At 43.4% G+C, this 57,671-nt stretch carries 46 protein-coding genes and 1 pseudogene (2 of these 47 cut by a window edge); 8 read left to right on the plus strand and 39 right to left on the minus strand.

The genetic code is table 11. From position 1 onward, the window contains the following. From AC4G47_RS15250 to AC4G47_RS15265, 4 genes are all read right to left on the minus strand, one after another. On the minus strand, nt 1-421 hold the 5' portion of the coding sequence (locus AC4G47_RS15250) for a LysE family transporter (RefSeq protein ID WP_458127046.1). 215 nt of this gene lie to the left of the window's left edge; 421 of the gene's 636 nt are visible here — the first part of the coding sequence; the start codon lies at nt 419-421; its stop codon lies beyond the left edge, outside the window. A 520-nt stretch (nt 422-941) separates the two neighbouring features. Continuing rightward, nucleotides 942-1,265, minus strand: a complete 324-nt coding sequence (locus tag AC4G47_RS15255) for a winged helix-turn-helix transcriptional regulator (RefSeq protein ID WP_491101648.1) — start codon at nt 1,263-1,265, stop codon at nt 942-944. A 113-nt stretch (nt 1,266-1,378) separates the two neighbouring features. Continuing rightward, the gene (locus AC4G47_RS15260; protein WP_491101649.1) at nt 1,379-2,578 is read right to left on the minus strand and encodes an MFS transporter; all 1,200 of its coding nucleotides are present in this window, start codon (nt 2,576-2,578) and stop codon (nt 1,379-1,381) included. Nucleotides 2,579-3,086: 508 nt separating this feature from the next. Further along, on the minus strand, nt 3,087-4,280 hold the full coding sequence (locus AC4G47_RS15265) for an MFS transporter (protein WP_491101650.1): 1,194 nt from the start codon (nt 4,278-4,280) through the stop codon (nt 3,087-3,089). A 141-nt stretch (nt 4,281-4,421) separates the two neighbouring features. Between AC4G47_RS15265 and AC4G47_RS15270 the strand changes: the two genes are divergently transcribed. Continuing rightward, nucleotides 4,422-4,841, plus strand: coding sequence for an Lrp/AsnC family transcriptional regulator (locus AC4G47_RS15270; protein WP_145325443.1), 420 nt, complete (start codon nt 4,422-4,424; stop codon nt 4,839-4,841). A 108-nt stretch (nt 4,842-4,949) separates the two neighbouring features. Here AC4G47_RS15270 and AC4G47_RS15275 read toward each other — a convergent pair whose 3' ends face one another. Then, nucleotides 4,950-5,972, minus strand: a complete 1,023-nt coding sequence (locus AC4G47_RS15275; RefSeq protein ID WP_491101651.1) for an LLM class flavin-dependent oxidoreductase — start codon at nt 5,970-5,972, stop codon at nt 4,950-4,952. Between the two features lie 337 nt (nt 5,973-6,309). Here AC4G47_RS15275 and AC4G47_RS15280 point away from each other — a divergent pair, with 337 nt between their 5' ends. Continuing rightward, nucleotides 6,310-7,068, plus strand: coding sequence for an MBL fold metallo-hydrolase (locus AC4G47_RS15280; protein ID WP_458127040.1), 759 nt, complete (start codon nt 6,310-6,312; stop codon nt 7,066-7,068). Nucleotides 7,069-7,351: 283 nt separating this feature from the next. On the opposite strand, the gene AC4G47_RS15285 is transcribed toward AC4G47_RS15280, so the two are convergent. Beyond that, entirely contained in the window at nt 7,352-8,053 is a 702-nt protein-coding gene (locus AC4G47_RS15285; protein WP_491101654.1) for a CPBP family intramembrane glutamic endopeptidase, read from the minus strand. A 92-nt stretch (nt 8,054-8,145) separates the two neighbouring features. Between AC4G47_RS15285 and AC4G47_RS15290 the strand changes: the two genes are divergently transcribed. Continuing rightward, nucleotides 8,146-8,889 (plus strand): MerR family transcriptional regulator, encoded by a 744-nt coding sequence (locus tag AC4G47_RS15290; protein WP_491101656.1) that lies wholly within the window; start codon nt 8,146-8,148, stop codon nt 8,887-8,889. 197 nt (nt 8,890-9,086) lie between these two features. Here AC4G47_RS15290 and AC4G47_RS15295 read toward each other — a convergent pair whose 3' ends face one another. The 3 genes from AC4G47_RS15295 to AC4G47_RS15305 form a co-directional block, all read right to left on the minus strand. Continuing rightward, entirely contained in the window at nt 9,087-10,826 is a 1,740-nt protein-coding gene (locus AC4G47_RS15295) for an ABC-F family ATP-binding cassette domain-containing protein (protein WP_491101657.1), read from the minus strand. A gap of 218 nt (nt 10,827-11,044) precedes the next feature. After that, complete coding sequence (locus AC4G47_RS15300; RefSeq protein WP_491101659.1) at nt 11,045-12,076, minus strand: alpha/beta fold hydrolase; 1,032 nt, start codon at nt 12,074-12,076, stop codon at nt 11,045-11,047. Nucleotides 12,077-12,256: 180 nt separating this feature from the next. After that, complete coding sequence (locus AC4G47_RS15305) at nt 12,257-12,901, minus strand: response regulator transcription factor (protein ID WP_145325454.1); 645 nt, start codon at nt 12,899-12,901, stop codon at nt 12,257-12,259. A gap of 724 nt (nt 12,902-13,625) precedes the next feature. Between AC4G47_RS15305 and AC4G47_RS15310 the strand changes: the two genes are divergently transcribed. Beyond that, nucleotides 13,626-15,389, plus strand: coding sequence for a methyl-accepting chemotaxis protein (locus AC4G47_RS15310; protein ID WP_491101661.1), 1,764 nt, complete (start codon nt 13,626-13,628; stop codon nt 15,387-15,389). Nucleotides 15,390-15,505: 116 nt separating this feature from the next. Here the strand turns inward: AC4G47_RS15310 and AC4G47_RS15315 are convergent, their stop codons facing one another. Next, complete coding sequence (locus AC4G47_RS15315) at nt 15,506-15,706, minus strand: helix-turn-helix domain-containing protein (RefSeq protein WP_491101663.1); 201 nt, start codon at nt 15,704-15,706, stop codon at nt 15,506-15,508. A 118-nt stretch (nt 15,707-15,824) separates the two neighbouring features. Next, a complete protein-coding gene (locus tag AC4G47_RS15320) occupies nt 15,825-16,226 on the minus strand; it encodes a hypothetical protein (RefSeq protein WP_491101665.1) in 402 nt (133 codons plus the stop codon). 338 nt (nt 16,227-16,564) lie between these two features. Here AC4G47_RS15320 and AC4G47_RS15325 point away from each other — a divergent pair, with 338 nt between their 5' ends. Next, nucleotides 16,565-18,325: a methyl-accepting chemotaxis protein gene (locus tag AC4G47_RS15325; protein ID WP_491101666.1), complete on the plus strand. Its 1,761-nt coding sequence runs from the start codon at nt 16,565-16,567 to the stop codon at nt 18,323-18,325. A gap of 114 nt (nt 18,326-18,439) precedes the next feature. Here AC4G47_RS15325 and AC4G47_RS15330 read toward each other — a convergent pair whose 3' ends face one another. The 9 genes from AC4G47_RS15330 to AC4G47_RS15370 form a co-directional block, all read right to left on the minus strand. Next, complete coding sequence (locus tag AC4G47_RS15330) at nt 18,440-19,327, minus strand: aldo/keto reductase (RefSeq protein ID WP_491101667.1); 888 nt, start codon at nt 19,325-19,327, stop codon at nt 18,440-18,442. A 377-nt stretch (nt 19,328-19,704) separates the two neighbouring features. Further along, a complete protein-coding gene (locus tag AC4G47_RS15335) occupies nt 19,705-21,372 on the minus strand; it encodes a glycoside hydrolase family 13 protein (protein WP_491101668.1) in 1,668 nt (555 codons plus the stop codon). Nucleotides 21,373-21,649: 277 nt separating this feature from the next. Next, entirely contained in the window at nt 21,650-23,278 is a 1,629-nt protein-coding gene (locus AC4G47_RS15340) for a glycoside hydrolase family 13 protein (protein ID WP_491101669.1), read from the minus strand. Between the two features lie 63 nt (nt 23,279-23,341). Next, the gene (locus tag AC4G47_RS15345) at nt 23,342-24,235 is read right to left on the minus strand and encodes a carbohydrate ABC transporter permease (RefSeq protein WP_413033073.1); all 894 of its coding nucleotides are present in this window, start codon (nt 24,233-24,235) and stop codon (nt 23,342-23,344) included. A 12-nt stretch (nt 24,236-24,247) separates the two neighbouring features. Beyond that, nucleotides 24,248-25,162 carry an ABC transporter permease gene (locus tag AC4G47_RS15350; protein ID WP_458127028.1) on the minus strand — a complete coding sequence of 305 codons (915 nt, stop codon included), beginning with the start codon at nt 25,160-25,162 and terminating at the stop codon, nt 24,248-24,250. Between the two features lie 60 nt (nt 25,163-25,222). Further along, on the minus strand, nt 25,223-26,959 hold the full coding sequence (locus AC4G47_RS15355) for a type 2 periplasmic-binding domain-containing protein (protein ID WP_491101670.1): 1,737 nt from the start codon (nt 26,957-26,959) through the stop codon (nt 25,223-25,225). 260 nt (nt 26,960-27,219) lie between these two features. After that, nucleotides 27,220-28,626: a response regulator transcription factor gene (locus tag AC4G47_RS15360; RefSeq protein WP_491101671.1), complete on the minus strand. Its 1,407-nt coding sequence runs from the start codon at nt 28,624-28,626 to the stop codon at nt 27,220-27,222. Then, nucleotides 28,623-30,335: a sensor histidine kinase gene (locus AC4G47_RS15365; protein ID WP_491101672.1), complete on the minus strand. Its 1,713-nt coding sequence runs from the start codon at nt 30,333-30,335 to the stop codon at nt 28,623-28,625. Before AC4G47_RS15365 ends, AC4G47_RS15360 begins: the two co-directional genes overlap by 4 nt. 276 nt (nt 30,336-30,611) lie before the next feature. Continuing rightward, nucleotides 30,612-36,995 carry a rhamnogalacturonan lyase family protein gene (locus AC4G47_RS15370; protein ID WP_491101674.1) on the minus strand — a complete coding sequence of 2,128 codons (6,384 nt, stop codon included), beginning with the start codon at nt 36,993-36,995 and terminating at the stop codon, nt 30,612-30,614. A 205-nt stretch (nt 36,996-37,200) separates the two neighbouring features. On the opposite strand from AC4G47_RS15370, the gene AC4G47_RS15375 reads away from it, so the two are divergent. Continuing rightward, nucleotides 37,201-38,073, plus strand: coding sequence for a helix-turn-helix transcriptional regulator (locus AC4G47_RS15375; protein ID WP_458127023.1), 873 nt, complete (start codon nt 37,201-37,203; stop codon nt 38,071-38,073). Nucleotides 38,074-38,330: 257 nt separating this feature from the next. On the opposite strand, the gene AC4G47_RS15380 is transcribed toward AC4G47_RS15375, so the two are convergent. The 12 genes from AC4G47_RS15380 to AC4G47_RS15435 form a co-directional block, all read right to left on the minus strand. Then, nucleotides 38,331-39,737 carry an extracellular solute-binding protein gene (locus AC4G47_RS15380; RefSeq protein WP_491101676.1) on the minus strand — a complete coding sequence of 469 codons (1,407 nt, stop codon included), beginning with the start codon at nt 39,735-39,737 and terminating at the stop codon, nt 38,331-38,333. Between the two features lie 107 nt (nt 39,738-39,844). Next, nucleotides 39,845-40,690: a carbohydrate ABC transporter permease gene (locus tag AC4G47_RS15385; protein WP_491101677.1), complete on the minus strand. Its 846-nt coding sequence runs from the start codon at nt 40,688-40,690 to the stop codon at nt 39,845-39,847. A 16-nt stretch (nt 40,691-40,706) separates the two neighbouring features. Then, the gene (locus AC4G47_RS15390; protein ID WP_491101678.1) at nt 40,707-41,636 is read right to left on the minus strand and encodes a carbohydrate ABC transporter permease; all 930 of its coding nucleotides are present in this window, start codon (nt 41,634-41,636) and stop codon (nt 40,707-40,709) included. Continuing rightward, nucleotides 41,575-41,820: a hypothetical protein gene (locus AC4G47_RS15395; RefSeq protein WP_491101679.1), complete on the minus strand. Its 246-nt coding sequence runs from the start codon at nt 41,818-41,820 to the stop codon at nt 41,575-41,577. Before AC4G47_RS15395 ends, AC4G47_RS15390 begins: the two co-directional genes overlap by 62 nt. Continuing rightward, nucleotides 41,817-41,972: a hypothetical protein gene (locus AC4G47_RS15400; protein WP_491101680.1), complete on the minus strand. Its 156-nt coding sequence runs from the start codon at nt 41,970-41,972 to the stop codon at nt 41,817-41,819. Before AC4G47_RS15400 ends, AC4G47_RS15395 begins: the two co-directional genes overlap by 4 nt. Beyond that, nucleotides 41,947-42,702: a glycerophosphodiester phosphodiesterase gene (locus tag AC4G47_RS15405; protein ID WP_491101681.1), complete on the minus strand. Its 756-nt coding sequence runs from the start codon at nt 42,700-42,702 to the stop codon at nt 41,947-41,949. Before AC4G47_RS15405 ends, AC4G47_RS15400 begins: the two co-directional genes overlap by 26 nt. Nucleotides 42,703-42,722: 20 nt before the next feature. After that, the gene (locus tag AC4G47_RS15410) at nt 42,723-43,736 is read right to left on the minus strand and encodes a CehA/McbA family metallohydrolase (protein ID WP_458127016.1); all 1,014 of its coding nucleotides are present in this window, start codon (nt 43,734-43,736) and stop codon (nt 42,723-42,725) included. Next, a complete protein-coding gene (locus AC4G47_RS15415) occupies nt 43,733-44,203 on the minus strand; it encodes a hypothetical protein (protein ID WP_491101683.1) in 471 nt (156 codons plus the stop codon). Before AC4G47_RS15415 ends, AC4G47_RS15410 begins: the two co-directional genes overlap by 4 nt. A 211-nt stretch (nt 44,204-44,414) precedes the next feature. Next, complete coding sequence (locus AC4G47_RS15420) at nt 44,415-45,422, minus strand: LacI family DNA-binding transcriptional regulator (RefSeq protein WP_491101684.1); 1,008 nt, start codon at nt 45,420-45,422, stop codon at nt 44,415-44,417. A 303-nt stretch (nt 45,423-45,725) separates the two neighbouring features. After that, nucleotides 45,726-46,346 (minus strand): TetR/AcrR family transcriptional regulator, encoded by a 621-nt coding sequence (locus AC4G47_RS15425; protein ID WP_491101686.1) that lies wholly within the window; start codon nt 46,344-46,346, stop codon nt 45,726-45,728. 102 nt (nt 46,347-46,448) lie between these two features. After that, nucleotides 46,449-47,027 carry a permease gene (locus tag AC4G47_RS15430; protein ID WP_491101687.1) on the minus strand — a complete coding sequence of 193 codons (579 nt, stop codon included), beginning with the start codon at nt 47,025-47,027 and terminating at the stop codon, nt 46,449-46,451. Nucleotides 47,028-47,494: 467 nt separating this feature from the next. Then, on the minus strand, nt 47,495-48,586 hold the full coding sequence (locus AC4G47_RS15435) for a stalk domain-containing protein (protein WP_491101688.1): 1,092 nt from the start codon (nt 48,584-48,586) through the stop codon (nt 47,495-47,497). Between the two features lie 198 nt (nt 48,587-48,784). Between AC4G47_RS15435 and AC4G47_RS15440 the strand changes: the two genes are divergently transcribed. Then, the gene (locus AC4G47_RS15440) at nt 48,785-49,261 is read left to right on the plus strand and encodes a hypothetical protein (protein ID WP_491101689.1); all 477 of its coding nucleotides are present in this window, start codon (nt 48,785-48,787) and stop codon (nt 49,259-49,261) included. A gap of 29 nt (nt 49,262-49,290) precedes the next feature. Here the strand turns inward: AC4G47_RS15440 and AC4G47_RS15445 are convergent, their stop codons facing one another. Together AC4G47_RS15445 and AC4G47_RS15450 are read right to left on the minus strand one after the other, a co-directional pair. Further along, the gene (locus AC4G47_RS15445; RefSeq protein ID WP_491101690.1) at nt 49,291-50,151 is read right to left on the minus strand and encodes an aldo/keto reductase; all 861 of its coding nucleotides are present in this window, start codon (nt 50,149-50,151) and stop codon (nt 49,291-49,293) included. A gap of 31 nt (nt 50,152-50,182) precedes the next feature. Next, a complete protein-coding gene (locus tag AC4G47_RS15450; protein WP_491106714.1) occupies nt 50,183-50,536 on the minus strand; it encodes an ArsR/SmtB family transcription factor in 354 nt (117 codons plus the stop codon). A 310-nt stretch (nt 50,537-50,846) separates the two neighbouring features. Between AC4G47_RS15450 and AC4G47_RS15455 the strand changes: the two genes are divergently transcribed. Continuing rightward, a complete protein-coding gene (locus AC4G47_RS15455; protein ID WP_491101692.1) occupies nt 50,847-51,731 on the plus strand; it encodes an SDR family oxidoreductase in 885 nt (294 codons plus the stop codon). 127 nt (nt 51,732-51,858) lie between these two features. Here AC4G47_RS15455 and AC4G47_RS15460 read toward each other — a convergent pair. From AC4G47_RS15460 to AC4G47_RS15480, 5 genes and pseudogenes are all read right to left on the minus strand, one after another. Further along, nucleotides 51,859-52,484: pseudogene (locus AC4G47_RS15460) on the minus strand (MFS transporter). 24 nt (nt 52,485-52,508) lie between these two features. Then, nucleotides 52,509-52,967, minus strand: a complete 459-nt coding sequence (locus tag AC4G47_RS15465; RefSeq protein ID WP_491101693.1) for a MerR family transcriptional regulator — start codon at nt 52,965-52,967, stop codon at nt 52,509-52,511. A 218-nt stretch (nt 52,968-53,185) separates the two neighbouring features. After that, nucleotides 53,186-55,000: a glycoside hydrolase family 43 protein gene (locus AC4G47_RS15470; RefSeq protein WP_491101695.1), complete on the minus strand. Its 1,815-nt coding sequence runs from the start codon at nt 54,998-55,000 to the stop codon at nt 53,186-53,188. 228 nt (nt 55,001-55,228) lie between these two features. Further along, nucleotides 55,229-56,065, minus strand: coding sequence for an alpha/beta fold hydrolase (locus AC4G47_RS15475; RefSeq protein ID WP_491101697.1), 837 nt, complete (start codon nt 56,063-56,065; stop codon nt 55,229-55,231). A gap of 160 nt (nt 56,066-56,225) precedes the next feature. Next, a protein-coding gene (locus tag AC4G47_RS15480; protein ID WP_491101699.1) for a stalk domain-containing protein crosses the window boundary here: on the minus strand, nt 56,226-57,671 show its 3' portion. The gene runs 795 nt beyond the window's last position; 1,446 of the gene's 2,241 nt are visible here — the last part of the coding sequence; the start codon falls outside the window, past its right edge; it ends in the stop codon at nt 56,226-56,228.

The raw sequence follows: 57,671 nt of genomic DNA on the forward strand, positions 1-57,671 counted from the left end.
CCGTTTTGGCCAGAATTGATCCATAGATCCCTAACCAGAAAATGATGGACATTGGGCTGGTGAGGGACATGAAAAATCCAAGCATGAAGCAGTGAAAGAGGGAATCTTTTTGATTTTTGTTCAAATGCAGCTTCAATTTGTTGATTTGCAGGATGCTTGCAATCCCGGTATAGGTTAATATGAAGCCGCCAACGAGCCAGAGGAGAATTTGTACCATGGGGATGTTGAGGAACTGAACCAAACCCAGATAAATCAAAATCATAAAGGCGGCATCGGCAATCATGGAACCTGCCCCGACCATCCAGGCATGCCAAAAGCCATTTTTGAGGCCTTTATCCAATCGGGCTGAATTGACCGGCCCAATGGGAGCAGCAAGCGTCAAACCAAGGAAAATATAACTGATTAGAAGTTGAACACTCAAGACTTCCTCACTCCTACTCGCTTGTCCAGTTTATTTCACATTTTATGATCCCTTTCTAGTTAAAATAACAAAATAAAATATTTATAAAGGAATTTTTTAAAGGGCTTCAACTTAAATTTCCTGATGGTCTAAATCCAACAGCGGGCGCTTCTTATTTATGATTAATAATTTTTCTGGAAGTTCCTCCAAGAATAATTAATAGGTGTACAGGACAAACTTATAGTTGATCCAATTAAATTAAGGGTCAGATACAACACACACAACACGGGGCTATCCGTAGCTCCGGTACCGACTCTCCTGTCCTGAAATAACGTAAAGAGTATACGATCATTTCCATCGATAATTGGCTATCTTATTGTCACTAGACATCACATGTAAGCCGTAGAGGGAGGAATTGATCTCCCTCTATTTTGCTTTAGCTATTAGATATCTTTTTTTCCGCAACGGTTGATCTATAACTTGATAAAAGGAGGAGTGATGAACTTGACCATAGGCTTTAATGGGGTTGTATTTAAGGAACTTACATATGTTGGAGACCCCAGTTTTTCAATTGCAATAAAATTGGGGTGAGACTATGTCCTTTATCTGTAAGAGAGTATTCAACACGAGGTGGCATTTCAGCATAAGCTACTCGGTGTACTAGTCCATCTTCCTCAAGTTCACGTAATTGACGTGTCAGTGTACGATGCGTCACGGTGGAGAGCAATTTTTGCAGTTCGTTAAATCGTATAATATCCTTACTCAATAAATGGTATAAAACCAAAATCCTCCATTTCCCGCCGATCATATTAACGGTAAATTCAACCGGGCAAAGACTACAATTTTCCAGTGGTTCGACCTCCATATGTGTACCTCCGATTCTTAAAATAGATTCAGTAACCGCATTCTAGAATATGTTGCAATAATCCTTTAATCTCACAGGGATTGCGCTATAATACGTTTCCTGTGAGATTATTCTTATTGGAGTGAGGTTTGATTGGATGTTCCTTTCCAGAATACCGTAAGTCCTAAACCGATGATCAGAACTATTCCTGCAAAAAGGTAAGGGTAATGAATATTTACATCAAATAGAATTCCACCCAATGCTGGGCCAAAAAAATTCCCCAAGCTAGTGTAAGTGGAGTTCATTCCTGCTACGAAACCTTGCTGATTACCAGCAGTTTTAGATAAGAAGGTAGTTAGCGCAGGTCGTAACAAATCAAACGCTAAAAAAATAAAACAAGTTACAATTAAAACGGCTATGAAGCTCGTGACAATAGTAGATATGAATGCTAAAACCGAACCCATGATTAGGCAGACCTGAATCACCATTTTTTCGCCTAATATATTTACTAATTTGCCGAACAATAAAATTTGAATAATTACCGCTACAATGGAACTTATGGTGATGATACTTGCGATATGCTTGGGAGTAAAGCCGAATTTCTCATCCGAAAACAAGCTGAAAACCGTTTCGTAGGCAGATAATCCGAAAGCAAGAACAAAGACCATAATAAACGCTATTAAGTAGATGGGTTGAATTGATTTCCTTAAATCCTTAACGAAGCTAGAACCCTTTGTGTTTAACGATAGTTGTTGCATCTCTTCATGTGACAGAGGCTCTTTTAATATAAGTGAAGAAGAGATCGCGGCTAAGAGTGCCATAGCAGCGGCAAAGAAAAATGGCATTCTAATTCCATAATCGGCTATAAACCCACCCACACTTGGCCCAATAATAAATCCGGTGCTGATCGCAGCGGAGACGTATCCCATCGCCTTTGGTCTGTCCTCTGTAGTAGTAATATCAGCCACGTATGCTGTTACAGCAGGCATGATAAAGGCAGCACTTATTCCTCCCAGTACTCTGGACAAATAAAGTATTGAAACATGTGTTCCCAATCCAAAAATCAGTTCTGATAAACTAAATACCAGTAACCCGATAACAATCATTCTTTTTCTTCCAAAACGATCAACCCATCTACCCGCAAAAGGCGAAATAATTAACTGGGACAAGGCATAAACTGCAACTAGATAGCCCATTGTACTACCGGATAAATCCAACATGTCTTTGAAAGAAGGCATAACAGGAACAATTAATCCAATCCCGAGAAATGCTGTGAAAATATTACTTAGTAAAATTACCATTACCGTTTTTTGATCTTTTATTGGCTTTTTCATCTGAAGACTCCTCTTACGAATAATTCATATCTCGTTTCATCATAAGATATAGTCTATAAGCTTTTAGTCGATTTTTACATAGATGTGGTAAAGTGTTTTGAGCATTTTAATTGATTGATGAAAGCAGAACAGATCCATTATGCTTTTGTCGGCGCACTTAATGGCATGTATTGCGATGTAAAATCGACTGAAGATTTCCTGCAATAAGACACGATTTGTTGCCAAACACGAATAATTCAGATTGAAGTTAAAAAACTTCGCAACCAAAAGTAGAAAACAAAGGTCACTGCCCACTTTATCAAGCAAAGTGGGCAGTGACCTTTTGTTCATGAGAACTATATGTTTGTGCTCAAGATTCTTTCAGTGTATATGCTGGATGATCACCTCACCTGAATAACAATGAAGAAGTAGCTTTGGTACCCAACCTGCTTCGCTTTCCATATATCCTGTGGGTGGCATGTTCTAGGATAAGGTGCATTTACAGCAAGCCTTATAGCATAATTACCTGTTATCGTTCTGTTATAGAGAGTTGTTTACGAAGTGCACTTTCTTTTCTACCATATAAGAAATAATAAAAAACTAGTGTTGACAAAACAACCAGACCAAGAAATACGTACAAACCATCATATCCTGTATATGGAATGATCAAACCGATAACTGATGGTCCAAATCCGTTCCCTAAATCTATAAATATAAAGAAAGTGGCAGTTGCTAAACCAACTCGGTGAGGTTCGGCTAAACGAATAGATACCGTTTGAGATATAGAAGAAATGTTACCAAAACCTAGAGCGACCAGTGCTGCTGCCAGCAACAAAGTAACACCACTGGTAACTGATCCCAAAAGGAGTAAACCTCCCCCAAAAAGGACAAAAGCGGGATACATGATTACGTTTGCTCTTTTTTTGTCCACGACCCGTCCAGTAAATGGTCTCGATATTAGGACAAAAACGGTATACACCATAAAGAAAAAACTTGCCGATTCTACTAAGTTCAATTCCAAAGCATAGACATTTAAGTACGAGATTATACCAGAAAAACAAAAACTCATCAGAAATGCAATGATTGCTATGGGTAACACTTTCAGTTCTATAAAGTCAGCAAGTTTTATTCCCGTTCCTTTTTTCGCTTCAGTGTTATTAGGCAAAGGAATCTTCATGAAAATTGCAATCACAAAATTAATAAGTCCCAGCACGAAACATAAATAATAAATCATATTGAAACTTACATTCTGACTCATATACATACCGATAAATGGACCTAAACCAGTCGCTAATGCCGTACTAATTGCAAAATAACTAATTCCTTCACCTTTTCGAGATGCTGGAAGAGTCAAGACGACAACTGTGCCTACAACAGTCTGTGCCACCCCTACCGTGAATCCATTTATCAATCGACTTAAAATGAGAAAAGAAATATTATAATGAATGAGGTAAAGTAATGTTGTTAAAATAAACATAAGCAGTCCTGTTATCAAGATTTTTTTTGATTTTACAAGTCGTCCTGTTAATAACCGGCCTATTAATGATCCGATAATGAAAACACCTGCAATAATCCCTGCTTGGCTGGACGTTGCATTAAACTCATTAATGGCATACAGCGTAATTGTCGCGTTTAATAAAAAGAAAATTAAAGTTATAAAGAAATTTATAGCTGAAAGAGAAATGAACTCTCTTGTCCACAGTCTTGTATTTAACTGGCTCATGATGATTCTCCTTGGTTATTTATGAGTATCTTACATATTTGCGCGTGGTGTATTGTACTGAATCAGACTATACTTGTTGCATAGGGGATAGAATGAAATTAAAGATATCTGATCCTCAATTCATTAAAGAAAGGAATTCAAATGTTAGACAATACTGATCGTCGAATATTAGATGAATTATCCAATAACAGTCGAGTTACGATGAAAGAACTTGGCACAAAAATTCATATGACTGGACAAGCTACTGCGTCCAGAGTAGCAAAATTAGAAGACAATGGAGTTATTGAGGGATATACCATTAAAGTTAATCAAGCTAAATTAAGCTGCTATATACACGCATTTATTACAATATTCACAAAGGAAACAAACCATCAATTTTATCTCTCTTTTATAAAGACACAAATGAACTATATAATAAATAACTATAGGATTAGTGGAGAGGGATGTTATATTTTGGAGTGCAGGTTTCCGTCAAATGAATATTTAAATGATTTTCTAGTTGATTTAAATAAACATGCCAATTACAAACTCTCCACTGTTATTAATAAAATGGATATTTGAAGCTTTGATGATTAAATATTAAGTTTATGTGATAATTCCAGGAAAAAAGCGAGACTCATTAAGACCCGCTTCTTTCCTGGAATTATTGTTATTTCACAGATAACGGAATTAACTTTCTTCAAGTCTCTTTTGATCAAATAATTCATCAACAACGCTTTTTAAAATCTCATAAGAATGAATTTCCTTTTCAGATTCGTATATATTTGATATCACAAGGAGTTCATCTACTTGATACGTCTGCTGAAAGTTAATTAAATCACGCCGAAGTGTGTCCGCATCGCCCAGAATGGTATACCCTAGTCGATGATATATAATGTCCAATTCAGCTTGGGATAAAGATTGAAGGAATTGTTCAGTCGGTGGAACAAGCTGACTTAAATTATTTGTATAAATATCAATATATACTTGCAGATGGCTCGCAGAAATTAGTGTAGCCTCCTCCACTGAATCAGCTGCGATCACACAGATACAAGCCATCACATATGGTTCCTGTAGATCGGCTGATGGTTTGAAGTTCTCGCGATAAATATCCAGAGCTTCCCTCATATCGTGAGGTGAGAATTGTGCACCAAATACATAAGGTAAACCAAGATTTGCTGCGATTTTAGCTGAACCTATTGAGGAACCTAATACGAAAATTGGCACATTCGTTCCAATACCTGGATAAGCACGAATCTCCCCTTGAACGCTCTCGTCTCCTACATATTGCAAGATTTCTTTTACTTCTCGTTCGAAGAAAAATACACCATTATGATTGGACCGTCGAATCACTTCAGCAGTTTTTTGATCCGTGCCAGGTGCACGCCCTAATGCTAAATCGACTCGACCCGGGTACAACGTTTCAAGTGTTCCGAACTGCTCAGCTACAACTAGAGGTGAGTGATTAGGTAACATAACACCACCTGAACCCACACGAATTTCCTCTGTGTTTGATAGTATATGCTGTACAATTGAGACGACAGCTGCACTTGCATATGCATCGTGATTATGGTGTTCTGCAAACCAAATACGTTTATAACCCATTCGATCTGCAGCCTTAGCTAAAGATACTGCGGAATCTATTCCTTCTTTCATTGTTTCGCCTTGTCTTAATGGAGCAACTGACAAGACAGATATATCAAATTTTTTCATGATTTCACCTCAAAAATACTATTTTTATGCAAAATTGAGAGAGAACATAATCTTTTATGTTGAATGTAGATCGCTCTCGATCGCATATCAAATAAATGTATACTTTCTCAATCCATTGATACATAGAGAGAATAAAGTAATTTCATGCTTTTGCTTTACAGTTGAAAGTTTTATATAAAATAGAATTTGCATAGTCACCGAAATAGAATATCTAACGATCAAACATACTTTCAAAAATAAACTAAAACATCAAAAACACTTGAATTAATTTATGTATTCGTCTGAATTAAGTGTGTAGACTATAAAAGAAATATCTAGAAAAGGGAGCTACAAAAAAATGAAGATACAACAAATTCGAAACGCAACAATTGTGGTTGAATATGCAGGATATAAATTTTTAGTTGATCCATTCTTAGCTGAAAAAGGAGCATATCCTCCATTTCCTAATTCTATAAGAGAAGACCGCAATCCATTGGTCGATCTTCCGGTACCTACTGAAAGCCTGTTAAATAATCTAGACGCGGTTATTCTTACTCACCTTCATTTGGACCACTATGATGATGTAGCCAAGAAAGTCATACCTAAAGAAATTAAAATGTTCGTTCAAAATCAAGAAGATGCTGATCTTGTGCAAAAAGATGGTTTCACTAATGTTGAGGTACTTCAGGAAGACACTGAATTCAATGGTATCCAGCTGATTAAGACTCCAGGCGAACACGGAAGAGGAGAAATCTTGAAAATGGCTGGATTAGTTTGCGGAGTTGTTTTTAAGCATTCCGGTGAGAAAACCTTGTACGTAGCCGGCGATACAGTATGGTATGAAGCTATTCATGAAGTACTAACTACGTACAAACCGGATGTCATTGTTGTTAATGGCGGGGACAATCAATTCATTCAAATGGGCTCACTTGTTATGGGGAAAGATGATATTTATGAAGTCTGCAAAGCGGCCCCTGACGCTAAAATTATTTCTGTGCACATGGAAGCTGTAAATCACTGGGGACTGTCCAGAGGCGAATTGAAAAATTTTGTGAATGAAAAAGGTATTTCAGATAACGTGTTTGTACCTGAAGACGGAGACTCGTACACGATTTAAAAGGTTACGTAAGCTATGAAAGCGTTGCGGAACATTTAAACTCATGAAATCCCCAATAAACCCCAGCTATCGAAGCTCGGAGTTTATTGGGGATTTACTACTTCTTTTTTCTGAAGAAATCGAACTTGATTGCATAATCAAAAAGAGACGTAATTACAACAGCTCCAAGTGGAATCAATAAATAAACCCATCGCGGATTATGGCCACTACAATACCTGTTATGTTTCTATTTTTCATAGCTGTTGCTCACCTCTTATCGTGTATGCAGATTATAATAATCATTCTAACTCATCACTGTTAACAACACAGCAATTGTATTAAAGACACCGTGAACGATCATAGCTGGCACGACCGATCCCGTACGTTCATAGGTCCATGCAAGCACTATTCCACTAATAAAATTCACGGGCATGGCATTTATAGTGGGAAAATGCGCAAAAGTAAAGATTAGCGAACTAATCACAATCGCCCATCTCATACGAACACGAGACCGTAGCCAACGATATATAAATCCACGGTAAAATATCTCCTCATAAAAGGGTGACACGATCCCTGCCGATACAACACCAATAATCATAGTAAATAGAGTGACATTTTGCTTCAGACTCTCTGTTTTGCTGTTGTCCACCGTATTTCCAAGAAAACTCGTGAGATAGACAGTCGCCACACTGAATCCGATGAGAATGAGTGTCCACAGCCCAATCCTCCACCAATCTTTCGCAGGAAATCTCCTTACTCCTACCTCTGTCCAGGACATTTTCTTCGGTCGTAAAGCAATAAAGTATAATCCTAACAAAAGTACAATGGCGATGGTAAGCCCTGTAAGAGTCCCTGAGTATAGAGTATTCCCCAACCATTGCTCATACATGGACTGTACTGCATATTTGATAAAGAATATTACGAATACAAACTCAAGCGCAAGTAAAGCAATAAACTCACGCCATGTCCACTGATTCATCTTCTTCCACATTTTCGTACCAGTCATCCTTAATCCCTCAATCCTCTGTGATATAATTTAATGATATTAGGTGACGTTACGTCACCTGCAAGCATTATTTTCGAGAGGAAAGAAGAAACATGAATAGATGGACGACAGGACAGGTATCCAAACAGCGGAACATTTCTGTTCGAACCCTACGTTATTATGATCAGATCGGTCTTCTTAAACCGAGTTATAAGGAAGAAAATGGCCGACGTTATTATTCAGAGGAAAATTTATTCAATCTAGAAAAGATAACATTGCTTAAATCACTATCATTACCGCTTGATGACATCCAAAATGTAATGGACAGACTATCTTTTCGTCATATTCTAATCGCACACCATAATCATCTTCAGGAGCAGCTCACTTCTCTTCAGGGTAGTATTGGAAATACTACGTCTTTGATCAACATGATTGATCTTGAAGGTACCCTTTCTTGGGAACGGGCGTCTCATCTGGTTCATAACGTGCAACCTATTTCTAAACAGTGGATCGATTACTTTAACGATGACGAAAGTGCATTTCTACAAAATGCACTACCCAATCTCAACAGTAATGACCAGGCCACTCAGCAGTATGTCTCTTTGCTGCGAAGAATTGAATGGTGCATCGAGGAATCGATTCCAGCTAAATCTGATGAAGGTTATAACATTGCCTGCGAGCTAATGAAGCTATCAGATGAAACTTTTAATGGAGACGAGAAATTGATGGAGAAGTTTTGGGAAGTGAGGAAACTCCCTACATTAGAGTCAGGATTGTACCCCATATCGGACGAAGTGCTGAAATTTGTAGAGATTAGCATAGCTCACGCTCTAGAAAAAGGAGAGGAACAGAAATAAGAAATGAGGAATTATTATTGAAATCATGCGTATAACCGGGAAGCATCTCCATTGAAACGGCCACAACGAAAACTAAAAAAAACTGACGCCGGTAGAATACCGACGCCAGTTTGCTGCCTAGGGCCTCTTTATTGATACTTTTCCTCCGACATCATGTTTCGTCGTTGAACTCCGACTAATTCACTTTGCCCTTAATTTTAAAGCAACTTAATTAGCTCTTCTAGCTCATCAACCAATGATTTTGCAAGTTCAAAATTAGTATCTTTCAGAGCCAATTCTATTTTCATTTCAACTGCTTTTTTCTTTTGTTCAGTTTCCAAATAGTCTTTATCAAAATGAATCGCATAAATCATCTCACTAAATTCTTGCATACTCATTTTTCTAATCGTCTTATCGTCAATGATTAAGACATAATCCATACCATTTACAACAGAATAAAAATCATGAGAAATCATGAGAATTGCACCTTTATAGTCCTCAATGGCTTTCTCCAGTGCAATTTGTGTATAGGTATCTAAATGGCTTGTCGGTTCATCCAGAAGCAATACGTTTGCTTTACTGGCAGAAACTTTAGCCAATTGAAGCATGTTCTTTTCTCCACCAGATAAAGATTCGATCTTTTGATCAAGGATCTCTCCTTCAAAGCCATAATTTGAAAGATACGATCTAATCTCATCATAAGTTTGAAACCCGGCATCGATGAAATCATTTAGTATTGTATTGGAATCCTTTAGCATTTCGCCTTGAACCTGAGATAAATAAGCCACGTTGACATCCTCATTTATTTCAATTGAAGCATGGTTATTTTTAAAGATCTCTCGGAGCAAAGTTGTTTTCCCGGTACCGTTTGGACCGATCAGGGCTACTTTATCTGTAGATTTGATCTCAAAGTTCACATTTTCCAAAAGCAACTCGTCAAAGGAAACGCTATAATTATTGACATTAACCACAACGGTGTCTTCCAATTCCTTATCGATACCAAAACTGATATTCGGCTGCTTGATATCGACAAATGGCTCTTTTATTCGACGTGCTTCTAATCTCTCTTGAAACTTGACTCTTGCTTTTAACGCTCTGCCTCTGGAGGCTTCCGAATTATACGTGGCGATCTCTCTAAGATTGTCGATGATGTGATCGTATCTCTCAATTTCTTCAGCTTCAGCAACCGCGATTTCTTGTAACTCAATTTTGGTCTGAAGTAGTGAGAAGTTATAATCAATATATCGTCCATCAAACTCTTGGATCTCCGTATTTTCAAGGTGTATAATTTTGTTGAAACAATGATTCAATAAATATCGGTTGTGCGTAACCACCAGCAGCATGCCCTTGTGGGTATTTATAAGTTTTTTGAGCGCATTTAAGTTTTCAAAGTCTAAAAATACATCTGGTTCGTCCATGATCATGAAGTCTGGGCGATTGAGCATTTCCTTCATCACTTGAATAAGTTTGAATTCCCCACCACTCACTTCGGATATACTGAGATCTTTGAGCTTCATGAGGTTGGCTAGATTTAGCTGCTTATTAATGGTCTTTTCGTAATTATCCCCATCCATCGAATCGAATGCGTCTAAAGCAAATTGAACCTTTTCCAGCAACGAATCCATATCGGATGTCGTTTCCATTTCAGCATAAATCGCTGTGATTTCATCTTGTATCTTGATAAATTCTTCTCCGATATATTCAAAGACGGTCATTTCTTTCGTTTTGTCGACTTGCGAGAATTGACTGACATATCCGATTCTGCAATCCGGGTCCATCTCTAACTTGCCCTCAAACAAATATCTTTCCGGATCCATCAGTATATCGATTAACGTACTTTTCCCACTGCCACTCGTTCCGATAAAAGCGCAATGTTGGCCTTCTTCAAATGTAAACGAAATGTTGTTATATAGTTCCTTTTGTGGAAATGAGAAGGATAAGTTATCAACTTTTATCATAGTGTTACCTTTCTTTACAACTAAAATGGTGACTATTATTAAATGTCTTGTTGGACACAGACTTTTAGAGTAACACTGTTTACCCCCAAGTACAATCCATTTTTAGCCCTTACCCTTACTTTGAAATTTGAATACGTTGCTTTCCTAGTGATTAGAGGGATGGATTTTATGAATAAGTAATATTCCATCCCGCTTCACTTTTTAATTTCTAACAAATGTTACTGAGTAAAGGTATCTATCATCCAATTGGAGAATCTTTCCTTTTCTTCATAGTGTGGGTAGTGAGCCGATTCTTTATAAGAAATAAATTCTTTCTTGTTAGCTTTAATTCCGTCAAAAAACTGTTTGGCAGCATGGGACGAAGTCATAAAGTCATAATCTCCCATAACAAAATAAAATGGCAGATCCAGCTTCTTAATTAAGGAAGGCAATGGACGACTCATCACTTCACCAATTAGAATTCCTTGTGAATAAGTCATTCCTTTATAATAACGTATGACATCGAGCATGTTGTATTCACTACTGAACGTCATTCCAAGGAAACTGTCATCAGGGTTATCCATCAATCTCGCAGCACCATTGTATCGTGTAACAATGTCTCTCGGTGTGAATGTCTGCCCTTGATTAATGGCTTCAGAAACCTGATTCAAACTTGCTATGTCATCATTATTACCTGCAAGCTGAGCTTGTTTCATTACATAATTCCAACCGTCCATCTCACTCTGCTTAGTATCTCCTACCTGACCAATTCCGATGTAGGCTTCATATTTCTCCGGTGCTTTATGAGCAGCCAAAGAACCAATGTAAGTACCGAAGGAATGGCCGATCAGGATCACCTTTTCCTTGCCAAGGCGTTCAGAGATATAATCCGTGATGGCCAGTATATCATCAACCAGCAAGTCCGATGATAAATTGGAGTAATCCTCAAAAAAATCATAAGACTTTCCGCTTGCTCTTTGATCATAGTTCACGATGGTAAATCTGGATTCCAATGCATCCTGATATTGCTTGGCGTGCGGAATTTCAGATGCGCTCGGCCCACCGTGTACATACAGAATGACCGGATTCTCTACATTTTGACCGCGGATCATGATTTCATGACCTGTTCCATTAATCTCTACTTGTTCCAGTACACTAATACTATTTTCTCCTTTTATTTTCGGAGTCCATGTTGGAAAGTAAAGAACCACCATTGAAAGTATTAAAACAGCAATGCCGATCCCCAAAAATAATTTCTTCATTTTTTTCATCCGAATTACCCCTCTCTGCGCTTCAATCTTTCGAAGTGATTGTTCCGCTTGTTATAAATTTAGACTTTAAAAGTCATATAGACATAGTGCGATTTAGTCATGAAATGAACCTATGACATAAAAAATCGGCAACTCCAATGAGTTGCCGATTTTTTATGAACATCAGAACGTTCTACCTGTTTATTCTTCCATCATTCCTGAATCTCTGGCTTTGCGAGTTGCCTCCCTTCTTCCTTTCACATCCAATTTGGAATAGATGGAAGAAATATAGTTTTTAACGGTCCCTTCACTAAGAAACAAAGCTTCAGCAATATCTTGATTGCGCAAGCCAGATGCCAACTTGTGAAGCACTTCAATTTCACGTGCGCTCAATCCGTACTCATTGCTCTTTGGAGCAGCAGATGGGGGTATATTTTTTATCATTTTGGCCGCCATTTCCTGAGAAATCAATGTCCCTCCTGTATGAACCACACGTATTCCTGCAGCCAACTCCTTGGGACGGATCGCTTTGAGTAGATACCCCTCTGCTCCATGGCTTAATGCCGTCAAAACATAATCCACTTCCTTATATGAGGTCAGCATGATGATCTTAATCGCCGGAAGCTGTTGCTTAATTCGTGACGTTGCAGCAACGCCATCCATGACGGGCATATTAATATCCATTAGCACGATATCCGGCTGAAATTGTTTACTGCCTTCAATGGCTTCTTCCCCATTTTTGGCTAATCCGACAATTTCAAAATCTTCTTCAAGAGACAGGACAATATGCAGACTCTCCAGAATAAGCTCTTGATCGTCGACAATTAATATTCTAATCTTCTGCATGTAACTTCACTCCATTTAACGGAATTTCGCATCTCACCTCGGTGAACGACGTGGCTCCAGATGAGGATTCAATGTAACATCCGTTCCAGTGTGCTCGTCAAAGCTATCAGCAAGTACCCTAATCTGCTCAAAGAGGCTATCTAGCTCCTAGATAACGAAATCATTGAAAGATGACTGCTCTGACTCCACAAAAATATTCACTCCCTAATCACCAAGTGTTATCACTACCTAAAAATAAATCTTAGATTATTTCGCAAGAAAAATACAGTTCTTTTATGAGTGGTCAAAGAAATGAGCGGTGCCGAACCTTCAGTGTTTCGCTTAGGCTTTTCCATGATCCATTATCATTATTTAAATTCCTCCAATCATAGAGCAATATGTTTTGAACGAATGCATTCCACCGCTGTATTTTCCCTCATTTTAATTTTTGTTTTTGATGGCATACTATAGGGCGACGATTTTAATCCACAACTCTTGCCACAATTGACCTATTCCGCATTCGTTAGCTCCATCTTGCTGAGAACAATCTGTGTAAGCCCTGAGAACTTTGATGGACTTGTTGTTTCAGACTAATTTCACTTTTACACGTTAGTTTACAATCTGCGTATATGTAAATATAAATATAAATCTAGAATCAGTCTTCATTTCCCTCTTCAATTTTACGATAAATAGTATGGGTTATTAGAATAACCATATTGTTTAAACTTCTAAGGGGGAACAGGATTTGAGACAGAATTACAAAAAAAAGATGGATTTAAGGTTCAAACTGTATTTGATTATTCTGGTTCCCCTACTGGCCATGGGCGGTCTAATCATGTGGACCACCATCGACTCCAGTGAAAACGCATCATTAATGACCATGCAGCATAACAATCAGCAGCTGGCTGTGAATACCGCCTCTCAACTAGGTCAGGAATCGGAATTAATTAAGACATTATCTTCTACTGCTTCAGAGGAGAGCAACGAATATAAAAGTCTTAGGGACGAACTCGTTAAAGTTAGGCTTCAATCGGGAGCCTTGTATGTTTATATGTATAACAAAACCTCGGACGGGTGGATCTACACCGTGGATGGAGCGGATTGGGATGATACAGAGTATAGCCCTTACGGCACTGCAATGGAATTCAACCCTCAGATTCAGGAAACCTTGTTAAGAGGTGAAGTTCTCACAACAGGCATTGTAGACGATCCAACCTGGGGACAGCTTTTGTCCTCCTTTACACCAATCAAGGATTCGCAAGGCGTTGTTATTGGCTATCTGGGCATTGATATTTCTGCTGGAGCAGTGAATCAAGTCTCCGCGACATCCGTGAATAATGCTTATCAGACCATTATCCCGATTTTTGTGGTTGTACTGATTCTTTCTTTGGTCATGATGCTATTCGTAGTACGAGGTATTCTTAGACAAGTACGCGATATTAAGTCAAGCCTCGAGCAGGTTGCTGATGGGAATCTTAAAGTCGTATCCACACATATGACCAATGATCAACTCGGTGATATCAGTGATTTGATTAACATCATGGTTGCCCAGTTGACGAACATTCTAATGGGAATACAGCAAGGATCAAATACGTTGCAGCGGTCATCAAAAGATATTTCGGAAACCGCTCAGACGAACCAGCGTCAGAGCGAAGAACTTTCCAGAGCGATTGAGGAAATTGCCATAGGTTCAATGAAACAGGCTGAAGAGACAGAACACTCCGTCCAGCATTCAGAGAATCTCGGCAAAATAATGGATGAAGTAGGTTCATATGTGAAACAGTTTACACATACTTCAGAGCAGCTATCTTCTGTTCAAGTACAAGTTACACGTGAACAAGAGGTTCTGCTTGAGAAGGGTCGAGAGAATGCCAAACGTGTTGAGCATCAACAGGATATTTCCAGGTCTCTGACGACTCAATCCGAACTCGCTTCCTCTATTAGCGGTCAAATTCACAATATTTTAAAACAAACTCAAATTCTATCCCTGAATGCTTCAATTGAAGCAGCCCGAGCTGGAGAAGCGGGTAAAGGCTTTGCGGTCGTTGCTGGTGAAATGGGACAGCTCGCTCAACAATCCGAACGTTCGATCCAGGAGATTGATGAGATCCTGAGTTCATTTGTTCAAGAGATACATCGTATGGGCAGTCATTTTGATGCGAATATGGTAGCAGTTAAGGAACAGGAGAAACAGATCGCTGATTGCCTCCAGGCATTTAGACAGGTTAGCCGCTTATCGACCGAAGTGCATGAGTTGGCTCAGAGTTTAGACAGCCGGACGATGGATATGCACTCTATTCGTCAGGAGTTGGAACAGAACCTCAGTTATATTGCTTCCGCAACCGAGGAAACTTCAGCCATGGCCGAAGAAGTCACGGCTAGTGCTGTGGAACAGCAACGGTCGGCGAGCGAACTGTCGAACATCTCCGGGGAACTCGCTGGTCTTGCAGGGAACCTCAAATCATATTCCGATCAATTTCAAGTCGAAGTCCGTAAATCAGGTCCATAATAATAAAGCGTCATCGATGATATCGATATGTCCCTGCGATTCGGTCAGGATGGTCATAACGACGATCATAAAATAGAAAGCCTGCCTCTGAGAGCAGGCTTTTGTTCGTTTTGGGATTAAAATGTCCGATACCAATTTCGGTAGTCCAGAGCTAGGAGACAATTGTCGGACACCTTGGCCTCCTCTGCTTCTAACAATCTGTGGAACAGGAAAACCAAATTTAGCAGCATCAGGTTTTCGGGTTCTTTTAGTGAAATGCCTAAGAGCCGTTCCAGCTTCTCCAGTCGGTAAGCCGCTGTATTACGATGAATATACAACTTGGAGGATTACAATTCATTTCTAGATATCTTTAATTCTGTTCTCCAATGCAAAAAAGGAGTGATTACCGTAAGATAACACCCCTTTTCAATCTATAAAAGTGCAATATGCCTATAATCATTTTTGAGTGCTGCTTACACCTTTTAATTCCATGCCTCTTGTAAAGAACACAATTCCAATAGCAGCAAACGTTACGTAATTACTTATCTTGGCTATTACTTCTTCATCATCCTCATAATTGATCCAGAACAGTAGAACGAATGGTGATATTATCATTAATACTTTCATAGCTAACATAAATACATAATGAACTCTTTGCTTACGCAAATTCCCTTGTTTTGAGTTAATTCTAAAGCTAACTTTAGAAGAGTCATAGATCGTTATTAATAGTGCGATGATGCTTGAGTATGCCGTTATTTTCAAACCAATCTCAATCCATGGAACAAATGCTGCAACGGCGATACCCAGATAAATCCCAGCAGCTAAGTAAAAAAGGTTAATCTTAATCTTACTGTGCAAAATCCCTCGCTCCTATCTTATCACCTGTATATTTTACCATCATTATACAACAATAAGTGTTTGTTTACCTTTGTTTTATGAAACATCGCAGACAGTACATATTCATCTTCTCTACTTTGTGAAGAATGCATTTTTATGCAATTGCCACTTTTAGTTTTACAAATTCTATTTGCCCTGTGTTGAGCACAACGGACGAGTTCGTTTACAGAGATTTTCATTGCTCAAAGACTTCATTTTACCTCCTCTTTTTTCGATATATTAGGTACAGATTTAATTAAAATTTTAACTATCAGGTTCTGAGTTAGATCTCTACATTGACATACTTAGGGGGAACTGAAGTGAAAACAAAGATTGGATCCATTCTAAAAATGAGAACGTTAAGGGCTAAGTTAGTCTCTTTGTGCTTGGTTATACTTATTGTGCCCACAATCGTAATAGGGTTCAGTTCTTATACCGTTTCAAAAAATGAAATGAATGAATCCGGCAAGGCTGCACTTGAAAATAGTGTGCGAATGGTCATAGGTATGATTAATCTCCTCAACGAACAGGTAGAGAACGGAAGTTTAACATTGGAGCAAGCGCAGGAGAAGCTCCGCGTAGAACTGCTCGGTGAAAAGAATGCAGATAATAAGCGGCCTGTAAAAAGTGAATATACTGTAGGGGAAACAGGATATCCATGGGCTGTTGGCAAAGATGCGCATTCCGTAATGAATCCTTCAAATGAAGGACAGGATTTGACAGATGTCGTTACCGAAGATGGCGTATATTTGGGAAAAGAGCTCGTTAATGTTGGAAGAGCCGGAGGCGGATTTGTCACCTACAAGTGGGCTCTACCTGATACAGGTGAGGTTGAAACGAAAGTTTCTTATGTTGAAATGGACCCACATTGGGGATGGATCATCGGTTCGGGTGCCTACTTAAGCGAGTTTAACAGTGGTGCCACACAAGTTCTCTATCTTGTTCTTATAGTTATGGCAGTGGCGGTTGTTCTAGGATTCATTATCGTTAGCATCATCTCAGGACGTCTAACGAAGCCGATCCTTATGGTTGCTAAACGATTGAAATCCGTTGCGGACGGGGACCTAACCGTTGAAGAAGTTAAGATGAAGTCCAAGGATGAGATTGGTGAGCTTTCACAGGACTTTAACCATATGATTAAAAACATGAGAACACTTATTAGTCAAGTCGATCTCTCTACCAAACAGGTAGCCTCATCTTCCAAAGAGTTGACTCTTGGTGCGGAGCACACCAGTCAGGCAACGGAGAATATCACCATTTCGATCCAAGAATCAGCAGCAGGTGCACAAGAGCAGCAAATGATGCTTCAACGGACAACCAACTCACTCGAGGAAATATCGATCGGGATTCAGCGAATAGCGGAAAGCTCATCAACCACTGCCGATTCTTCTGTTGATGCGATGGAACTCGCGAACATAGGTGGTACAGCCGTAGAACATACGGCGAAGCAAATGAATCTGATCAACAAGTCGGTTAATGAAACGGATGTAGTCATGAGAATGCTGGATGAACGTAGCCAGCAGATCGGTACCATGCTGCATGCCATTACGGATATTGCGAAGCAGACGAATCTTCTTGCTCTGAACGCCTCGATTGAGGCAGCCCGCGCAGGCGAAGAAGGCAGAGGTTTCTCGGTAGTTGCTGCTGAGGTGAGAAAACTTGCTGAACAATCGAACCAATCATCTGGCCAGATTTCGACGTTGATTCAAGATATGCGTACAGATATCGAACAATCGCTCAAAACGTTGAATCGAGTTAAACAGGACGTCGACTCCGGCATACAGATTGCTAATGAGACGGAACAACAGTTTAACAAAATCGTAGGGTCTACCAACTTTATCGCCCAACAAACGGAGGAACTTGCCAGCGTTACGCAGCAGATCACGGCAAGCGTCCAGGAAATCACAGCGGGCCAAGAGCAAGTCTCCAATCTTGCACTTCAAGCTGCAGACAACTCCCAAAATATAGCTGCTTCTTCAGAAGAACAACTGGCTTCAATGGAACAAATCACGAGCTTAGCCACAACCTTGTCCGATATGTCTCAAAAGTTAGAGCGTTTGACGATTCAATTTAAATATTAATTTTGATTCATCTAGGTGAAAAAAAGCAGCCGACCCCTTCTACTTTGGTCGGCTGCTTTCTCCGTTTTAATCCACAACGATATTGTCCTCAGCAAGGTACAACGATCAGCTCGCTTACAACTCCAGATCTGCTGCCCGGGCATTCGCTTCAACCTGCTCCGGGCTTTTGCATCCTGGAATGACGCAGCTAACGGCTGGATGTTTCAGACACCAGGCAAGGGCCCACGAGGCCATGTCGACACCTTCAGGGACTTCGTTCTTCTGGATTTCACTTACCAGCTGCAGTTTCTCGTCGATCTCTTGACGCTCGCGTCCCTTTCTGACATTGTCATTGAACACTGCGCCAGGCTTGTACTTGCCGCTCAGATAGCCGCTGGCCAGTGGGACTCTTGCAAGCACACCAAGGTCCTGCTCCTGACATGACGGGAATACCCTCTCCTCAGGCTTCTGGTCCAGACGGTTATATACGACCTGTATAGCCTTCGCGTTTAACTCACTAGCCTTGCTCGTCTGATGCAGATTATCGTTGCTGCCAATGGAGATACCAAGATTTCGAATTTTACCGGCTTGTACCTGCTTTTCCAGCATGGTCCACAGCTCGTCGTTATCGAAAGCCTCATCTGATCCGGAATGGAACTGATACAAATCGATATAATCTGTTCTTAGGGCTTTCAGGGATTCATCCAGCTGAACACGGATCTGATCTACGCTCCAGGCATTGGTCCAGTGATCATGCCACTGATGACCAAACTTCGATGCGATCACCCAATCCTCACGCCGGTCACGGGACATAAAATCGCCGATAAAGTTTTCCGACATATGGTGAGGTCCGTAACATTCCGCTGTATCAATCAAATTAATACCAAGCTCTTTGGCACGGTAAAGAATATCATCGACTTCCTTCTGGGTATAGTCTTTACCCCAGTCCCCGCCAAACTGCCAGGTGCCCACACCTACGACGGATACATCCAGCTCGGTCTTGCCCAATCTTCTGTACTTCACGCTACTCACCTCGAGGTTTAATATGTTGGTCAAATGACCGAATGGTACATTTAGTTTTCAATTAACGATAACGCTTTCATAATAAAGGATAATCAACAAATTATCAATCTCAAGTATGCTCGTCTGTATACGCAGGAAGAACCCTCTTAAATTTAAAGATTGATTTAATATATCCCCTTTTAAAATAAATGACTTTGCTTCACTCGTTTCACGCCCTCTACTGGCTGAAGGCATAATAAATAAAGCCCCTTAGAGATTCATTGGATAAACGGGGCTTATTCCAATAACTTATCTAAGGGGTTCCTTGCTTGATGTCTAGAAATTAGAGAAGTGAATTCTCTGTTTGCTTCGATCCATACCCTGTAGGCAAATCCGACTTATTCTTTATCGCGTAAACCAACAATGGTTTCATACGGTCGCAGCATCCTTGGCAGCTTGCTATCTTCGTAGTTGGTAAGCCAGATCTCGGAGAAGTTAAGGCTATGCTCTTCTTCCTTAAGCTCTACGGCTTGATCAGAGAGATTGACTACTACAAGCACCTGTTGGTCTGCCAGAGTACGTGTATATGCAAATACACTCGGATGATTCGGCATAAGAAGCTCATAAATACCATAAGTCAACGTATCGTGTTCTTTTCGCAGCTGAATCATCTGTTTGTAAAAGTGCAGGATGGAACGCGGTTCCTGAAGTTGTTTCTCTACATTAAGATTAACGTAATTGTTATTCACCTGTAGCCATGGCGTACCGGTGGTAAAGCCCGCCTGGTTGGCCGCAGACCACTGCATCGGCGTTCTGGAATTATCGCGACTTGAAGCCCATATGATGTTCATGATTTCCTCATGCGACATCCCCTCTTCACGTTTGATCTGATATAAATTCCGATCGGCTATATCGTTATAATCTTCTATGGAAGGATAAGCTACGTTCGTCATGCCTATCTCTTGCCCCTGATAAATGAACGGAGTGCCTTGCATGAAAAAGTACATGGCTCCAAGTGCTGTGGCACTTTCATACCAATACTCCGTATCATTTCCCCAAGATGAAACTTTGCGAGGCTGATCGTGATTTTCAATAAACAAAGCATTCCAGCCGACGCCTTCCAGTGATTTTTGCCACTTGGTCAAGACGTTTTTCAATTTGGGAACATCAAGTTGCCTGTCTGTGCTGTTTTTCCAAAGGTCAAGATGTTCGAATTGAAAGACCATATTAAATTTCCCTCTGACTTCACAGATCCAATCCAGTAGATCTTCTTGGTCCTCTACCTTAACTCCATTCGCTTCCCCAACAGTCACAACGTCATATTTGGATAATGTATTCTCTTTCATTTCTTGCAGATAATTCTGGATCCCTTTGACATTCATATGCTTTTCAAAAGAAGAGATGTATTTGACGCCTTCTCGGATTGGCATGTCCAAGAGGCCCTCTTCTTTGTGAATATGGCTGATGGCATCGACACGAAAACCATCAATACCTTTATCCAGCCACCAATTCATCATTTCATAAATGGATTTCCGAACTTCCTGATTTGCCCAATTCAAATCCGGTTGTTTTTTGGAGAACAGATGGAGATAGTACTGTCCGGAGATTTCATCATATGCCCAAGCAGAACCGCCAAAGATGCTCTCCCAGTTATTGGGTTCTTCTTCGTTCTTCCCATCTCTCCAGATGTACCAATCTCGTTTGGGGTTATCCAGCGAAGCTCTGGATTCAATAAACCACGGGTGTTCGTCACTTGTATGATTGATCACCAAATCCATGATGAGTTTCATGCCCCGGTGATGCACTTCATGCAGTAATTGATCGAAGTCCGCCATCGTACCGAATTCATCCATAATGGAACAGTAATCGCTGATGTCATAACCATTATCGTCGTTGGGTGACTTATACATCGGGCAGATCCATATCAGATCAATGCCGAGATCTTGAATATAATCCAGTTTTGAAATGATCCCCTTAATGTCGCCAATGCCATCCCCGTTGGAATCCATAAAACTTCTCGGATAGATTTGATAAGCTACTGCTTCTTTCCACCATACTCTTTTCATTGAAAACAATCCTTCTTTCTCCACCACTTTATAAACCGCACGAATCAATCACACAGGCCACTACGAGAGCAGTACCATCTTCCGATCGCTGTTATCCCCAGATTTTTTGATTCCCCTTTTCAAGGGGAAAATCCGGTGATAAGCGTATGCTTCCGATGCAGCTTTCCTTCAGAAAGCTTTTAGGCGAGCGCTTCGCTTCTCCAGATTGGTTCTGCCTCTCCGTTAACGTGTGTCTGTTTTTCGCGGATTATATAGACTTTATTTATAGTATTATGTTTTAAGCCTGAATAAGGTACATTCTGGCTTCATATGGACGCAATTCGCTCTCCGACATTTCACCTGTATAATTGGATATCAACAGCTGGTTCGACTCTGTCAATTGCTCCTGAAGCGGAAGTTCAGTCGTATATCCCTGGAAATTGCATACGACAAGGATTGCCGTACCATTCAACGTTCGGGTATAAGCAAACACGTCTTGATTCTCGGGAAATATCAGCTCATAATCGCCATATACGATGACTTCATGTTCTTTTCGTAATTGAATTAACTTCCGGTAATAATGGAATATGGATTCAGGGTCATTCAAACATTGCTCGGCATGGATAAACGTATAATTGGGATTCACCTTAAGCCAAGGTTCCCCTCGTGTAAAACCCGCGTTATCGGAAGCGTTCCATTGCATCGGTGTTCTCGCGTTATCGCGTCCCTTGGCGTAGATCGACTCCATAATGCTGCTCTCTGGGTATCCTTCCCCCATTCTTTCCTTATAGAAATTGAGCAATTCAATATCACGATAATCTTCAATCGCATATTGAACATTCGTCATGCCCAATTCTTCACCCTGATATATGTAAGGCGTACCTTGCATGCCATGAAGAAGGGTCGCCAACATTTTAGCCGATTCAACTCTGAATTCTCCGTCATTTCCCCAACGTGATACGATTCGAGGCAAGTCATGGTTGTTCCAGAACAGACTGTTCCAAGCATCGCCCTTGAGCTCTGTCTGCCACTTGGACAGCACCTTTTTTAATGCCATCACATCTAAAGGCTTAAGATCCCACTTACCTTTACCTTCTTGTTCGTCCAAGCCGATATGTTCAAATTGAAATACCATTGAAAACTCGCTTCCGTCCGGGTTGCTGTAAAGCTTGGCGATTTCCGGAGTGGCACCCCATGTTTCTCCAACCGTTAGCAGGTCTTCCGCTTTTTGAAACGTCTCCTTGCTCAGTTCCCTGATATATTGATGCAAATTCGGCCCGTTTCCCGTAATCTTCAAATCCGGTTCTTTGCCTATTAAGTCGATCACGTCAAGTCGAAAACCACCAACACCCTTATCAATCCACCAATTGATCATGTTGTATATATCCTGCCGGACTTTTGGGTTTTCCCAGTTGAGATCTGGCTGTTTTACGGAAAATAGATGCAAATAATATTGCCCGATCTCAGGCACCCATTCCCAGGCTGAACCACCGAAGGTGGACCCCAAGTCGTTCGGAGGCGTTCCTTCCACGCCATCTCTCCAGACATAATAGTCATGGTACGGATTATCTTTGCCTTTCTTGGCTTCCTGAAACCAGCGGTGTTCATCCGACGTATGGTTCAACACCAAATCCATAATGATTCGAATGCCTCGTTTCCCGGCTTCCTGAATTAACGTTTCCATATCTTCCAAAGATCCAAACATGGGATCGATGTCCTGATAATCTGAAATATCATATCCAAAATCATCTTGAGGAGACTTGCAAACGGGTGATAACCAGATCGCACCAATGCCGAGTTCCTGCAAATAATCCAATCGGGACACAATGCCCTTCAAGTCGCCGATTCCATCTCCGTTACGATCTTGAAAGCTGCGTGGATATATTTGATATACAACAGTTTCTTTCCACCATTTTTTATTTTCCATGCTCCATTCAACCTCTCTATCACACGTAAAGTGGTTTTATTTTCATCATCTCATAGCATCTCGCTATTCTTTGACCGATCCTACGACAATGCCAGTCACAAAGTATTTTTGCAGCAAGGGATAAATCAGCAATAGCGGGATAACAGCGACTACGATTTTGGCTGCGTTCAGGTTTTTGTTCGAAATTTCAGTCAGGTTGCTGAGTTCGCTGGAATTCGTGCCAGCTTGAAGCAAATCGGCAATATTCACGTTAAGGGACTGGATATAGGTCATTAGTGGATAATTGCTGACTTTGGTCATGTAGATCAAACCGCTGAAGAAGTCATTCCATGTACCCACGATACTGAACAAGGCGACTGTCGCCAGCGCAGGAATGGACACGGGAACATACACTTTGAACAAGACCTGAAGCGGATTCGCTCCATCGATGAATGCTGCCTCTTCAAGCGCTTTAGGTACAGCGGAGAAGAAATTCATCACGAGGATGACACTGAATATCGGGACAGCGCCTGGCAGAACCAGTGCCCAAATCGTATTCAGCATGTCCAGGTTTTTGATCAGCAGGTAACTCGGAATCATGCCTCCACTAAACAACATGGCAAAAATCATGATATTCATATAAATGTTTCTGCCTTTGAATTCCCTTTTCGATTTGGATAGCGGATAAGCCATCAAAATAATTAGAATCATGTTAAGCACAAGGGTAAGCGCGACACGTAGAACAGATATGCCAAAGGAACGCCAGAACTGTGCATCATCAATAATTTTGGTATACGCTGCTGTTGTGAAATTGACCGGAACGAGGCCTACTGCATTCGCGGATACCGCCTCGCTGCTGCTGAATGAAATGGCAACGATATTCCATAACGGAAGAAGGCAGACCAGTGCCAGCATGATGACGATGGCATAGATGACAAACCGGCCAATTCGATCTTTAAAGTTTGCAGAATAGGACACAGTTTGGCCTCCTTAGAATATTTTTCGGTCCGTATATTTTTTAGCCAACTGGTTGGCAGACAAGAGCAAGACAATGCCGATTACGGACTTGAACAAACCAACAGCTGTACCGAAGCTATACTGTCGCCCAACGAGGCCGATCCGATAGACATAAGTATCCAGAATGTCGCCTGACTCATAGACGACCGGGTTATACAGATTATAGACTTGATCGAAACCGGCGCTCAAAATGTTGGTCAGGCTCATTACGCCCATGAGCAGAATAATAGGCAGCATGCCTGGCAATGTAATATGCCACACTTTTCTCCACCAACTGGCTCCATCCATGCCTGCGGCTTCATACAGACCGGGATCTATCGATGTAATTGCAGCCAAATAGACGATGGAACTATAACCAAACTCCTTCCAGACGTCTGTTCCTATAATCAGTGGCTGGAACCAGGTGTTGCTGCCAAGGAAATTAATATTTTCCAAGCCAAAGAACGCCAACATTTGATTCACAATGCCATCCAGACTGAACATGTTGACAACGACGGATGCCAGTACAACCCAGGATAGAAAGTGTGGCAGATAAACAATCGTCTGCACGGATTTTTTAACGTATTTGATACGAATTTCATTTAATAAAACGGAAAAAATGATCGCCATCATCGTTCCGAGCAGAATCTTGCCAAGCGCGATCACCAACGTATTGCTGACGACCTGCGCGATATCCGGCAGCTTGAACATATACATAAAATGCTTCAGGCCAACAAATTCGGAGCCGAACATGCCCTTGGCCGGTATATAGTCCTGAAACGCCGTAATGATGCCGACCATTGGAACATAGCTGAATACAAGCAAAAACAAAATGCCCGGCAGCATCATCATATGGTACATGGCACCTGGGCTGAGCCGCCCTCTTGCTTTCAAATTCCCCTGTTTCATGGATGAACCCCTTTCCTGAAGAAAGGCTGCGTATCGCAGCCCTGCCACTGTTCATGGATATTATTGTTTCGACGCGATCTCGTCTTCAATTTCCTGAATGACTTGATCACCACCTTGTTTCTTCCAGTTATTGACGAATGTATCGAAGTAATCGAGCGGTTCTGAACCCGTCACGATTTTGATAAACGATTCCTGTTCCAACTTCGTCAGATTGGCCCATGTCTGTTTCATACTTGGTGTAGTGCCAGAGAAAGCAGGTGTCATCCATACGAATTTGTTTTCTTGTGTCAGTTTGTCGATCAGTCCAACTCCGTTGATCCGCGAATGATATTTGGACCACGCAGTCACGTCATCCGTATCCATGTCACTCAAATAGGTTTTAATGCTTCCGATATTGTTCTTCGATTCGGTTGTTCGAACCTCATCCAAGGTAATTTCTCCTTTAATTCCGCGAACCACGTCAGAGTAATCATCCAGCAGCGATGTAGCCGAATTGACTTCGATATTAAACGGTCTCGTGGAACCGTCTACACCGGTCTCCTGATACTTGGCAGCTTCCGGCATGGTTGTTGCAACATTTTTATCATTGGCCAGTTTATCGTAGAACAGGTTTACAATCTTAACAGCCAGTTCAGGGTGTTCATATCCTTTTCTCACCACAATAAACTGATTGGATGGATTGGCATGCGCCACGTTGACCTTGCCGTTTGCATCCTCCAACGTATAAGCTGAGAATTTCGCATTTTTATCCATCTGTCTCGCACTGATCAGTCCCCAGTCAGGGATATGCCACGGTCCAAAGGCGATACCACTTTGGCCATTGGCGTAAAGTGCAGTAATATCATCAAACGTGCGTGTTCCAAATTGCGGGTCAATGATACCATCCTTGAACCAATCCGCCATGGTGCCCAGCATTTTCTTCGTTTCTTCTGTCGTGGAACCATACACGATTTTGCCGTCTTCACCATTCATCCAATATTGCGGGAAGGCTCCCTCGGTTGAGGCCACACCCAGCATCGTATAAGCAGAGCCATTATAATCTGTTGTATTCATCGTGTTCACAAATGGAATACCTACCGGATTTCCGGATTGGCCAGGATCTCTTTTCAGGAATTCCAGTGCTGTTTGCTCCACTTCATCCAGTGAAATGGCGCCGTCTCCGTCTGCATCCAGTTGAATCCCCAGCAGATCCAGCCAATCTTGACGGACCCAAACCATCGTTGGTGCGGAATCCAGAGAAGTCGCCGGGAGGCCCATCAAACGTCCGTCGATCGTCGCATTGTCTAATGCACGTCCATCATAGGAATCGTACATCTGCTTGATGTTATCCGTAGCATACTGATCATAAATGGCTGTCAGATCCTCAATCAGGTCATTATCAACCAGTTCTTTCAGTTCATCTTTGGAATCGACGCGCATCATGTCAGGCAATTCCCCGGATGCGATGGCGAGCGAAACTTGACGACTATAATCTTCGCCATTGGCTTCAAATTGATCTGTAATCTTGGCGTTAAACGTGTCTTTGACCAGCCGGGTATACGCGTTATTCTCATAGGTATCTCCAGCCGGCAGTTTCGGGTTGGCTGTGGTTACCCGTCCCATGGTTACGGTGATTTCGTCTTTATAGGCACTGAACGGATCTCCCGGCGTTACCTCATATTTGCCTGCTTCCTCTGCAGTAGGAGGATTGGAAGAGTCTCCACATGCCGCGAGGGTTGCAACCATCAAGGCAGACATGGACAGCACGGCCAGACGCTTCGTCAACCGTTTGCTTTTCATGGACCAATTTGTTCTCATCTAATTCGATTCCCCTTTTTCTGATATTTAATATTTGTTTGCGCTTTCATTATAAAATGAAGTGAAGACTGATCGAGATAGGGATTGTACGGTCGTTTGGATAGAGAAATGTATCCGGTTTTCAACCGGTGTCATGAAGCATTGTTTAGCTTGTGATCATATACCCTACCTACTGACTTACATTCATCTATCTGCCCTTATGTTTAATCAAAAACAAAAGCCGTCAACTCCTAAACCAGGAAGCTGGCGGCAGATGCTCGCTATTTATTTCCTTTACTTAACTGCCGATACTCACTTGGTAGAAGCCCTGTCAGTTCACGAAAAATCCGACTGAAATATTTTTCGTCTGTATAACCTACTCGCTCCGCAATCCAGAAAATCGTGTTATTCGTATTGAGCAAATACTCTTTGGACTTCTCTACCCGGATGAACCGGGAGTACTCATTAAAGGTTTTCCCCATCAGATCCTTGAAACATTGACTGAAATAGCTTCGGCTGATGTTGAGTTGTTGGGAGAGAGCTGAAGCTGTATAGGCCTGTTCCAAATCCTGCTGTACGATCATTACGGCTTTTTTCACGGCATCGATAATCTCCTGTGAATACGAAATCTGTTCATCGGCCTTTCGAATGCCTGCAGCAGTCTGCTTGATCCATTCTTCAACCTCGTACCAGGACTCGAAAGAATGGATCATCGAGATTCTTCCAAGGGTAGTTTGGGCAAAAAGGTGGTTCCACTCCATCACGATTGAGTACAGCAATCCCATCAACTGACCTTTATGTAATCGTAATGAGTTGAACTGGTCCATAAGCTGGTTGTAGTAGCTGTCGTGGTGGGTCCATGGGGTTTGGAACCAGCTTTGTTTAATCCGGTCAAGGTCTTCATCCTGCGGTTCTTTTGAAAATGACTCTTCCTCATTCATCGAAACGGCAATGACTTGGTTATTGGGATTGTATGCATAGAATAAAGACGTCTCTGTATAATTCATAATCCAGTTTTTGATTTGCGACCATGTTCGCTCTTGTACATCAGACAAAATCAACAACGTACTTTTGGGGACTTGATTCAGGGATTCCTTTAATTGAAGGAATAGTTGATCCTCTTCGTTTTGGGGGGCTACCCACATCCAGCTATTTCGCTCAACTTCCCATTGAATCTGATTACCATGCGCAGTTAGCTCCATTGGCCACTTGTGCTCTGATTTACGATCTTGCGAAACTAGTGCATACACACTTGAATACTGGACGTTGATTTCATTGTGTGAAGGCACCTTTGTTTTCGTGCTCGTCAACCCGCTAATTCGGGTATGTATCCGATGCAGAACATGTTCGAATTGCTCTTTCTCCAGCTGCACTTTGGCTATATAGTCGATGGCTCCGAGCCTCAGCGCTTCCTGGATATAATCGAAATCCTGATGCAGTGTTAACACGACGATATGAAGTTCCGGATAGAGCTGCCTCGCAGCTCGCATCAATTCGATCCCTGACATGACCGGCATCGCAAGATCCGTTAGCATCAGATCGACCGGTTGTGATTTTAAGAAATCCAGCGCTTTCGCCCCGTTGCTTGCTTCGCCTACGACTTCCATGTTGAACTCGTTCCATGGCATCGCAGAGCTAATGCCTTTACGTACCAGCTTATCATCATCTACAATCAATACCTTAATCATGCCGAGATATCTTCTCCTTTAATAGGCAATACGAGCAGTATGCTTGTCCCTGTTCCCAATTCACTCTCGATTACCAGTTGTGCTTCATCTCCGTACTGTGCCTTCAACATGCGGTGAACGTAATTGAGTCCGATGCCCATCCCTACTTTTTGTTGTTCAGCTTCACGATTGTTCAGCAGATTATGAATGGTTTCCTCGGTCATGCCTGCACCATTATCTTGTATCATAATGTTCAATGTTGCTGTGCATGTCACTTCAATTTGAATAAAACCTTCGTCACTCAATCCATGATATAACGAATTTTCAACCAGCGGTTGCAGAATAAAGCGGGGCACAGGAATTTGAAGCACTTGTTCATCTGCAGTAATGCGGACGTCAAATTCAAAGTCATATCGAATTTGCTGCAAAATCAGATACTGCCTTAACGCATCAATCTCCTCTTCCATTGTGGACACTTGCCCTAATTTGCCCAGATTGTAATAGAGCAGCTTGTTCAACGACTGTACCAGCTTGTCGATCTCCCCTTGTCCGTTCATGACCGCCAGCCAGTGCACCGTATCCAGCGTATTCATCAGAAAGTGTGGATTGATCTGATAGAGCAGTTTTTCCACTTCCAGGTCTGCACGAATCTTCTCTTTCTGCTGCACTTCCCTGAAGAGGTCACCGATTTGATGCTGCATATTCGAAAATTCACCCAACAGAAAATCAAATTCAGGAATCTGAGTGCGAGTTCGGCTCCCTGTTGTTTGTGGATTCTTGGACATCCCATTAATTTCCGAGTGGAACAAGCCGAGTGGTTTGTAGACCATTTTCCACAGGAGCCATGCAAGAAACACCGTAAAGCCGAGGAAAAATAAAGCAACCAGCAATATTTGAAGCAACCACTGGTTTTTCTCCTGTTGATATTGAGCCTGCGAAATGACCGATACGACACTCCATTTCTGTGAGGAATCTTCCTTGAACCAGTGATACCCGCGGGATATTCCGTCCCTGGCAGGATCAGCCGTTAAGCTGGTGAAATTCTCTCCTATCTTCATGGCTTCCGGAATTTCACTGTACACAATGTTTCCTTTACCATCCAGGATGAGATGAGATAATGCCCCGTTGTATTGATTGTAGCCCAAGATATCCTGTGTAAGGCGAAAGCCCGATTCTACGTAAATGTACACGTCGTTCCTTTCAGACAGTTGTACTTTTCGCATAGCAGACAGAACGAGTTGATCATCAAATCGGTTCATACTGATATGGGGGCCATAGTACTTAATGCCATAGGTTTGGAAGAGCACAGGCAGAGAATCGGGAGATAAACGTTCCTTGATTGGAAAGTTGCCGAACTGCGTAGTACCTTCTTTTTGAAAGTAATATAGGGTCAATCCGATATTAGGATTGGTGAAGGTGACAACGCTTAACTCGTTCTTTATTTCGTCCCTGGCCTCAATCAGTTCGAAGATATCGGAGGACGGGTTCAAGAATTCATCCATTCTTTTGCCTAAAGTACCTCTGTAAGATAATTGCTGCGTAACGTGATTCAGATTGGTGATGGAATTCTCCAGTGAGGATGTCACCTGCTGTAAATTGCTACGGATGCCATCATCGATCTTATTTGCGAAAATGGAGTCAATCGTATAATAAGAAATCGCAAAGATACTGATAAAGGGGATAAACGCACTGAGAAAGAACAGTAAAAAGATTCTTTTTTTAAGTGTCATATGGACCTATTCTCCTTCTGAAAATGAAACAGCAAGCCTCCTGCGTATGGAAGCTTGCTCTGAATATACATTCAAGCGGACACGCTGTCTGTATCCTGTTCAAGTCCAATTTCCTTTCATCATTATAGTTTGATATTCAAATAAGTCAAACGCTTTCATACGGAGCGCATATAAAAAGTGCTACTCCTCAAAATGATGAGGAATAGCACTTTTTATATGCGTACCTTACTTCAGTTGTAATCACTTCTTGTTAATGGAATGCCCAAACATTTCAGTCTACTCTCGTACTGTCACATTTAATTTGTATGATCTGGTTTCCCCTGAAGAATTGCGAAGTACAGCTTCATATTCGTAGATTCCAGGTGCCCTTCCAGAGATTGCGGTAACTGCAGACTGTGCACTAGGCGTATTAGATTGCAGCGATTGTGTGTCGATCAATACATCATTTTCGTAAAGTTCATATTCGGTTGCGTTCGTTCCCCACCACAGATTCATGGTGACATTAAAGTTGCCGTCACCGTCCCAGTTGTCATTCGACAGAACCGCTTGCCCTGGGGAAGCATCTGTGACGATGACTGTCAGCGGAGCACTCATGGTCGTACCGAGTGCATTGATCAATTCCCCGGTATAGATATAGGTACCATTTTTCTGTCCAGTAATATCCACTTTAACAGACTGTGCGGTTGGGGATTGATCGACCAGAGAAATATCCTTAATCAATTCACCATTCTCATACAGTTTGAACTGATTGCCATTATTGCCCCACCACAGATTCATCGTGACCGTGTAGTCGCCGTCTTTGAGCCCTGTGTCATAACCGTTATTGTCAGATAGCACTGGAGTCCCAGGGGCCCCATTTGCTAGCGGAGTTGCTTTGTTAAGCCATTCCTCCCACTTAAGCAACACATTTGTCTGCTCATCCGTGAATACAGTTCCTCTAGCTGCCTGAACATCATTACTGTAGGATGTGAGCAGTTGACGCGCCTTTGCTCCTTCAAGATTGTTTGCTGCCAGTTGTGCCTGCTGTAACGTGTTCGCGAGCTGATCAGCTAGAACACCGGCATTAGGATCGATCGATTCATCCGCAAAGGCGTTGGTCAGATTGATCAGGCTGTCGAATGTAGCAATGACCCCAAAACTATATTCTACCGTCTGTTCCCAGCCAGCCAAGTCGGAAACGGTTGCCGTAACCTTGTTCAGGCCGGGCTCCAGTGTATATGCCCGAGTGTCCAGGAGCACACCCTCTGGTGCTTTCACACCGGATACCGAATCGGAGGCTGTATAGCCAATTTCCACGTGTTGATCAATGGTGTATTCGGTTTGACCATGAATTTCAATGGTTGGAGGTACGAGATCAATGGATATGGACAATGACTGTTCGCTCTCTTTGTTACCGTCGACATCGACGCTCCAGTAGGTGATGGTATGTGTACCTTCTTCAGTTAGGGTCAACTGTGTGCCACTCACCGTTTCGCCACCATTGATTTGATAATAGGTCCCTTCAATTTCGGAATCTTCATCGTTTGCTGTGAAGGTTACTTGTACTGGAGAAGTATACCAGTCGTTCTGCGATTCTCCTTCCACAGTTGCCGTAGTATGTGGGGCTTCCTGCTCCGGAGATTCCCCTTCCAACGTAACAAAATCTGAAAGCGGTATATTCAATTCCTTCACAAGGCGTGCCACGAGTTCAGACACCTTGATTGCACCATTCATCTGCAAATGTGTATTGTCTTCCGTTGTGCCTACCCACATGAATATCGATTTGGTTCCTTCTGTGCCAAGTTCCTGGAAATGCTCCCAACTGGCTTGGTTCAGATCGATGATCAGCGTTTCCGTTTCCTGCGCCGTTTCTTTCATCGCCTGTACGTATTCCGGGAAGCTCTTGTTCAGCACCTCTCCGGTAAAGTCACGGCGGTTCACTGGCGTGACCAGAACCGGAATCGCACCTCTCTGCAGAGCACCGTTAATATATTCTTTCAAATATACCTTAAACTGCTCGGGCGTAAGATAACGCTCCGGACGGGACGGCGTGGAATCGTTATGAGACCACTGCATGAACAGATAATCGCCTTCATGAATGTCGAGTAAAATATCGTTGAGATATCCGCCGACAAGGAAGGTCTTGCTGCTCAAACCTCCAACTGCCCGGTTATCAATACTGACTTCATTCAGATCAAAATATCCATCCAACGTTTCGCCCCAGCCTGCTTGCGGACGATAGTTCTCCGCGTAATTGGCCACAGTGGAATCACTGGCCAAATAAATAACCGGTTTATCGCTTGCACTGTGATCTGGCAGGCGCTCCAGCTTCAGCGCATTGATCTTCGGTGCATTTCCAGTGAAGTTGAAGTTAAAGACCCCATCAATCAGGGCAATGTCATATGTTATTTCTTTGAATTCGCCCTTGGCAATGGTTGTGAGCGGCAGTTTTGTCATCTGCTCCACAACGACATTTGCACTGGTCGATTCTGCAGCATCGCCCACGGTCATCGTTACCCGGTAATTAGCGGGTTCCATCTCCACCAGGAAGGAAGTTCCGTTTACCCGTGTGAAATCCTCTTTGAGCAAATCCCCGGTTTCCCGGTTCTCATCTTTGGTCAGTGCCGTATCGGCAAAGCCGTACCCGTTGCCTTCGATGTACGCTCTTTTTGCATCTACTTTGATGTATCCGTCGGCTGCGCCGCCAGAACCAAAGTCAAAATTATATTCGTTAATCTCTTCGCCTGGTTCACTTGACAATGAATCCTTCGCAACCGTTAACATATTAAACGCATGGTCAACTTGAGCCTGAGTGGCTTCCGTATTGAATATGGCTTCGGCTGCTGACAAAGCCCGATTCACCACTGCTTTCGATGCTTCTGTATATTCGGACAGATCAAGTGCTTTGATCTCATCGTACAGAGCGATTAAGGCAGTTTGATCTCCGCCCTCCGAAGGAAGCTGAGTGCCTTCAATCCGCACGTTGTCGATCTGGGTAGTCCAATTCAGCGTGCCTCCACCGCCTTTTCTCGTCCCCAGGAACCGCATGGCTCTCACGTTGTCTGCATATACGCCGGAACTCAGCCAGAGATCTGCAATCGTTTGTGTAACTGTCGGATCCGCCAGATTCGTTAATGTCAGATCCAGTGTTTTCTCGGCAAAATTAACAGTTGCATCCACATTGACCCACTGGTTCTTGGAAATCTCTGTAGCGGTTCCTCCTTCGGGTATGGCCGTATCTCCTGTGCCGTAGTCCGGATTATATGCACCGACATAATAATGAATTTTGGTGCTTCCTGTTTTGGTATACAGTGTGAAAAGGGCATTTTCGTTGGAATCCTGAATCGTGAGATGGCCTTCTGACGGATAGGCACTCACATTACCGGATTGCCAGTCAAAGTTCACGTTCACCTGATCGCCGTTTACGGCATCAAACAGACGGAATACTTTGGCCCGATTGCCTGATCCTGACCCCGCGACGGACAGCACCTTATTTCCTGACTGTTCAACAACGGTCCCCGTCATGGTTCCTCCAATACCAGTGGCATTGACCATCGCATACTGGTAACCGGCAGCGTCGCCTTCAAAATCCTCCTCATATAGCTGGACTTCCGGCTCTGGCTCGGGTTCGGAAATATCCGGGTCGATGACCAGCGATGAGATGCTCAGCTCCATGTCTTTGACCGCACCAGCAACGAGTTCGGCAATCTTCTGCGCACCATAGCTGCTGAAATGGGTATTATCGTTGATTCCATTCGGGTATATTGGATATTCACCTGGATTAGCATATAGGAACACTTTTTCCGTAGCTGTATTACCAATTTTGTCGTAGTACGCAATACTCAACTTGCTGAGATCAATCAGCGGCACGTCCTGCTCTTCCGCCACTTCTTTGGCGGCCTGAACGTATGCAGGGAAACTGACGTTAAATTCCTGAGTCACTGTATTGAAATCTCTGCGTCCAACCGGAGTGAGCAATACCGGTGTAGCACCGCGCTGTTTGGCACCGTTTACATAACGAGCTAAGTAAGTCTTGTAGTCCTCCGGTGATGCGTAACGATCCGGTATCCCTGCACTGGCGTCGTTATGACCAAAGGAAATGAAGAAGAAGTCCCCCGGCTTAATTCGTTGCAGGATCGTATCCAGACGACCGTCTACCATAAAGGATTTGCTGCTTCGGCCGCCGATCGCATCGTTCACGATGACTGCCCCATTGGAGAAATAACGTCCGAACTGCTGGCCCCATCCTTCTTGAGGAGCCTGCACTTCACTGTAAGATTGCATGGTTGAATCACCAGCCATATAGATCGTCGTTGCCGCACCGGCCGCTTTTTCCGGATATTTCTCGATGATGACGTCTTGGATGTCTATGGCTGTACCAGAGAAGAGAAGATCAAGTTGTCCATCCACTACAGCAATATCATAGGAATACTCCAGCGGTGCTCCTGCTGTCACATTCGTTACGGCGAGCTTCTGGACGAATTCGGATTTAACTCCAACGTTCGAGTCATTCGCATCATTGCCTAATCGTAGCGTCACCTTAAAGTTCGCATTGGGCAGATCAACGGCAAATGTCGTGCCTGCCGCGGCCGAAACCTGGTTTGCTCCTACCGTAATACCGTTCGTATCCGTGAACCCGTATCCCGGATCTTGTGCGTAGAGCGTATCCTGTATGTTCGTACTTCCCGCCGCAGTCTCTGTACCGAAATTAAAGCGGTAGACCGGCTCCAGCATTTCTGCTTCGCGGGTCAGCGCCAGATCGGCTTTAGGGAATGCTGTAGCTTCCGCTCCAAGATAAAAGCCGGTATGAGGCGGCTGGTTGTAGGATACATTTTGCCAGGCTACGCCAAGTCGATACACAGGGTCCTGCATCAGCGTAGGGATGCGATAGTCTGAAGGAATGGTCGTCGTGTAGAGACGATACTCCGAACTATCTTCGCTCCGCAGCAGAAGCTCCTCACGCCAGTCGCCCAGAATGTCCGCCTGAAGTGCCGGATTACCTTTGGTATGGTTGTTCGTTAACGTACCGGTCGCCCGGAAGATTTCATCGAGCTTTTTGTTTTCGTAATCCCATTTATAAATAAGCGGGGTTCCTTTGGCTGTACTGTTGTCCCATTCATGATCCAACAGCTCCCGCTGAAGATCTCCATCCCACCAGATGGCGAAATTGGCAGTTTTGGGCCCTTCGTCCACAGTATAGATAGCCTCTCCGTCAGCCGAATAGGTATGGGTTACAGGTACACTTTGCCCGTTGGTAACGCTCGTAGCCCATGATTCGTAGCCCGGATAGTTCGGATCAATGTCCGCCGACATCCCGCGACCGGTGTCGAAACCTGTTTTCTCCCCCCATATAATTTCACCTGTTGCCGCATCGCGCATCTCCAGTCCGTATGCCGCATCCGAATGCTCATGCACGCTTACGACCTGATAGCCCTCCCGGTTCGGATCGAGCTGGCCGGCGTGCATGGCGTCGCCGTGGCCGAGTCCGGTGCTGTACATCAAGCTGCCGTCATCGTCTATAGCCAAGGCGCCAAACATGATCTCGTCCTTGCCGTCATTATCGGCATCCAGCACACTTAGATTATGGTTGCCCTGAGATTGATATTGTGATCCTGCTTCGTTCGTGTCGAACGTCCAGCGCTTGACGAGTTCCCCGCCAACATAATCATAAGCAACAAGCACTGTGCGGGTATAATAACCCCTGCTCATCACGACACTTGGCTTCGTACCGTCCAGATAAGCAATCGCGCCAAGGAACCGGTCTACACGGTTGCCATAGCCGTCACCCCAATCGCTGACATTGCCTCTTGCAGGATCATAGTCCACGGTGGATACGGCCACTCCGGTCTCACCATCAAACAGCGTAAGATATTCCGGCCCTGACAGTATGTATCCGCCTTCGTTGCGATAATCCTTCGTACCGTCACCAATGATCGTACCTTGGCCGTCCTTCGTGCCGTCTGCTGTCTTGACAACAACTTCGGCCTTTCCGTTGCCATCCAGGTCATACACCATTAACTGCGTATAATGTGCTCCGGCGCGGATGTTGACTCCCAGGTCAATCCTCCACAGCTTTGTGCCATCCAGTTTGATGGCATCAATATAGACATTGCCGGTATAGCCTGCCTGCGAATTGTCCTTGGAATTGCTCGGACTCCACAGGAAGACAATTTCATATTCGCCATCCCCGTCCAAGTCAGCTACGGAAGCATCACCAGCATAATAGGAGTAGGTTCCACCGTCCTTGGTTCGGCCGTCGGCCGGTTTATCAAGCGGAATAGGCAAATAATCATTATGCCAGACCGATACAACCTCCGGCTGCATTTGCTCTTTGCCCGCAATAACGGTGGAGATCTGATATTGCGAGCTGTCGAAACCAGTAGTATCTACATAGTTCGTCACATCGCTTATGGGCGATGCGTTCACTTTGGTTCCATTTTTATATATATTGAAAGCGACATCATCTGAATCGTTGTTTAAATACCTCCAGCTTAAAAAAACGCCGTTGTCTACGAGAACCGCAACCAGACCCCGGTTAAGATATTCTGCTTGGCGACCCGGGAGACTGCTTGATGACTCTGCGCGCATCGGCGCCGGGGGGATGGCTAGTGAAATAACCATAAGGAACGCTAAGAAAGATACAAACATCGATTTCTGGATGGAACCTTTTCTTCGGACCATTGGATTAAGTCCTCCTTATCTAAAATTATTTTCTATAATCATAAGTTCGATCTGCCCTGCTTGTTGTCAAATAAGCACAACTACAGTCACCCCCCTTTTTATGTTACCGCTTACATTTATCTTACAGGTCTAAAAAAAGACAGACAATCTAAAAAATGTGACGTATTATATAATATAATTGACTTTTTTAGGAAGGAGATGAAAGATGGTTCATACAGTCTCTTATGCTTTTCGTAATGACGATACATCAATCATGACACTAGACTCTATTGGATGGCAGATCGTCTCAAGCGAGGAATACCGCTGTCCCAGTGATAATAGACCGGACCCGGGGCATGTTGTTTTTCAATACACGCTTAATGGTCGGGGTTATCTGGATATTGAAAATCAAACGATTCCTTTACCAAAGGGACATGCACTACTCGTCAAAATCTCCGGAGAACATTGCTATTACTATAAGCAAGACAATAACGAACCTTGGGAATTTATTTGGATTAACATACGCGGGGATGAAGCCAACCGAATTTGGGATATGATCCATGATAATGAGGGGCATGTCATTCTGCGAAACGCGGACTCACCCTTGATTCAAGAGTTATGGCAAATCATCCATTTGATACATCAAGAGAAAGTTACGGACAAGTATCGCTTGTCCATGCAAGTCTATCGGTGGTTGCTTATCTTAGTGCAGACGAGTCGGGACGCTGAGAGAGATATCGGTGCCCTTTCAATAACAACGATCGAGAAATGTAAAAAGTTCATCCGAGAGAATTATGCATCCCCGTTGACGCTGGATCTGCTGGCCAGCCATTGCGATATCAATAAACACTACTTGTGCAGGTTATTTCAGAAATCGGAGAAAACATCACCGCTAGCCTATCTCAAAGACAGACGGATTGAAGTTGCAGTCCGACTACTCCGCACGACGGAACTTCCGATTTCCCAAATTGGACAACAATGCGGCTTTGAGAGTCCCAGCTATTTCGGCAAAGTTTTTCGGCAATATATGTCCATGTCACCCAAAGAATATCGCATGAATAAGTTAGAGTTTCCTTACGAGGCCATTTATTATGAATAGCCAAACTCGCTGTTTGCTAGTAATCTGTCTTAGTCTAAAATTAACGTGGAATAATTGTTAAAGTTTCAACTGCATGTGCTCATTATTTAGGTATGTGCCTAATCGAATTGGTTTGGACATGCACTTGTACCGATAAAATAAAAAAGCCGCTATAATAGCGACTTTCAGTGGGACTATGTTCTTGTCCTTCGACATACTTGTTCAAGTCTCGGGGTCTGTCATGACCTCAATTCTGTACACTGCTTGCAAACGTCGCATTACTGCTGATTAGCCAACCATTTAGTGCTTTCTTCCTGAGCCCTCTTCAATCCATCTGCAGCACTCAGTTTCCCTAGCAGAACACGTTCTACATTTTCTGACAGAATATAGCGAGGTTGCCCGGAACGGTATGGATAGCGTGGTGTCCACAACTGTCCCATCGCTTTCAGAATAACATCCATCTGTTCGATTTCCTTCACAGAGGACCATTCTGCAGCAGTCTTGATGACAGGCATACTCTGTGAACGCTGTTCATCCCACATGTATTGCTGGAAGAAATCGCTGCCGCTGAATTTCAACCATGCCCAAGCCAGCTCTTTATTGCTGCTATTCTTACCAATTGCGAACGGGCTGCCAGCGAACATTCCACCCATACCCTTTTCCTGATTCTTGAACAGCAATGCCGCTTGGTAGCGGTCTTCCAGCCCAAAGGTAGCCAGAGTGTTAACAAAGCCCGGAGCTTCTCGAAGATTAATCGCAATGTTGTTATTCTCCATCAGGAAGTTCTCGGAACCTTGTCCCGCCATTACACCTTCTGGCGCATATTTAACTGCTTCCTGTAACCAGCCGAGCGATCGAACCATGGTGTCAGTGTCGAAGTTCAGCTTCATGTCTTTCCACAAAAATCCTGTACCCCACTCTCCGCCCAACGATTCGTTAAAATTCATTACTGTGTCAGCTGCGTCTTGCCCTTTGAAGGTCAAACCATAGTTCTGTTCGCCTGTCTTAGGATTCTTACCTGTCATCTTGGCGGCTTTCTCCATCACTTCCTCAATCGTCGGAGACTCGGACAGGTATTCCACACCCCAATCGTCGAATAACTGACGGTCATATACAATAATTCGTGTATCCCCGATAAAAGGCATTCCATAAATCTCTGGTTCCTTATCGTCCGGCCCCATGGCCTTCCACCCATCTACCTGTCCATTTAGATAATTCCCCAGATCATAATTGTCTTTCTCGATATAGGATTGGAGCGGTTCCAGCAATCCTTGTTCAGCAAAAGTAGCAATTCCGGGGACCTGATAGACATCGGCTGCTCCCGACTGAAGCATCGTCTGTGTCTTCTCGTTATAATTATCCCAACCCATGAGTACAAATTCAATGGATGCATTGGGAAATTGTTTCTCGAACTCCTCTTTCAGCACATTCACACCCCTGGCGGTTTTACCTGAGATTGGATCAGTCTTGTCGTCCAACGAGAAATCGCCTACGAGTTGCACTTTAAGCGTTCCGGACAATGCTTCATTCACTGCTGACACCACCGTATCGGTTCCAGTAGATGCAGGTTTGTTATTCGCGTCAGTTGCATTGCTTGAATTACTGTTGGCTCCGCAGGCACTTAGAATCATAGTAGACGCCAGCAGCAGTGGTCCTGTCAACTTCATGATTGATTTTTTCAACATGGTTAGCTCCCCAACTCCAATTCTAATTTTCTCGAAATTTCCTCTTCCTTACTTTCCAATAAAGGGCTGTTCTCTTTAATGCTCTGTTGATTGTCACTCTCTGGCTATCACTCTCCCTTCAAACCGCTAAGGGCAATACTGCGAATAATATATTTTTGGAAAAACAGAAACACAAGTACGATCGGTAGAATGCTCATTGCTGCAGTAGCCATCGTAACCCCTACCAATCGGCTACCGTTCTCTGATGAGAAACTGGACAGAAACAGAGGCACCGTTTTCAAATCCTGATCATTGATCACAACGAGCGGCCACAAGAAGGAGTTCCAGCTATCCTGAAAGGACAGGATCGCCAGTGTCGCTGTAATGGGTCCAGCCAGAGGAGCGAAAATACGGATAAAAATCGTGAACTCACTGGCCCCGTCGATCTTGGCAGATTCTCGCAACCCTTCAGGGAGACGATCAAAATACTGCTTGACCAGTACAATGCCAAGCGCATTGATGATTGCCGGGAATATCAGAGGGTATTTGGTGTTAATCATACCGAGATCATTAAACATGCTGAACATCGGGATCAGTCTTGTCTCAAACGGAATCATCATCGTAGCCAGAACGGTAAAGAACAGCAATTTCTTACCCCTGAATTCCCCTCTGGAGAAGGCATAGCCAGCCAGCAAGGCAGAAGACACACTGAGTATGACACTGAACAATGAAATAATTGCTGAATTGGCATAGGCCTTGAACAGTACCCCATTCTCGAACACCAGCTTATAGTTAAATGTAGAGAATTGTTCAGGAATGATTCGCGGGGGAAACGGAATAGCTACATTACTGCTTCTTTCGAAACTGACACTTATCATCCAGAGAAAGGGATACAGCATAAGCACTCCCAACCCAAGTAGGAGCAGAAATAATACTCCATTGGACAGTCTCCCTTTTCCTGTTGCGCTTAACATGGTACAAGTCTCCTCCTTATATTTTCATCTTCGTAACTTTGATATTGATATAGGTGAAGACCAGGATAAATAGGAACAGGATGTAAGAAGCCGCAGAGGCCAGGCCATACTCATGGCCACCAAAACCTCGCTCAAATATGAATCCGACAACGGTATGCAAAGATCGCGCAGGACTTCCCTGCAAGCCACCGAGCATGTAAGCATCGGAAAACCGTTGTAGACCACCGATCCAACCGATGATAAACAGAACCGTCAAACTGCCAAGCATATTCGGCAAAGTAATGTGCAACCATTGCTTAAAGCGTGATGCACCATCGATAGAGGCTGCTTCGTAATAGTCGTTGGAGATTGCTTGAAGATTGGCAAGATTAATAATAATAACGAAGCCTAGCCAGTGCCATATAGAGAGAATGATCGCACTCCACTTGGCAGAGAGGGGCTGTGACAGCCAGATGATCTTCTCGAGGCCCATCAATTGTAAAGCATAGTTGAGTGGACCGTCAGGATGAAGAACAGCCAGGAAGACGGTAGCAGCTGCAACAATGGAGGTGACATTTGGCAGATAGAACAGCACCTTGAAGAAATTGGAGCCTCGCCGCAAATTATTAATCAGACAAGCAATGATGAAGCCTAGCGGAATAGCAAGCAAAAGCTGGAAGACGGTAATATAGAGCGTATTGTACACGGAATACCAGAAGGTCCCTGACTCCAGTACGCTTACGTAATTCTCCAGACCAACAAATCGCTCATCGATCCCTTTGGTGAAGCTGAGCCGCAATGACTCGGCCAGCGGATAGATCATGAACAGCACAATGCCAAGTATGGTGGGAAGAAGAAACAGATACCAAGCAAGTGAGGATTGCCGGCGAATTGCCTTTTTGCGTTTACGCAGCATGCGTTGGTCGAATACGCCTGTCGGTGTAGCCGTTGACATATGGTCTGACAAAGAACTGTCCCTCCCTTCCTTTACATTTCAGAGTTATGAAAACTTCCGGCGAAGAGATCGCACGTAGAATAGGCTCAGGAGACAAAAACAGCACGATACTGACTATAACACCGAGTAGCAGATTCGCTACTAATGCAGTTCGGGCAACGTAATCCGCCTCAGCCCGTTTCCCCGAGCCACTCAACTGGCTGATAATAATCCGGTTCCAATGGTGGCAAAGCCGAACAACAGATTAGTTGTAGACAGCAATTGCGAGACTGTACCTACGGCAGCAACGGTAAGATCGGAATAATTGCTAAGCATTAACGTATCAATGGTGAAGATTACCGTCTGCATCATTTGGCTCAAAAAGATGGCCAGGCCAATCCCAGCCGGGTGAAGGATGCAGGAGTGCTCTCAGCGCTGTAAAACTCTTCACCTCGTAGACAGACACGGCATCTACACCCATGTGCATATACTTGATAAACAAATTTCTGTCCTCCGGCAAGGTATAGATCCATACATGCAGCCCGTGATAGTGAGCCTGCTCAATCAGATATGGCCGACAGCATTCATAGTGGAGGTTCACACCTCTGAATCCCGAATCAGACGCTCGCTGGCATAGCTCCGTCACTTGCCCCCGGTAGCTTGTTTCGTCAAGCTCATGAAGATTCTCCGGCAGATTCCACATGACATATCTGGAATATTCAGAACCCTCCATCTGCCGTGTGGCCCCTGTGAACCACACCTGGGTCCATGAATCTGTCTCCTTTACAACAGCTATCGCAGCCGCTGTTGCCTGCTCTGTTTTGAGGTCTAGATTAAAGGTAATGGGCAGTTGATTGAATCGGGTTAATACCCGTTTCAACGTCTCTGGCTGCTGTCCCGTTTTCGTTAGTTGCACATAATTCATCTGATTAAGAGGTGGCTCATCATCATGTTGGAGAACAGCCACATGATCTTGTGTTACTCTGACATCTACTTCTATAATATGAGCGCCTGCCTTCATACCGACTTCGCAGGATTCAAGTGTATTCCAGCTTGTCCCTTCGCAACCTGTATGGGCGATCAGCTTCGGATATAGCATCGTTATCCCTCTTCTGCATGTTATTCTTCTATCTGATGCCTGTTAGCGAAATATATCGCGTTGGTGCAGGCGAGAGTTGTCAGGATTCCCTCGATCGTGCCGAATAGCCGCACACGAAGCCATACCAATCCCTCGATTGTCAACATAATAGGCAGGCCGTTATATTCGGAGGCTGGTACTTTGGCCAACTCTCCCAAGTTGGAATCAACGATAATCAGATTCCCCTCATCGGCCCCCCAGGGACGCTCGGGCTGGGATGAGTGTGTAATTCGGACAGTGAGTCCGACAGTAGGATTAGCCTTCCTGATGGTTAAGGGGACCTCTTCTCCGAGTCCGTATTGTTCAGTGCCAAGAGCAAGACTGGCTTCCAGTAAAGGGCCCATGCTTAAGCAGATCTGTCCCTTCTTGATGGCAGAAATAATGGATGCGATGGAATGAGGCTCTGGTGTATCATGCACACCGATATACGTATAAGCGGACAGACTGTCCCCCGGATCAGATCTGTGCCAATCACGTCCGGCTGTAGCGGATATCCGATACCCTTTGTTTAACAGTTCGGTCCATTGTCTGAAAGCAGGTATATTATGATTCTTCATTGGAGGCATCGTCTCATGCCATACTTCTATATAATCAATTTGATTCCAATCCTTTACGGGGTAGTCCCAGTGACAGCCTGTACAGATTGGACTGCCGAAGCTATAGGGATGAGCGATCCCAACAATGCCTCCCTGCTCATGAACACGAGCAATGCCCTTATGAATGTCGTGCGGCCCTAGATCTCTCCATTCGCAATAGGGTGCCCCGAGGGTCAGCATATGACCGTAGAACGTTGTCCACTCCATACCCGGAATGATAGTAATGCCTGTCTGATTGCTGACAGCTTCGGCATCCGCAAGTCCCGATATGGTGTTGTGGTCTGTAAGCGCGATACCTTTGAGTCCAAGCTTTGCAGCACTCTGGCACATCTCCAGAAGAGAATGTGTTCCATCACTATGAGGCGTATGGGTATGAAGTTCGTATGGAGTCCATTTCATCTTTCTTTCCCCCTCACTAGTAATTCATAGCAGCAATCTGGCGTAACAACACAATGCACGCTGATTGTCACCTTCCATACGCCGGAAGGAATCTCCCCGGCGATGAACCCGGGAGACGTCTTGCTCTCATCCTGACAGATCACATGCTGCTGTTCCGGATCATGCCGATGCGCAGAGCCGCGAAAACCCTTGGGACTATCCAGAGATAATGTCAATAAGTTCTGTAAAGGATAAAATTTCTCCCATTCTTGCTTGTGTAATTCAATCCATGCCGGATCGGAGTATGTCTCAATAGCTTCCAAAATAAGTGGCTGTGAGGCTTCCTTGTCTAACCATGATTTGGGGGCATAGCTAAATTCAATCTCCAATGAAGATAAGTGGGGATCCAAGTGAAACTGGTACGTAATATGTGTTTTAGAGCTGAGCGGATTGAGCTTCCCTTCAACGGCGATAATATCCCTTTGCATTGCCAGCGTCTCCTTTGTATGTATTATAATTTTCTTGTATGGTATCGTTACCAGAACAACTCCATTTACTACTTTAATTAATCCTTGTTAATTCTAATACTGCTTTTTTGTCGACTTGTATCAAAAGTATTTGGTTGGATACCCCACATCTGTCGGGATACAAAAATACAGACCCGTCAGCTTGGACGGATCTGTATTTTTGTATCCTATGTTATAATCTTCTGCAACTTGCCCTTTCCATGATTCGGTGCGGTAGGTAGATGTCTCCACAATTCTTTTGATTAGGATTTTCAATTAAGGCGTGCAGATATTCCAGTGAAGTCCTACCGATTTCCCAGGCTGGTTGCTGCATTGAAGTAAGAAGTGGCCTGACCGCTTCGGCAATCTGGCTGTCATCAAATCCCATGATCGAAATATCATCAGGAACCCTCAGTCCATAATCAAGCACACAGTTCATAGCACCTACAGCCATATCGTCACTGGCGGCAAATACAACGGTAGGGAGCTCTCCCTGCTCCAGAATTTCCTGCATCATGATTCGTCCACTTTCCAGCTTATAGTTACCGAATTTGATGTGATCAGGATTCAGTGGAATGTCGAATTTGCTTAAAGCATCTACATAACCTTGATAGCGGTCGTGACCTGACGATATATCCCGTAGATCGCCGCCCAGGAAAGCAATTCGGCGATGACCGAGACCGATTAAATACTCGGTGGCATCCAGTGCCGCCCGATAATCATTGATTAACACAGAGAATCTACCTGGTAGTGGGGAGCGAACACAGGAGAATAGGATCGGTATTGAAGCGCTCTCAATAAAAGACAAAATACGATCATCCACTTTCTGGTGCATGATAATGATTCCGTCGACCCGCATCTCCTGGACAGCCTGTAAATACTTGAACTCCTTCTCTAGATTCTCCGCGATGTTACAGACAATCAGATTATAACCATACTCGCTGGCGCTTTCCTCGATACTGCTTAATATTGTGGAGCAGAAATAATTCCTGAGGTCTGGAACGATAATCCCAATTATATTGGTCTTCTGTTTTTTTAGACTGCGTGCAATATGGCTTGGGGAGTAATTTAATTCCTCGATCGCATCGTTTACCTTGTCAAGGATACGTTGGCTTATATACTTCTCTCTATTCAAGACCCGGGAAACACTTGTAACAGAGACTCCAGCACGCTCGGCTACATCTTTTATGCTTGCCCCCAAACTATCACTCCTTAACCAAATCAATACGGATTTGCAGAAGCATAATGAAGCCGCCTCTGCTGTACAAATCATTTAGTACATAGAGATTACACATCCTCTATTATACAGTCTTACGTAACAAAGTGGAGTGATGTGTTATTTTCCAAAAAAATACTTCTTTATATGCAGTAGCAAGAAGTGCGCCTTGGCTTTTACAGCTAATTGATATCCTTCCCTTTGACATAGCGGGCTAAAGAGAAGTCAGCTTTGTCCCAATTCAGTTTTTGAATAAACAATAAGCAGCAATTGGAATGCAGGTGAAGATCAAATATTTGATGCGGCTATGCCTTTAAGTAAGACCTCAAACGTATGCTCAAAAGTGGGCCTGAGCCGCTCCATCAGCTGCTCTACCGGCTCCTCAGAGCCAGCATAAGCAGATATCATCCCGTTAAGCGTAAAAAAGTAAATCCGTGAATACAACAATGAACGTTCAGGTCCGGGATTATTGCCCAGACAATCCGCAATAACTCCGGTAAGTTTGGCGAACATGCTGTTTCGCAGTTGATTAAGTTCCATCTCCGGCGAAGGCTCATCTACTCTTACGGACTTCACATTGAAAAATAAACTATACATATTACGGTTAGCCAGACAAAATTCAATCATTGCCAGACTCAGGGCCTTCAGTTGGACTTCAGGATGCGGCTCTCTGGCGATCAGCTGATCAATACACTCAAGCAGAGACAACAGTGGAGGCATGGATAGTTGATGAAGCAACACTTCCTTATCTTTAAAATATATGTATATTGTTGTATGTGAGCAACCTGCCGCCTTGGCGATCTCCCGCATGGTAACTGTATCATACCCCCGGTTAGCGAATAGCTTGCCTGCTGCTTGCAGAATTTTTTTTTTGGTTTCGGCTGATCTTATTTCCTGCTTGGAAGCCATCTATCCAGCCACCTCGTCAGCTTTGGAGATTCGACTGTCCAGCCAACCGCAGAGGACTGTGAAAACTAACATGAAAACAATGAAACTCATGGCGGTACCCCCTTAGAATAAACCTGTTACATCTGAAATCAACGTTACCATAAGAGCAGTCCCCAGCACAACCGACGAGAGCAGGGCAGCCCTTCTTCCTCGCCCTGCAGCGGCGGTCTTAAGGGCAGAACGGGAATACATTATAATCCCTACAAGAATCAATAGAAGCTCCAGTAGAATAGCCAACCAGGTGAACTTCCAGACTCCTAAACCAAGAAGAGGCAGACCTCCCCAATTGCCAGGCAGCAGAACCATGTCTGCACGGTGGACCACAACGTCAAGAATCCAGTGACTGAACACCACTCCGCTCAGGATCTTCCCTGCTCTTGCCCCCCACAACCTTCGCCCGGCCAATCCGGCCAATAACGACAGCAAAAGAGCTGCAACCAGAGAATGTGAATAATCTGCATGAATAATCAAATTCCCGTAACCACCACCATGCACAGTCTCATCCATAGTCTCCATACCACTTAGCAGCAGAGGTACGAAAGCCAAATCAAGTAGCTGTGTCCCAACCATAAAAGCCCACAAAGGAACCTCAGGCACCTTCGATCTTACAGCGGCGGCTAATCCAAAATGTCCGGCTAACATTCTTCACTCTCCTATGCATATATTATAACCGATGGTTAATAACCACTGGTTATAATATATGCGCCAAAGTTATAGTTGTCAATATAAAGCCAGCATGCAGAAGAAGGTTATATCGGACGGTCGTGCTTCCAAATTCGAATTGGCAGAGCAGAATGCCATCTACGACCGGTCGATTAATTCGATAATCAATGCAAACATAGCAGTCATTCCTCCCTGCTTTCGCAATATCATGCAATGCTTCCATCGTTCTTCAATCGGAGTGTTTTTCAGATTGTCCTCTGTCATTAAAAACTATCCTGCCCATACAAGAACAAGAACTTGATCCCTTAAAATAAAAAAAGCCGCTAAAATAGCGACTTCCTCGGGGACCATGTTCTTATCTTCAACAATGACACCAGCTTATTCAGTATGAAATTTAGGTATACCAATAATCAGGCTGCGTACTTAAATAAGTCAAACTCTTTCCCTCATTTGAACTCGGAATAAGGAATAATAAACTCTGGCATTCCTTCAGCGAAGGAAGTATATTCATATTCCGTGAAATAGATAACGATACCGTCATGGGTTAGGTAATAATCTCGATCAGCTTCGATCGTCTTAAATGGAGTAGCCAACTCCAATCCGCGATGATTGATGTGATCTGTGATTTGGCTGTTAATGATAGAGACATAATCGGCATTACCTGCCGCATCCTTCAACGAAATTGGATCACCTGTTACAAGATCGAACGTGTAAGGAACCCTCGTCGTAATTCCATGCGCTCCCCCCATATAAAGATCATAATCCACATACAGGCTCAATTTCCCATTCTCGTTATACATAACTGTAAATCTGCCATCGAGGCTCGGTTGCCGAATTTCAGCCTTTGGATTCTTGATTAGTAATTGATTATTCGCTTTTACGACTGTATCCATTTCCTTCGATCCCGCCGCAATGTGCCTGTCGGTCTCCTGCTTCAAAAAGGCGTTGATCTTATCCTGTACTTTCTCTTTTGCATAGCCCTTAATTACCGGATAGTAGACGAGCAATGATTTGCCATCTCCGTCGGCACCGATCTCCTCCGCTTGAACCTGCAAGTCGTTTTCCTTAATCGATTGAATACCGACCTGCTTTGTACTATTCTGATATGAAATTACATAGCCCATCCGCTCCAGTAGGAAACGAAGTGGCAAATAAGTTGTATTGTCGTGGAGAATGACTTGAGGTCCAAAGACCGGTTGTCCATTCAAACGAATGGTATTATTAGAGAGATTAATTTGAAGCGATCGTCCATTTCCCAACATTTCAACGAGTTGATTAGTCTTATTGAAATTGGTGGTTAACCCTAGAGCTGTATTTAGGTTCCTAAGAGCGATATAGGTCGATCCATTTTTATTAATCGTACCAATGCTTGATTTCTTTCCTTCAATGCTGAACGGCTGTGCGGTAACTTTATATTTGGAAACGGAAGCAGCGGCTACCGGATGGCCCTCGGACATGAAGTATGCCATGGGCGATGCCAGTAATGCTGTCATAATTGCACTTACAATTAACTTATTTCTCTTCTTGTTTCTATTCATTTTTTTCTTACATCCTTTCGGGATTCAAGTTCATTTTCTTTCTAGCTTCTTAAACGCAAGTTTATAGCAAAAGGTTTCAAAGGTACCGAGCTGCGTATGTAAAATAAGCTATTCATCAACATGGGACTTGATCGTCAGTACTGTGCTATTCTTAATGATACAAGGAAGTACAACGAAACTGGAGGAGGCAAGACATCCATGAAATCCAAACGAGCAATAATCGATCGAAGAAACGCCGAGCGTCGGATTCGTCGGGAACAGAAAAAGAATCCACCCGGACCTTTCTTCAAGCTGTTCGACTGGGTCTGGAAGATCATATTTATCTTATTCCTGTCATCTCTTTCTGTCGTTGCCTTCTGCCATTGGTTTTTGCGCACGGGTTCTGGTCCGGGAGGATCAAATCTCATCGCTTTCACTGCTGAACGAATGGCTACTTTAATGCTTTTTATAATGCTGGCCACTGCCTGCATAGTCGGTATACGAGCTATGATTAAGTCAAAAGATAACTCTTCCAGCAGAGATTCCAAACATCCGGACGGAAAACGTTTGATCATAATGAAAATTATTGTTTTTCTGTTCTTTGTAATCGTTATGATCATTTCAATCATTATCTGCTGGGCGCAGCTGAAAGTTTTATTGAAGATTGGGAAACTATTGTTATTGTCTTTAGGTTGATCGGGATGCCCTTTAATATAACAGGGTTATCAGTGAATAAACAGTTTCATCAAATTTATATAAATCGGGTTGATCATGTAGCCATTTGGGCTTAAGGAATACCTCTTACCTGTGTCCAACCGCCGTATATGTTCCACGTCCTCCTCATTCAGTTCAAAGTCGAATATTTCGATATTCTCTTTAATCCGTTGAGGGTTCGTTGATTTGGGGATGACCATAATTCCGCGTTGCAGATGCCAGCGCAAAATGACTTGCGCAACCGACTTCTGATGGCGAAGTGCAATTGCGGCCAGCTCCGGATGCTCCAGCAGCGCCTTGTTTCCCTGCCCCAACGGTCCCCAAGCTTCATGTAGAATTCGATGTCGAAGCATATAATCATGTAATTCGTGTTGTGGGAATTCCGGATGGGTTTCGATCTGATTAACCATCGGCAAAATTCGGGAATTCTTCTTGAGATGCTCCAGATGATGGATCTCGAAATTGGCTACACCTATAACTTTAATTCTACCTTCGTCGTATAACTCTTCCATCGCCTTCCAGGCGTTCACGTAATGAGGACCGGCGAAATGAATCATGTACATATCGAGATACGTTACGTTCAGCTTCTGGCAAGTCTGTTCGAACGCCCTTTTCGTCGCATGGTACCCGAGATCTGTCGTCCACGCTTTGGAGGTAATGAAGAACTCCTCCCGGGGAATGCCGCTTTTTTGAATGACTCGGCCTAGCGCTGCTTCATTTCCGTAAATTTTGGCTGTGTCGAAATGGCGATAACCAATTCGAATAGCCTCTTCGACAGTCCTCTCGAAAATTTTCCCGTCTTTGATCTTATACAGGCCGAACCCGAGTTGAGGAATGCCGACTCCGTTTGCCGCTTCGACTGTCCGATTCAATCGCAACGCCCCCTCACTGTTATTCTAATCGTTATTCCGATGCTTGTTCTTCACATTGCGCAAACACTTTTTCTATTTCATTTACCAGATTTTTCAATAATTTCAACTTTCTTCCTGAGTCCAGACTGTAATAGTTGAGAGTCCCTTCTTTACGCACGCTTATAATCTGCGATTCTTTTAATATCTTCAGATGATGTGATACGGTCGGTCGGGATAGGTGTGTCTTCATCCTGATCTCGCCTACGCGCATGCCGGTTTTTTGCGGTCCTTGAATTAAGGCGATGAGGATGGCTTGCCGGGTCTCGTCTCCAATCGCGTTTAACACCTTCTGATTGTTCTTGAATTCGATAGCAATCGTAGCCGTGAGTTTCTGATCCAGACAAATCGTCCCCTTCTGTAATATTCGTTTAATTCTCGTAGGTACAGCCTATCACAATCTCGAATTCGGTTGCACATTGGGAAAGAAAATCAAGAACCTGTTTTTCCCATTTCCTTCCTCAAGCTCACTCAGTTGACGTGTCAATGTACGATGCGTCACCATGGAGAGCCATTTTGGCAATTCATTAAAGTATCACGGAAGATACCTGGTATCTCGAATGTACGTACTTACATAAAGTTTGTGAGTTCGTTAATATAAAAATAACATTTAGTTCAATACTGAACAAATGAAATTAACTATAAGGAGTTTTGTACATATGGAAACGATATTAGTATATGGAGCGTCAGGGGTACAAGGCGGAGCGGTAGCAAGATTGCTAACTTCCAAAGGGGTAGCGGTTCGCACCATTACACGTCACGAGAAAAACGTAACGGCCTTGAAGGAACAAGGTATAGAGGCATTTGTTGGTGATCTGTCTGTACTAGAAACGTTGAATGAAGTTAACAGCGGTGTTGATAAAGTCTTCTTGAACATGCCAATCGAGTATGACACAGTATTATTGAAGCAACAGATTACAAATGCTGTGGAAGCTGCCCGACAAGCGAACGTGAAATTGATCGTTGTGAATTCGAATGGCTTTTTACCAGAACAGCCAACCGACACCCAAACGTTGGATGTTAAACGCGAAATGATCGAGTATGTACGACATAGCGGTATTCCAACTATTTTGGTAAAACCCACACTCTATATGGAGAACTTCCTGATTCCCGGTCTCATTAATAATGGGATGCTTTTCTACCCTGTGCCAGTGGATAAACCAATCCCATGGATCAGCTCCGAAGATGCAGCGCGATATCATGATTATGCGTTAAGCCATCCTGAGCTGGCAGGACAAGTGTTACTGGCTCCAGGGCCAGAAGCTCTCACAGGTGCAGAACTGGGTGATCGTTTTACACAAGCATTGGGACAAAATGTGACCTTCCATTCACTGAACTATGATGATTTTGAAGCAGCGCTTACGCCAGTAATGGGGGCAGACCAAGCAGCTGGAATTGCGAGCTTCTATCGTTGGATCGGAGCCAATATCGATTCCTTGAACTATTATGACGTGAATGATCGCGTAATTGTTCCAGATCTCCAATTGACTTCACTGAAAAATTGGTTGCAACAACCACATATAAATACACTGTTCGATTCTTAAGCAACATTAGTCTAGAGTGATAATAATGTTTTATTTTTCAGGGAATGTACGACTTGTACATTCCCTGTTTCTAATTAGGACTTCAACGCCAGATTGATGTCCTATGTAACTTAACCAGTCCACCTACCTATTCACCAGTAACCATAGGGTTTTCAGTCCTACTGCTCATCCTTCCGAATAGAAGTAGGGCAAGAAGCAAAGCGATGCTTACAGCTCCAAAACCTAACCAATTTAAATGCAAGACAGATGTACGACTGATGACAAGCCCGCCTAATCCAGAACCCAGTGCAAAACCAAATTGGATGAACGACGTGTTTACACTAAGGCAATGTCCGGATTACGAGGTGCCAGAGTAACCAGATATAGTTGCTGGGCGGGGATATGCTCCACGTTGCTAACATAAAAAGCCATCGCTACTACGGTAGCCATGCCTCCGCTAGCCCCTTGCATAATTCGCACCCATAGTAATGTTTCGTATGAAAGGTTTAAAAGAATAAGTCCGTTGCTGGCAATAAACACACTGAGGGTAGACAACAGTAATTTCTTGCGATCCATGTTTATTGTAAATGCAATGAGAATTGGAGCGATAATGGCCGCTGCCAGAGCGAATACAGTCACCAGTAAACCAACATCTGAAGTAGATACGCTCAAGTCTGCGGCGATCATTTCAATGACACCTGTAATAATGTATTCAATGGTTCCAATCAGAAAAACAGCCAATGCGAGGACATAGATAATCCATTTATTTTTCAATTTACTCCACTCCGTCTTCTTCAGTTATCTATTTAGTATTGGGATTTGTATTTCTATGAATTGTGCATCTTGTGCTTGAGATAAGGGTAAATATAATTCCCTGCCAGCTTCGTTCTCCTTGATCTGATATGTTTCGACTTGCCCCTCTTCCTCTATAAGCTGTATGCGCTTCTCAATCCGGATAAGTTTGGCTTGTTCCATATCGATAATCTGCTGGATTTCGCTTCTTTTCAGCTTAAACATGCCTTGAATATTCTCTAATGTAATATCTTCCTGTAGAAGCTGTGTGATCTGTGGCAATGTAAACCCCAACTCTTTATAAATAAAAATTCGGTTGAGCTCCAGAAGCTGATTTGCTGAATAGTAACGGTAGCCCGTATCGGAATCCACCATTTTCGGCTTAAGTATGCCGATCTGGCCATAATAACGCAGTGTTTTTAATGAGACCCTACTTAGCCTGGAAAACGCACTGATTTTGAACAAAAGCTCATCTCCAATCTATTAACATAATTCGAGTATACAGTTTCCCGTGCAGGGGAGAGTCAAGGGTGTGTATGCTTATCATTTGTATAGCTAAAATCAACTACCATCCTTGTGATCACTCTATGTTGATGTTATAGGTAAGTCAAAGAACCGTTTCTGAATGAAACGTTCATTTTTTTTGAACAAAAAAAATGCCACTTATCGTGGCATCCTTGAATTTATAGAATTACCGGCTGCAGCAGCCCATTCGTTCCGAAAAATAGCGGATCTATACATATTTCGCGGTGATAACCCTTTCCAGAGGAAAATCTGGACAATGGTGTTACAAACCGGTGATAGGCAATCCGGTATTGACCGGTTTCATGTTCAAGAAAAATACAGTGATGACCTGTGCCCAGCATACGCTTCTCGACATTTTTACTCAGGATCGCATAGTGATAGGTGATTGGACCGTATAGCTGCTCTGACGTACCGTAATTTACATGATAATCCTCACTGCCCGTATCATCACAGGACCACGTAAAGTGATATCGTCCACCATGCTTTAGAACGGTTACGGCCTCGCGGAAGTCATGCAAGCCTGCCAGATTGCTCATCGTTTCCTCTACTACACTTGTCATATTATCTTCAAGCTCAACAATTGCTGCATGTCCGTTTCCAAATAACAGGTATGTTCTCCCATCATCTTCGACATAGATGGAAGGATCAATAGCCTGTCCCATGGTGATGTCCAGACGTTTCAACTGCTCCATCGTGATTAATGGTTGGGGATCGGCAAGGAATGGACCGACCGGTGTATTCGCTACAGCAACGCCGATTGCGCTCTCGCCATTCAGCATTTTTCCGCAGAAATAAAAATAGAACTGTTCGTTTCGGCTGGCAATCGCCGGTGCCCAGGCATTACCACTTGCCCATACCACATCGTCTGTTCCCAGATCGAGTATGACGCCTTCGTCTTGCCAATGCTTCAGATCCACAGAAGAAAATACGTTGAACTGTGTTCCGGACCACCCCTCGAATCCATCTGTTGTCGGATACATGTAGTAACGATCTCCAAACTTTGCGACATCAGGATCGGCATATTGCCCAGGAAGCACCTGATGACTGTCTCCAAAAGCCGCCAACAAGCGGTTGCACTCCTCGGCCGTGATTGGCAGGACGCTACCATGCCGCTTTTGGGTCGTTCCCATATCAAACTCCCCATCGGGTACAATACGGAATTCACCGCTGTTCAGATCTGTAGTCACCAGAGGAAGGTAACCTTTACCCTCTGCAAAACGATCGACAATCAGACACCATTCCTCGCGATCATTGAATTTAAATATTTGAGGTCCCTCAACACCCGCCACAGCCTCGAGCGCTGGAGCGTGAAGTGGAGTGAACGCATCTTTGTCGAGGGAAGCTCCCTTTTCGACCCGGATGTTTTTGGTCGTTTCATCCTTGGAGTATCGATAGTAACTGCTGTCAGATGAGAGAATCGTTGTGTCGATAATATGGTTATCCCGCTCAATATACTTTTGAGATGCGGAAAACGTACGAAAATCTTTTGTACGAGCGCTATATATTTTTTGCTTTCGTTCAGGTTCTTGAGGCTCCTGAGTCGCAGAAGCCCAGAATACGAGAAATTCGTCTGCTGCTTCGTCATACACTGCTTCGGGTGCCCAGACACAACCTGCACCCTCAACACCGAGTGTAACATTCCAAGGAGAAGACCAGTTTACAAGATCACTGGACTCCCACACAATCACATCACGGCTCCCCGCTTCAACGGCATGAGTCCATCCTTTGCCGCTTGCAATGCGGAGATCCGTAGCGATCAGATAAAATTTATCTTCCTTGACCGAACGTATCAGAAATGGGTCCCTTACCCCCCTTTCCCCAAGGTTCGAAATCAGTACTGGCTCTCCGTCATTGAGGTCCTTCCAGTGAAGGCCATCCTCACTATAGGAGAAGTAAACTTGCTCACCGTCCGGCTGTTCGCCAATAAAATGTACAAAGAGATACCCATCATATGTTGTATTTGTTTTGAACAATTTTAAGAGCCTCCTGAGAATGAAATTGACTTTGTAACCATGATATCAATATGAAAGCGTTCTACTTATGTTGTATCATACTTCAAAAACTGCGGAATGAGTATATTTTTGTACAAACAATGAAGCTGTGGCACTAAGTACTGTGGCTCAAGATCTGAGTATATAATAAAAAGGTCGCTTATCCTGGATTGGATAGCGACCTTTTCGATGCTCATCTTCATTCGAAGCTTAGTTCTTCAAAAAATCGATTAATGCTGCATTAAATTCTTCGGGGTGTGTGGCATTAAAGCCATGAGGTCCGCCTTCTACGACCACAAGTTGGCTACCAGGGATGGATTCATGTGTACGTTGCCCACTGACTTCAAGCGGCACAATGGCGTCAGAATCGCCATGAATAACCAACGTTGGAATATTGAACTTCTCCAGATCCTGACGGAAATCGGTAAGAGCAAAGGCAGCAATGCAATCTAGGGTCCCCTTAGGGGATGCCAGAGCAGCAATATCCCGGTTATATAGACGGAACGGCTCGCTTACCAGATCTGTACGATCTCCTGCGGCGAAAAAGTTATTCGTAAATCCATCCAAGAACGCTAGACGATCTCCCTTAACCCCATTTTGGAATTCTTCAATCGTTGCATCGTCCAATCCTCCCTGTGGATTATCTTCGGAAATATAAAGGTATGGAGGCACAGCTCCAGCAAATACAGCTTTGGAGACTCTTTCCGTTCCATAAGTTCCGATATAGCGGGCCACTTCACCGCCTCCCATGGAGAAACCGACAAGTGTAGCATCACGTACATCGAGGTGTAAAATCAATTTATGTAAATCTGAAGCAAATGTATCATAGTCGTAACCATCCCAAGGCTGGGAAGACTGACCAAAACCACGACGATCATACGTAATAACCCGGTATCCAGCTTCTATCAGGGCAGGTACTTGCTTCTCCCAGGATCGCCCACTCAAAGGCCAGCCATGAATAAGGATGATCGGTTGCCCCTCGCCATGATCTTCGTAATACAGTTGAATTGGTTGTGCATTCTCTTCGCCTACGTTTACTTTAGCCATGGAAAATCCCTCCGTTTAGTTATGTTTTGTTTACTGGTTACCCATCAAATGCTACATATGCAATCTATTATTGTCAATCATATCCATGAAATAAATAGAGAACTGCAATCTGACTGGAAATATCAATTAAAATAATTAAATTTGATAAGAAACAACTACATTACTTCTCCGATGGGAGCGGTGTAAAGAGCAGATTGACTGGCAGATTGCTACCTGGCGCGGCAGAGAAAAGAATCGTTACGCTCTCTCCAGTTGCCCCTGTGCGGTAAAGAACGCTTTGTTCACTTGAATTGGTAACCGCAACGTTGCCTTCGGCAATCGATACCAACTGATTGTTCACCAGAGCTACTCCGGAGTACTTTCCTCCACGAGGGTTAAATGAGATAAGCGTACGCGGAGCGACATTGTTCAACGTGATTTTGTACAATACGCCGAAATTACCCGCATTGGATGCGTCTATGTAAGCCATAGGATCCGTTCCAACCAGATTGGGGTCGCTGGCATTATCACCAAGCGGCAGACGGGCTGGTTTCGTTCCCACTTGCTGATCATACGTTATGTTACGTGTTGCATTGGGATACGTACCACGGTTGTGCACTCCGTCACGATCAAGCACAGGTAGCAATGGTAAAGCCTCGAACGGATCTTTATTTTCTTCCACCAGGATAACATTATAGTCTAAGGAATAATCACTATAAGCATCCGAATAGAGCGAGATGACTTGCCCTTCTTTCATCGGAGTTTTATTAAGTTCGGTCAAAATCAGTTTACTTTCTCCGGGTTGAAGATACTCTTTCTTTTGATCCGCTCCCGTCTGAATCGACTTGAACCATTTATCAATAGACAATTTCCCAGCTACGGTAGCATACGGTGTAGGTCCGGCAAATCCCATATTCTGTTGTTCGAATACTGCCGGATTGGGGTTATTATTCGTTGCAATCACATACATTTTCACTCTTTTGCCTGTATTGTTCACGTGGTGAATCATGAAACGGGTCTGCCCCGAAGATGATTCTTTATATACGATACCTTCCGTATTTACCGTTTCCGGACTGTTGCTGCGGATCAACAGACTTGGCTCATCCATGTACGTATACGGTACTTTTTCCATCGTAGTCACTTCGCCACCGTTAAAGGAGAATTTCTGTCCTACCGGCGTGAAGAGTAAATTGAAGTCGGTAAATGAATATAATGTCTCATTGGTTATGGTGATGACTTTAGAATACGTGTTCGTAGCGCCATGATTGTCAGTAACAGTAAGTGTCACCGTTTTTGGACCCGGTTCAAAGAAAGCAAGTGAATTGTTCTCCCATACCGCTTTAACGATATTATCTTCATCATCTGTACTTTGGTCTGTATATGTTATTTTTTCGCCCATTTGATATTGTTCCTTGTCCGTGGAGAACATGGCTACAGGAGGAAGATTAGGACTCAAAACTTCAATCGTAATCGAATAGGGATCGCTCCATTGGCCATTGGAATCCTGAACTTGATATGAAATCGTATATGTACCCGCTTGTTCAAATGATTCCTGACGACCTGTCCAGCGTTCGTCCAGGATATCCAGTCCATTCGGAGAACTGTAAGAAGTCACGTAGTCCACCTT

The organism is Paenibacillus sp. Negev47 (assembly GCF_058313655.1).

What these genes read in the sequence shown, in the direction of transcription:
- AC4G47_RS15255 (WP_491101648.1), bottom strand. Translation starts at nt 1,265, where the DNA reads ATGGAGGTCGAACCACTGGAAAATTGTAGTCTTTGCCCGGTTGAATTT.
- AC4G47_RS15260 (WP_491101649.1), bottom strand. Translation starts at nt 2,578, where the DNA reads ATGAAAAAGCCAATAAAAGATCAAAAAACGGTAATGGTAATTTTACTA.
- AC4G47_RS15265 (WP_491101650.1), bottom strand. Translation starts at nt 4,280, where the DNA reads ATGAGCCAGTTAAATACAAGACTGTGGACAAGAGAGTTCATTTCTCTT.
- AC4G47_RS15270 (WP_145325443.1), top strand. Translation starts at nt 4,422, where the DNA reads ATGTTAGACAATACTGATCGTCGAATATTAGATGAATTATCCAATAAC.
- AC4G47_RS15275 (WP_491101651.1), bottom strand. Translation starts at nt 5,972, where the DNA reads ATGAAAAAATTTGATATATCTGTCTTGTCAGTTGCTCCATTAAGACAA.
- AC4G47_RS15280 (WP_458127040.1), top strand. Translation starts at nt 6,310, where the DNA reads ATGAAGATACAACAAATTCGAAACGCAACAATTGTGGTTGAATATGCA.
- AC4G47_RS15285 (WP_491101654.1), bottom strand. Translation starts at nt 8,053, where the DNA reads ATGACTGGTACGAAAATGTGGAAGAAGATGAATCAGTGGACATGGCGT.
- AC4G47_RS15290 (WP_491101656.1), top strand. Translation starts at nt 8,146, where the DNA reads ATGAATAGATGGACGACAGGACAGGTATCCAAACAGCGGAACATTTCT.
- AC4G47_RS15295 (WP_491101657.1), bottom strand. Translation starts at nt 10,826, where the DNA reads ATGATAAAAGTTGATAACTTATCCTTCTCATTTCCACAAAAGGAACTA.
- AC4G47_RS15300 (WP_491101659.1), bottom strand. Translation starts at nt 12,076, where the DNA reads ATGAAAAAAATGAAGAAATTATTTTTGGGGATCGGCATTGCTGTTTTA.
- AC4G47_RS15305 (WP_145325454.1), bottom strand. Translation starts at nt 12,901, where the DNA reads ATGCAGAAGATTAGAATATTAATTGTCGACGATCAAGAGCTTATTCTG.
- AC4G47_RS15335 (WP_491101668.1), bottom strand. Translation starts at nt 21,372, where the DNA reads ATGAAAAGAGTATGGTGGAAAGAAGCAGTAGCTTATCAAATCTATCCG.
- AC4G47_RS15340 (WP_491101669.1), bottom strand. Translation starts at nt 23,278, where the DNA reads ATGGAAAATAAAAAATGGTGGAAAGAAACTGTTGTATATCAAATATAT.
- AC4G47_RS15350 (WP_458127028.1), bottom strand. Translation starts at nt 25,162, where the DNA reads ATGAAACAGGGGAATTTGAAAGCAAGAGGGCGGCTCAGCCCAGGTGCC.
- AC4G47_RS15355 (WP_491101670.1), bottom strand. Translation starts at nt 26,959, where the DNA reads ATGAGAACAAATTGGTCCATGAAAAGCAAACGGTTGACGAAGCGTCTG.
- AC4G47_RS15360 (WP_491101671.1), bottom strand. Translation starts at nt 28,626, where the DNA reads ATGATTAAGGTATTGATTGTAGATGATGATAAGCTGGTACGTAAAGGC.
- AC4G47_RS15365 (WP_491101672.1), bottom strand. Translation starts at nt 30,335, where the DNA reads ATGACACTTAAAAAAAGAATCTTTTTACTGTTCTTTCTCAGTGCGTTT.
- AC4G47_RS15370 (WP_491101674.1), bottom strand. Translation starts at nt 36,995, where the DNA reads ATGGTCCGAAGAAAAGGTTCCATCCAGAAATCGATGTTTGTATCTTTC.
- AC4G47_RS15375 (WP_458127023.1), top strand. Translation starts at nt 37,201, where the DNA reads ATGGTTCATACAGTCTCTTATGCTTTTCGTAATGACGATACATCAATC.
- AC4G47_RS15380 (WP_491101676.1), bottom strand. Translation starts at nt 39,737, where the DNA reads ATGTTGAAAAAATCAATCATGAAGTTGACAGGACCACTGCTGCTGGCG.
- AC4G47_RS15385 (WP_491101677.1), bottom strand. Translation starts at nt 40,690, where the DNA reads ATGTTAAGCGCAACAGGAAAAGGGAGACTGTCCAATGGAGTATTATTT.
- AC4G47_RS15400 (WP_491101680.1), bottom strand. Translation starts at nt 41,972, where the DNA reads ATGCAGACGGTAATCTTCACCATTGATACGTTAATGCTTAGCAATTAT.
- AC4G47_RS15405 (WP_491101681.1), bottom strand. Translation starts at nt 42,702, where the DNA reads ATGCTATATCCGAAGCTGATCGCCCATACAGGTTGCGAAGGGACAAGC.
- AC4G47_RS15410 (WP_458127016.1), bottom strand. Translation starts at nt 43,736, where the DNA reads ATGAAATGGACTCCATACGAACTTCATACCCATACGCCTCATAGTGAT.
- AC4G47_RS15415 (WP_491101683.1), bottom strand. Translation starts at nt 44,203, where the DNA reads ATGCAAAGGGATATTATCGCCGTTGAAGGGAAGCTCAATCCGCTCAGC.
- AC4G47_RS15425 (WP_491101686.1), bottom strand. Translation starts at nt 46,346, where the DNA reads ATGGCTTCCAAGCAGGAAATAAGATCAGCCGAAACCAAAAAAAAAATT.
- AC4G47_RS15430 (WP_491101687.1), bottom strand. Translation starts at nt 47,027, where the DNA reads ATGTTAGCCGGACATTTTGGATTAGCCGCCGCTGTAAGATCGAAGGTG.
- AC4G47_RS15435 (WP_491101688.1), bottom strand. Translation starts at nt 48,586, where the DNA reads ATGAATAGAAACAAGAAGAGAAATAAGTTAATTGTAAGTGCAATTATG.
- AC4G47_RS15440 (WP_491101689.1), top strand. Translation starts at nt 48,785, where the DNA reads ATGAAATCCAAACGAGCAATAATCGATCGAAGAAACGCCGAGCGTCGG.
- AC4G47_RS15455 (WP_491101692.1), top strand. Translation starts at nt 50,847, where the DNA reads ATGGAAACGATATTAGTATATGGAGCGTCAGGGGTACAAGGCGGAGCG.
- AC4G47_RS15475 (WP_491101697.1), bottom strand. Translation starts at nt 56,065, where the DNA reads ATGGCTAAAGTAAACGTAGGCGAAGAGAATGCACAACCAATTCAACTG.